Raw genomic sequence first — 56137 nt, forward strand, 5'->3', positions numbered from 1 at the left:
TGTAGGATTTGATCGGCGATGAATCCCTGAGCGCCTCCTCGATGTCGCATGCGAAGCTGAGCAGCCTCGCAGTTTCTCCGTCGATGTGCGTCAGTCGCGGAAGGCCGTAGAGGGACGGCCACCGCTCGACGACGAGGACACGGTGCCCGAGCTGCCCCAATAGCGACGCCGCCGTTAGGCCCGTTGGCCCATAGCCGACGACCGCCACATCGAAATCGGTCTGCTCCATGAACGTCGATCTCCCTGATTTCTTGCGAGCTTGTGGCAATCATAGACATTGGTAAAATCTATTGTTTTTATGAATCACATCCATATCGTGGATACGACATGCGCTTCAAAGGTCTCGACCTGAACCTCCTCGTCGCACTCGACGCGCTGATGACCGAGCGAGGCCTCACCGCCGCAGCGCGCAGCATCCATTTGAGCCAACCGGCCATGAGCGCGGCGATCGCACGATTGCGTGCCTATTTCGGCGACGACCTCTTCACGATGCGCGGGCGCGAGTTGGTTCCCACGCCGCTCGCCGAAGCGCTGGCCGCGCCGACACGCGAAGCGCTGTTGCATATCCAGCTTTCGATTGCGTCCCGCGACACCTTCGACCCGGCCAAATCAGACCGCCGCTTCCGGGTCGTGCTGTCGGATTTCATGGCACTGGTGTTCTTCCGGACGGTCATCGCGCGTGTCGCACGCGAGGCTCCCGGCATCACGTTCGAGCTGCTTCAATTCGACGACCAGCCGGACGAGCCGCTTCGGCGCGGCGAGGTGGATTTCCTGATCTTTCCGGAAATATACATGTCGAGCGCACACCCCAAGACAAAGCTGTTCGACGAAACGCTGGTGTGCGTGGGTTGTGACACGAACAGGCATCTTTCGCGCAAGCTCACCTTCGAGCGGTACATGTCGATGGGCCACGTCGCAGCGCAGTTCGGACGCACGCGCAAGCCGTCGATCGAGGAATGGCTCCTGCTCGAACATGGTCATAAGCGTCGTGTCGAGGTCGCGGTGCCGAGCTTCAGCATGATCCCACCGCTGCTGCTGGGCACCGAGCGGATCGCGACAATGCATTCGCGGCTGGCACGACATTTTGCGAAAACGATGCGGCTTCGGATCGTCGATCTTCCACTGCCGCTTCCGGCCTTCACCGAGGCCGTCCAATGGCCGGCTCTTCACAATAACGATCAGGCGAGCATCTGGATGCGGGCAATCATCTCGCAGGAGGCGTCGCAGATGACGACCCCACGCAAAACGAAACGGGGTCGCTCCCCGTCTTGAACCTCTCGCCTACCCCTTCGCCTCAATCCAGATCCCCGCCTGCGAGTGCTCGCGAATGTGGTTGACCAGGAAGTCCGAAAACACCCTGATCTTGGCGGGTAGCCGGACGCGGTTCTGGTAGGCGATGTTCATCGTGAGCAGGGGTAGCTCCCAGTCCATCAACAGCGGCACGAGCTGGCCGGAGGCAATATCGCCCTGCACGATATAGAGCGGCTGGATGAGGATGCCGAGGCCCGCGAGCGCGGCGCCGCGGATCACCTGGCCGTCATTGCTGTCGAGCGTCGGCGCGATGCGGACGGTCTGGGCCGCATTGCCCTTGCTGAGCCGCAGCGAATACGGATCGTTGGCGAGGTTGTAGATCAGCATGTCGTGGCGGGCGAGATCTGCAGGGTGCTCCGGCCGTCCCTGCCTTGCGAGATAGGAGGGGGCTGCCGCCAGCACCCGCCGCATCTGGCCGATGCGGCGGACGACGATGTTGGAGTCGGGCTCGTGCTCCCTGGTGCGGATCGCGACGTCGATGCCCGCCTCGATGAAATCGGGATAGCGGTTGGCGGTGATGATCTGCACGCTGAGCTTTGGATAGAGTGCGCGGAACGCCGGCAGCATCGGCGCCAGATAGATCATCGCAAACGACAGCGAGCTCGTGACCCGCAGCATGCCTTTCGGCGACAGCGCGCGGTCCGAGACGGCGTCTTCAGCCTCGGCGAGCTCGTTCAAGAGCGTGCTGCAACGCTGCAAGAGTTCCTGCCCTGCTTCCGTCAGCCATTGCCGGCGCGTGTTGCGCTCGATCAGCCTCACCGCGAGCCGCTCCTCCAGGGCGCTGAGATGGCGGCTCGCCGCCGCGTTCGACATCCGCAATGTTTCGGCTGCCTTGGAAAGGCTGCCGAGCTCAGCCGTTTTGGAGAAGACCTCAAGCTGGAGAAGGCGGTCCATTTTTGCACAAATCGGAAAAGAGACTTACGATTTTTGCCCTTTATTTCCGATTTCTGCAAGGCAAAATGCGCTCCAACAAGCAAGATCAGCGGCGAGGAAATCAGGAAAATGTCGGGCCCAATCAGGCACATCGTGATGTGGCGGCTGCGCGGGGAGACGCCCGCGGAGCGCTCGGCGGCCCGGCTCAAGGTCAAAACCCTGTTCGAGGGCCTGAGAGGCCGGATCGACGGCCTCATCCATATCGAGGTCGGCCTCGATGTCAGTGATGTCGACTACGCCTGCGACGTCGTGTTGTTCTCCGAATTTGCCGATCAGGCCGCGCTTCAGGCCTATGCAATCCATCCGGAGCACCTGCGCGTACGTGAGGAGCTCGGCGACTTGCGGATCGGCCGCTTCCAGGTCGATTATCCCATCAAAGAGACCGGCGCATGATCGGTTCGTTCACCTTTGAAAATCTCCCCTGCCGCGTCGTGTTCGGCAGCGGAACGCTTGCCGCGGCCAAGGCCGAGGTCGAGCGGCTCGGCGGCAAACGCGCGCTGGTGCTGACGACGCCGCAGCAGGAGGCGCAAGGCAAAAACCTCGGCGCTGCGCTCGGCCCGCTCTATGCCGGCCTGTTTGCCGGCGCCACCATGCATACGCCGGTCGAGGTCACCGCGCAGGCGCTTTCGGCGATGAAGGCCTGCGAGGCCGACTGCGTCGTTTCGCTTGGCGGCGGCTCGACTACGGGCCTTGGCAAGGCGCTGGCATTGCGCACCGGCGTGAACCAGCTCTGCATCCCCACAACCTATGCCGGTTCGGAGATGACGCCGATCGTCGGCCAGACCGAGAATGGCCTCAAGACAACGGTCCGCGACGCGGCCGTGCTGCCGGAGACCGTGATCTACGATGTCGACCTCACCTTGACGCTGCCGGTCTCCTTGGCAGCGACCTCCGGCATCAATGCGATCGCTCATGCGGTCGAAGCACTTTACGCGCGCGACAGCAATCCAGTGACCTCGCTGATGGCGGAAGAAGGCATCCGCGCGCTAGCGCGTGCCCTCCCCGCCATTGCCGCGAAGAGCGATGACCGCGAGGCCCGCACCGAGGCGCTCTATGGCGCCTGGCTCTGCGGCGTCTGCCTTGGCACCGTCGGAATGGCCTTGCATCACAAGCTCTGCCACACGCTCGGCGGCACGTTCGATCTGCCGCACGCCGAGACCCACACCGTCGTGCTGCCGCATGCGCTGGCCTACAACGCGCCCGCCGTGCCCGATGCGATGATGCGCATTTCACGCGCGATCGGCGCGGCCGATGCATCGCGAGGACTTTACGACCTCGCCAAACGGCTGAATGCAAGGCTGGCGCTACGCGACATCGGCATGCCCGAGGGCGGCATCGACAAGGCGGCGGACCTTGCAGTCACCAACGCCTATTGGAATCCGCGCGCCCTGGAGCGGAATGCCATTCGCGACCTGATCGCGCGTGCCTGGGCGGGCGAGCCGCCGGCCGCAACCAAAGCAGCGGCCTGAGGCAATGCGGCGCACGCTGATCAAATCGGCAACCATCATCAGCATGGATGAAGCCATCGGCGATCTCCGTGCCGGCGATGTGCTGGTCGAGGGCAACCGGATCGTTGGCGTGCGCCCCGGTATCGAGCTTGGCAGCGGAGCGGCCGGGACCGACGTCATCGACGGCAAGGGGCGCATCGTCATCCCGGGCCTCATCAACGCGCACATGCACACCTGGCAGACGGCCTTGCGCGGGTTTGCCGCGAACTGGACGCTGCTCGAATATTTCCGTCGCATGCACGCGGGACTGGCGACCGTGTTCCGGCCCGACGATATCTACATCGCGACCCTCGTCGGGGCGCTGAACCAGATCAATCAGGGCACCACGACACTGGTCGACTGGTGCCACAACAATCCGACACCTGACCACACCGACGCCGCGGTGCGCGGCCTGATCGAGAGCGGCATTCGCGCTGCATTCTTCCACGGCTCGCCGAAGCCCGAACCGAAACCCGGCAAGCCGCATTTCTCGGAGATCCCGCATCCGCGCCGCGAGGTCGAACGGTTGCTGGCGGCCCCCCTCGCCGACCGTGACGGCCTCGTCACGCTCGGGCTCGCGATTCTCGGGCCGCATTATTCGACGCTCGACGTCGCCATGCACGACTTCCGCCTGGCGCGGGAATTTGGCCTGATCGCCTCGATGCACCAGGGCGGCGGTCCGGCGAAGACGCCGGGGGGCTGGGAGAAGTTGATCGACGCCGGCCTCGTCGACGCAGGCGTCAACATCGTCCATGGCAACGACCTCTCTGACGATCTCCTTGGTCGCCTCGTCGATCTCGGCGTATCGTTCTCTGTGACACCTGAGAACGAAATGATCCAGGGCCACGGCTTTCCGATCACGGGACGGCTCCTGAAGCGCGGCGTCCGGCCGACGATCGGCATTGATCTGGAATCCGTGCTGGCCGGCGACCTCTTCTCCGCCGCGCGTGTCGCGCTGTCGATGCAGCGGGCGCTCGACAATGCCGAGGCACACAAGGCCAGCGGCAGCATTCCAGCGACGACGACGATTCCCGCGCGCGAAGCGCTGCGCTGGATCACGCTGGAGGGCGCCCGCATGCTTGGCCGAGAGGACGAGATCGGTTCGCTCGCGCCCGGCAAGCTTGCCGACCTTGTGGTCATCAATGCCTCCGATCTCAATCTTTTTCCGGTCCACGATCCCGTCGCCACCGTCTTGATGCAGACGAGCCTTGCCAACATCGAGGCGGTGATGGTCGGCGGCGTCTGGAAGAAGCGGAACGGCAAGCTGCTGGTTGACGGGCTGGAGGAGAAAAAGGAGCTGCTCGCGCAATCCGGGCGGCGGCTGGTGCAGGACATCGAACGGCAGGGACGCGCCGCCTGAAGGCGGCAACGGACAAAAAGAATGATCGACGCTTCGAAAAACATCGCTTTCATCGGCATCGGCAAGATGGGCCTGCCGATGTCCGCGCTCGTCGCCAAGGCCGGGTATGCCGTGACGGCCTTCGATCCCGATGCGGCTCGTAGCGCCGCCGCGCGCGAACAGGGCATCGCTGTTGCGGCGTCACCGGCCGACGCGGTCAGCGGCCGGGCTGCGGTGATCACGTCCCTGCCCGACGATGCAGCGCTGCGCGCCGTGATGCTCGTCCCGACCGGTCTGATCGGCGCCATGGCGCCGGGAGCCGTGCTGATCGAGAGCAGCACGGTCAGCGCGGAAGCCTCCGCCGAAGTCGATGCGGCCGCACGAGCGCGCGGTGTCGCCTATTTGCGCGCACCGGTCTCCGGCAACGCCAGCATCGTCCACACGGGCACGCTGACTTGCTTCGTGTCGGGGCCGAAGGACGCCTTCGAAAGCGCAAAACCGCTGTTCGCGACCTTCACCCGCGCGCAGACCTATCTCGGGCCTGGCGAGGAAGCGCGCTACGCCAAACTCGCCGTCAACCTGATGATTGCGGTGTCGGCGGCCATGATGGCCGAAAGCCTTGCGCTCGCGCGCAAGGGCGGCATCGCGTGGCAGGACATCTTGAAGGTGCTCGACGACAGCGCGGTCGCCTCCCCCATGGTCAAGTACAAGACCGCGCCGCTCCGAACACGCGATTTCGATTCTACTTTCTCCTGCAGGCAAATGGCGAAAGACCTCGATCTCATCCTCGGCGCCGGCCATGCTGTCGGCGTGCCGCTACAACTGGCGGCGCAAGTACGCGAAACCTACGGCTCTCTGGTCGCGCAAGGCGACGGCGAGACCGACTTCATCGCGACCGTCAAGCACCTGGAACGGCTGTCCGGGCTTGCCGAACCCAAACTCTGATAGCGGAGGCAACGTTGCGTAACTTCAACGAGAATACGATCACCGAGGCCGTTCTGGAGCGCATCAAGGGTGCGACCGATCCGCGGATCAAGCAGGTCAGCGAGGCCCTGGTGCGGCACCTTCATGCCTTCGTCCGCGAGGTGCGGCCGACCCAGAAGGAATGGGAATATGGCATCGACTTTCTGACCCGCACCGGTCACATGTGCGACGACAAGCGCCAGGAATTCATCCTGCTGTCGGACACGCTCGGCGTCTCCATGCTGGTCGACGCCATCAACCACCCGGTGCCGGAGGGCGCAACCGAGACCACGGTGCTGGGCCCCTTCTTCGTGCAGGCCGCACCGGAGAAGACCAGCGGCGAGGACATCTCCGGCAAGATGGAAGGCGATCCGATGCTGGTCACCGGTTCGGTCTCGGCCGTCGACGGCCGGCCGCTCGCGGGCGCCGTGGTCGATGTCTGGCATTCCGACGATGATGGCTATTACGACGTGCAGCAGCTCGACAAGATCGGCGATCTCGCGATGCGCGCTCGCTTCCACGCCGACCAGAACGGCCGCTTCCATTTCTGGTCGATCAAGCCCGCCGCCTACCCGATCCCACATGACGGGCCAGTCGGCGAAATGCTGGAGGCGCAGGGCCGACATCCCTGGCGTCCCGCGCATGTACATTTCATGATCTCTGCACCCGGCTTCGAACAGCTCGTGACGCATGTGTTCGTCGCCGGCGACCAGTACCTCGACAGCGACGTGGTGTTCGGCGTCAAGGATAGCCTGATCCGCGAGTTCGTCCGTCATCCGGCCGGTCGTGCGCCGGATGGTCGCATGGTGGACAGCGACTATTTCCATCTCAACTATGATTTCGGGCTGAAGCAGGTTGCGAGCGGCGCAAGAGCTGCTTAAGCCGACAAACGGGCTGAACGGACCCACAAGAGTCCGGCAAGCCCGAACCGATGGGGAGGACGGACAAATGGAAGACGCTGAAGCGCCGCTGCTCGAGCTGCGCGGCATCAGCAAGGAGTTTCCCGGCGTCAAGGCGCTGGACGACGTGTCCTTTGCCGTGTTTGCCGGCGAGGTCCATATGCTGCTGGGCGAGAACGGCGCGGGCAAGTCGAGCCTGATGAAGGTGCTGTGCGGCGCCTACCGGGCCGATGCAGGCGAGTTCTATTACAAAGGCGAGAAGGTCGCGGTAGCATCGACCACTGATGCGCAGAAGCTCGGCATCGCCGTCATCTTCCAGGAGTTCTCGCTCGTCCCCTATCTCGACATCGCTCAAAACATCTTCCTCGGCCGCGAGCCGAAGGGCCGCATTCCCGGCACGATCGACCGCCGGAAGATCCTGGCCGACGCAAAACGCGTGCTCGACACCATCGGTTTCGAGATCGATCCCTCCATCACCATTGACAAGCTCGGCGTCGCCCAGCAGCAGATGGTCGAAATCGCGAAGGCGATCAGCCAGAACGCGCGCATCCTGGTCATGGACGAGCCGACGGCCGCGCTCTCCGACCGCGAGACCGAGCTTCTATTCGCGCTGATTGCACGGCTGAAGGCCGACGGCGTCGCGATCGTCTACATCTCACACCGCATGGCGGAAGTGTTCGCACTCGGCGATCGCATCACGGTCCTGCGCGACGGCCGCCGCATCGACGGCGTCCGTCCCGCCGACGTCACGCCGGACCAGCTCGTCCGCATGATGGTCGGCCGCACGGTCGACATGACCTATCCGCGCAACTTCGCCGACAAGCCCGGCGAGGTGCTGCTCGAGCTCAAGGGCCTGACCTCGCCGACCGGCATATCCGACATCAACATCGAGGTGCGGCGAGGCGAGATCGTCGGCCTGTGCGGCCTCGTCGGCTCCGGGCGGAGCGAAGTCGCACGCGCGATCTTCGGCGCGGATCCCGTGACGAGCGGCGAGATCGTCTTCGACGGCAAGGCTGTCTCCGGAGAGCCTAACGTCGCCGCGCGGCGCGGCATCGCTCTGATTCCGGAGAGCCGCAAGACCGAGGGCCTCGCCCTGCTCCGCTCGGTCGGCGACAATCTCGTGGTCTCGGCGCTGCGAAAACTGTTCCCGAGCGGCCTGTTCGATCAGCGCGGCGCCCAGCGCACGTCGGACAATCTGATCCGGCAGCTCAGGATCGCCACGCCGAGCGCCCGCCAGACCGTCGGCCTGCTCTCCGGCGGCAACCAGCAGAAGGTCGTGATCGGCAAATGGCTCGCCGCCGGCGCAAAGCTCTTCATTTTCGACGAACCGACGCGCGGCATCGATATCGGCGCCAAGTCCGAGATCTTTGCGCTGATCGATCGGCTGGTCGCGGAAGGCGCCGCCGCGCTGATGATCTCCTCCGAGCAGGTCGAGATCTGCCATGTCTGCGACCGCGCCTATGTGATGCGCGAAGGGCGCATCGCCGGGCATTTGGCGCGCAACGAGCTGACGGAGGAGAACATCGTGCGACTGGGTATGCACCATGCGTGAGGCGGCGGTCGTAACACAATCAAATCCGCTCCAGCGCATTCCCGGCGTCGCCATCGTACTGGTGCTTCTGGTCGCGCTGTTCGGGGCGATCGCGCCCGGCTTCTTGTCGGTCGCAAACCTCTCCAACGTGCTGGTGCAGTCGACGATCCTGACCATGCTGGCGCTGCCGATGACGCTGATCATCATGACCGAAGGCCTGGACCTGTCGATGGGCGCCGTGCTGACGCTGACCTCGCTCTGCGTCGCCATCGTGTCACTCGCAACCAAATCATTGCTGCTGGGTCTAGGCGCCGGCGTGCTGGTCGGCGCCGCCTTCGGCACCGTCAATGGCTGGCTGGTCGCCATTCTCGGCATTCCGCCCTTCGTCGCGACACTCGGCACGCTTGGCATGGCGCAGGGCCTGTCGCTGATCGTCTCTGACGGCCAGAGCGTGGTCGGCATTCCCCACAGCGTGCGTGATATCTACTCGTCCACGCTTCTTGGCGTGCCCGTTCCGATCGTGATGGCGCTCGTGACCTACGCCGTATTTCACGCCCTGCTCTACCACACCCGCTTCGGCACCTACGTCTTCGCGCTCGGGGGCAATCGCGAGGCGCTGAGATATGCCGGCCTCTCGCCGAACCGGCTGCTGATCGCCGTCTACGCGCTCGGCGGCACCATGGCCGGGGTCGCAGGCCTCTTGATGACCGCCCGCATGAATTCCGGGCACCCGACTGCCGGTCTCGGCCTCGAATTCGACGCCATCGCAGCCGTTGCCGTCGGCGGCACGTCCTTCGAGCGCGGCAATGGCTGGCTGCTCGGCACGGTGCTCGGCGTGATCGCGGTCGGCGTGCTGCGCAACGGGCTCAATCTGATCTCGCTGCCATCCTCGGTACAGGTCGCAAGCGTCGGCGTCCTCGTCATCGTCGCGCTGTTCCTGGACGGCATCAGGAGCCGCGCATGACCGACATCACCAAGGAGGCCATCTCGCCGCCACGCTCATTCCTGTCGCAGGATGCGATCCAGGTATTCTACCGCCTGCTTGCGGCACTGCTCATCTGCGCGGTGCTCTCGGTGCTCAGCGAGTCTTTCCTGAGCCTCGGAAACATCCTCAACGTGCTGCGGCAGGCGAGCCTGACCTTCTTCATCGCCTCGGGCCTGACGCTGGTGGTGCTGACCGCCGGTCTCGACCTTTCCGTCGGCGCCAATGTCGCTCTCTCCGCCTGCCTCGCCGGCACCGTGATCCATCAGACCGGCTCGCCGGCGCTGGGCGTCCTCACCGCGCTCGTGGTCGGTGGCGTCGTTGGTCTCCTCAACGGCGTCATGGTGACAGCGCTGCGCATCCCCTCCTTCATCGCCACCTACGGCATGCTCTGGGTGCTGAACGGCCTCACCTATTGGTACATGGCCGGCGACACCATTCACGGCTTCCCCGCGGGCTTCCGGCAGATCGGCAGCGGCTATCTCTTCGGCCTGCCGATCCCGGTCTACCTGCTCGTCGTCTTTCTCGCGATCGGCACGCTGTTTGCGCAACGGACGATCTGGGGCCAGGAGATCTATGCGATCGGAGCCAACCCGGTTGCCGCGCGGCTCTCCGGAATTCCGGTCGCACGCCGGCTGCTGCTCGTCTACGCCGTCTCCGGCACCATGGCGGGGCTTGCGTCGATCATCTTCCTGTCCCGGCTCAATTCGGCCGAGGCCGATATTGGCGAAAGTCTGACTCTGCCCGCGATCGCGGCCGTGCTGATCGGCGGCACTTCGCTGTTCGGCGGCGTCGGCACGGTGTTCGGCACCTTCGTCGGCGCACTGATCCTGACGCTGGTTCTCAACGGGATGAACCTCTTGTCGGTCAGCGCCAACTGGCAGCCGCTCGTCACCGGCGTCATCGTCATTCTTGCGGTTTGGCTCGACATGAAGGCCCGCCGCCGCACGCAATGAGTTCTTTCGCAAAAATCCAACAGACCAAAAGAGGGATGGAGATCATATGAAACTGAGACTGGGTTACCTGGCGCTGCCGCTGCTGACGGTCGCTGCGTTCACGACGCAGGCGCGGGCCGATGGCGAGACCATCGCCGTCTTCACCAAGAACCAGACCAACCCCTATTTTCAGACCGTGCGGGTCGGCGCCGACGTCGCAGCCAAGGCCCTGAACGCCAAGACGCTGCACTACATCCCGACCAAGCCGGACTCGATCCCCGAGCAGCTCAGCCAGATCGAGGACGTCGTGGTGAAGAAGCCGAGCGCGATCGTCTTCATTCCCGTCGACTACAAGGCGATGGTACCCGGCGTTGAAAAGATCAACGACGCCAAAATTCCGGTGGTCAACATCACCGACCGCTCCGCCGGCGGCAAGTTCGTCTCCTTCGTAGGCGCCGACGACTATAGCCTTGGGCTGGAGACCGCGCGCTACCTGCTGAAGACGCTCGGCGGCAAGGGCAACATCGTCATCATCGAAGGCGTCAAGGGCTCGCTCACCAACGTCGATCGCATCAGAGGCTTCAACGATGCGATCAAGGAAACTCCGGGCGCAAAACTGCTGGCCTCGCAGCCCGCCAACTATCAGCGGCTCCAGGCCCTCCAGGTGATGGAGAACCTGATGCAGTCCAACTCACAAATCGACGGGGTGCTCGCCGCCAACGACGCCATGGCCGTCGGCGCGATCGAAGCGCTGGACGGCGCCAATCGCAAGGCGCAGGTGATCGGCATCAACGGCACCAAGGAAGCCATCGACGCCATCAAGTCCGGCAAGCTGCTCGCAAGCGGCGACTATAACGGCTTTGCGCAGGGCTGCCTCGGCACCATGATGGCGATCCGCAACCTGCGCGAACAACCCGTCGTCGCCGAGATCGTGCTGAAGCCCACCGTCATCACCAAGGACAATTTCGGGCCGTTCGATGTGCCGCTCGAGCAGCGGACCTGCCCCACCTGGGAAGAGGCGCAAAAGCTCGGCACGAAGTAGATACGCGCTTTCGAAAATCGGGACGGCCGTTCAGGACGGCCGTCCCAAAGACATCTGGAGACATCATGCTGTTTGCCATCCATGCCCTCGACCGCGCGGGCGCGCTGCCGACCCGGCTCGCCAACTACGACGCGCACAAGGCGTTTCTGAGCGACACCTCGCGCTTCGGAGTCAAGATCGTCATGTCCGGACCGCTCGTCTCCGACGACGGTGAGAGGATGATCGGCAGCCTGTTCCTGATCGAGGCGCCAGGACGCGCCGAAGTCGAAGCCTTCAACCGCGCCGATCCGTTCGCCGCGGCCGGCATCTGGGACAAAGTCACGATCACCGGCTTTTTGCGCCGCCAGGGTTAAGCGGCGGTCCCCGTCGCTACGCGTCGATGCCGCGCTGAACCAGGATGCGCTCGGCGCTGTCGTTCCAGACGTCCATCTTGGTGATCTTGCCACCCCGCACCACGAAGCGATCGACGTAGCGATTGCCCTCGAAGGGCGTGCCGTCGTGCCATTCGCCGTAGAGCGTGCCGACGCTATAGACCACGGTCTCTCCCTCGCCGGGGCAGACGTCGAACCGGTCCATCTTCTTCTTGACCCAGCGATAGCGCTTGGCGTTGAAGCCGGCCGGCCCGCGTGGATGGTCGAACTCGCGCCCGCCGGTGAAAGTGATCACCGTGCCGGGCGCCATGTAGACCGCCGCGGCCTCCGGGTCGGGGATCATCGAGGCCGTCAGATAGGCTTCGACGATCTCGGCATCGGACATGGTTTTGCTTGGGGCTTTCGCGGCAACGGACATGGCGGCTTCTCCGGAAGATGCGGGATACTAACCCCGGCCCGCTGGATTGCATGCATATATTTTGAACATTTCCCTCGCTAGACTGGCAGCACTCTGGAGGCGCCTCGCGCGGCACACTCCTGTATGCTCACGCCATGAGTGGTGCCATGACGACCCGAACCGCTTTCGATTTGATCTTCCGCAACGCGCTGATGCGCGGCACCACCGCTACCGCGGATATCGGCGTCTTCCAGGGCAAGATCGCCGCGATCGAGCCGCGCCTTCAGGCCGAAGCCATTGAAATCGACCTCAAGGGGCGGCTCGTGCTGCCCGGCTTCGTCGACAGCCACATTCACCTCGACAAGGCTTGCCTGCTGGGCCGCTGCGGACATGATCATGGCGGTCTCAGCAACGCCATCCGTGCCGTCTCGGCGATGAAGCGCGATTTCACGGTTGAGGACGTCTATGCCCGCGGCGCCAAGGTACTGGAGCGCGCGATCGTCCACGGCACAACGCGGATGCGCACCCATGTCGAGATCGACCCACGCATCGGGCTGCGGAGCTTCCAGGCCGTCAAGGATCTGAAGCGCGACTATGCCTGGGCGCTCGATCTGTCGCTGTGCGTCTTTCCGCAGGAAGGGCTGACCAACGATCCCGGGGCCGAGGAACTCTTGATCCAGGCGCTGCGCGACGGCGGCGACGTGATCGGCGGCTGCCCCTATACCGACACCGATCCGAACGCCCATCTCTCTCGGATCTTCGAGCTCGCGCAGGAGTTCAATGTCGACATCGATCTCCATCTCGACTTCGACCTCGATACGTCCTGGTCGCACATCGACGAGGTCTGCCGGCAGACGGAGCAACGCGGCTATCAGGGACGCGTCGCGATCGGCCATGTCACGAAGCTCTCGGCGATGCCGCCGGAGCGCCTGAAACCGGTGGTCGATCGCCTGGCGAAGACCGGCGTCGCCGTCACGGTGCTGCCCGCGACCGATCTCTATCTGATGGGGCGCGAGGCCACGCACAACGTGCCGCGCGGGATCACGCCGGCCCATAAGCTCATCGCAAGCGGCGTGCTGTGCTCGGTTGCCACCAACAACGTGCTCAATCCCTTCACGCCGTTCGGCGATGCTTCGCTGCTGCGGATGGCCAATTTCTACGCCAACGTCGCGCATGCATCAGTCGGCGAATTCGACACCTGCCTCGACCTCGTCACCGAGCTGCCCGCGCGGCTGATGAACCTGGACAACTACGGCCTCAAAATCGGCAACCCGGCCGATCTCGTCGTACTCGACACGAGCGAGGGCCGTTTTGCGATCGCCGAGCTGCCGGACGTCATGATGGGTTTCAAGAACGGCCGGCCGGTCTTTGAACGGCAACAAGCCGTCCTGTTTCCGCCCTTAGATTCGGGCAAACCACGCGCCGTCATCCCTCACGCCTGATCTTTGCCAGGATGCGGTCGGCCTCGGTGCGCCAGTCGGCGCTGCGGGCGAATTCCCTGGAGCCCTTGGTGCCGAACAGGCCCTCATCGGCGAGATCGGCAACCCAGGCCTGCCGCTCGGCGGTGCCCTCGGCAGACCATGGCGTCAGCCCCGCTTCGCGCACGGTCTCGGCCACCTCGCGCACCTCTTCGGCGCGGCGGCGGCCATGCTCGATCACGCGCTGGAAGAAATAGGCGCCCTGCTTCTCCCAGTTGATGCCGGGAAATGTCTCCGCGAGGGAGGCCAGCACCGCATCTTCGACACCATAAGCGCGCGCCGTGGTGAAGCTCTCGATGACCATGGCCTCGAGGCCCTTGATCATGATGCTCCGGCACATCTTCACCGCGGAGGAGACGCCGAGCTTGTCGCTCGCGACCTTGGCGGCAAAGCCGATTGCGTTGAGAAGCGGCTCGAGCTCGCCTGCGCCGGGGCCACCGAGCAGCAGCGGCACCCTGATGCGATGGGGCGGTACCGAGGTCATCACCGCGCCCTCGACATAGCGTCCGCCGGCGTCGTCGATCAGCTTCGCGGCACGCTGCTTGGCACCGGGCGAGGCCGAGTTGAAATCGAGAAACCAGGTACCCTGGATGATCGCAGCCGCGCAGGCTTGCGCCACCGACACGGCCTGGCTCGCGGTAACAGCGGAGATGATGAAATCTGATTTCGCGGTCAAGTCAGCGTGCGAAGCAGCTAACATAACACCATGCTTCGTGGCGTGATCGCGCAAGGCCGTGCCCTGCTCGCTCCCGAGCTTGACGTCGAAGGCCGCGACCCTGATGTCCTGCTGGCGCAAATCCTCCGCGAGGATTTTGCCGACTTCGCCATAGCCGACCAGTCCTATCTGCCATCGCCTGGGGTCGCCCGACATCAGTTCATCCTTCGGGTCGTGTCGTCAAAGAGCTCATCGACCGCAAAGCGGCGCCGAATCAGGCCCTGCTGGTACGCGTAGTCGATGATCAGCTCCAGCGGCTTGCGGTTCGCCTCGACTCCGAACGGCAGGAGATCGGGCGACACCGCCGGGCCCGCGTTCACTTTGCCGGCCTTCAGGAGATCGTACACGCCGGCGACGATATCCGGGCGCGATTTTGCCAGTGCCTCGGTCACGACCACGAAATGGTTGACCGGGACCACGCCACGCCGGGCATACCAGCTCGCAGCCTCCGCGTCCGGATCGGGAAACAGCGGCCTAAGCCGCGGATCATTCGAGGTCTCGCCGAGCACGGCGTCGAGTTCGCCATCGAGCAGCATTTGCAGGATCTTCTTGTCTTTCGGCGCGCGCTCGGTGGTGTCGACATATTCGGCGACATGCGGATCCTCGAAGGTGACCCAGCCTATCCTGTCGAGATTCACACCATAATCATTGGCGAGAATTCCCCTGATCCAGGCGCCAGTCGTCGTGGTAAAGGACCGGATCCCGACGCGCTTGCCTTCCAGATCGGACGGGCCCAGCGTGCCGCGCTCGGAGTTGTACAACGCGTAAGCGTGCTGGAAGCGGCCGAGCATGGCCGCCGGCAACAGCACCAGAGGCTTGCCGTGGGCCTTCGCCATCAGATAGGTGACGATCGCCATCTCGCAGACGTCGAAGGCCTGCTCGCGCACCATCGGCTTGAACGCCGTGTTAGTCGGCGTGAACTCGACGAAGTCGAGATCGAAGCGGTCGGAGCGGAGCTCTCCGCTCTTCAATGCCTGCACGTGCGGATGACTGCCGAGCACGGTCCGCAGCTTGAGACGATCCATCAGTCCACTCCGCTTTCGGTCTGCTCAGACGTCCTCGGGATTGTCGACATAGACCAGCCCGGCCTTCGCAAGCGCCTCGCGCATGTTGTACATGTCGAGGCCAAGCTCGCCCGAGGCGAGGCGGTTGCGCTTGCCGCTCTCCTCCACAGTGCGCCTCCCGGCCTTCTCCGCAACCTCGGCCGCGATCCGCTTCGGCACCACCACGACGCCGTCGTCATCGGCGACCACGATATCGCCAGGCTCGACATTGACGCCGGCGCAGACCACGGGAACGTTGACCGAGCCGAGCGTCGCCTTGACCGTACCCTTGGCCGAGACGGCGCGCGACCACACGGGGAAATTCATGTCGTGCAGCGCCTTCACGTCGCGGCAGCCGGCATCGATGACGAGCCCCTGCACGCCGCGCGCGTGAAGCGACGTCGCAAGAAGCTCGCCGAACATGCCGTCGGTATTGTCGGTGGTGCAGCCGACGACAAGAACGTCGCCACGCCTGCATTGCTCGACCGCGACGTGGATCATCCAGTTGTCGCCGGGCTGCGCCAGCACGGTAACTGCAGGACCGGCGATCCGCGCGCCGGGCCAGACCGGCCGCATATAAGGCTTCATGAGCCCGACGCGGCCCATCGCCTCGTGCACCGTGGAAACGCCATAGGTCGACATGCCGGCAGGATTGGCGCGGTTGATGTTGCGAACGACGACGGGCTTCATGCCAGGAGTTCCTCAACCGTCGGGAACAGGCGCTGATAGGCTTCGCCGTAGGTCATGGGCACGCCCGTGTTGCGGCTGCCCTGGATGCCGCGGTTGAGTGCGACGCGCTCGTAATAGCCCCAGAGATGCTTTTGCGCGGCGAGGATCTGGAACGCCTCGTACTTTTCCTTCCAGACCTCGTCGATCTTCAGGATCAGGTTCGGCTTGTAGTTGCATTGCTCCGGCTGATGCGGCTCGAACAGAAACACCGGCGGCGCGGCGTATTTGTACTGGGCCCCCGGCTTGTGGCCCATGGCCTGTGCGACCACGCGGGTCTCCTGCGCGAAGTGCGCGGCGTTCGGGTGATCGAAATTATAGGGATCCTCCAGCGCGTGGGTCAGCACGAAGCTCGGATTGAGCTCGCGGTAGATGTCGACCATGCGGTCGAAATGCGCCTCGTTGAGCTTGAGCGGATAGTCGCCGCAGTCGAAGAACTCGATCTCGGCGCCGAGCAGCCTGGCGGCACGCTCGGCCTCGTCCTTGCGGCCGGCCTTCACCGACTCCAGCGTCGCGCCCTTTTCCTTCCAGGCGAACTGGCTCTCGCCACGCTCGCCAAAGGACATGCAGACGATCTTCATCCGGTAGCCCTTCTTCGCATGCAGCGCGATGGCACCACCCGCGCGCCAGACGAAATCGCCAGGATGGGCGGTAATCACAAGACCTGTCTTCATGGGACACACTCCCCTTTCATTTCTTCAAACTTTGATCTGCTCCTTGCCAAGCGCAAGGGCCAAGTCATCACGCCGTTGCGGCCGGCACGGCCTCGCCATCGAGCACGCGCGTCAACCGATCCGCGTCGAGCGCACCTTCCCATCTGGCAATCGCGATGGTTGCCACCGCGTTCCCGATCAGGTTGGTCGGCGTCAGACCCTGCGACATCAGCCTGTGGATGCCGAGCACCAGCGCGACGCTCGCGACCGGGATGGTTCCGGTGGCCGACAACGTTGCTGCCAGCACGACGAAAGCGGCGCCCGCAATTCCCGCCGCCCCTTTGGAGGTCACGAGCAGGATCAGCAGCAGCTCGATCTGCTGCGTAAGATCGAGCGGCGTGTTGGTCGCCTGCGCCAGGAAGACCGCGGCGGCTGCGAGGTAAAGGCAGGTGCCGTCGAGGTTGAACGAGTAGCCGGTCGGGATCACGAGCCCGACCACGCTACGCTCGCAGCCGGCATTCTCGAGCTTCGAGAGCATTCGTGGCAGCACGGTTTCCGACGACGTCGTGGCGATGCAGATCAACAGTTCTTCCCAAATGTAGCGGATCAGCTTGAAGAGGCTGAAGCCACACCAGCGCGCGACAGGGCCGAGCGCAATGACGATGAACACCAGGCAGGTCAGATAGAATCCGCCCAGCAGCTTGCCGAGCGATGCCAGAGACCCGACGCCGAACTTGCCGACAGTGAACGCGATCGCTCCGAACGCGCCGATCGGCGCCACCCACATCACGAAGCCGACGATCGCAAACACCATCTTTGCGGCGACGTCGATCAGGTCGACCAGCGGCGCTCCGCGCTCGCCGAGCTGCACCAGCGCAAAACCCGAGAGCACCGAGATGAACAGCACCTGGAGGATATTTCCTTCGGCGAAGGCTCCGACGAAAGTGCCGGGAAGGATGTTCATCAGGAACGGCACAAGACCGATCGCCGCGGTCTGCTTGACATAGGGCTCGATTGCACTGGTGTTGATGCTGGCCACGTCGACGTTCATGCCGACACCGGGCTTCAGCAGATTGATCGCGACAAGCCCGATCACCAGCGCGACCGTGGTCATGATCTCGAAATAGAATATCGCTTTGATGGCGACCCGGCCGACACGCGCCATATCTGCCATATGCGCAATGCCGTGCACGACCGTGCAGAAGATGATCGGCGCGATCAGCATGCGGATCGCCTTGATGAAGGCGTCGCCCAGCGGCTGCATTTTTACGCCAAGTTCAGGATTGAGGATGCCGAGCACGATGCCGGCCGCCATGGCAAGGAGAACCTGGACCCAGAGCTCCCTCCACCAGGCGCGGCTGCGTGGCTTGTCGATCGAGAACGCCGTCATTCCCCGAACTCGAACAGGCGCGCGGGATTGCTGACCAGAATCTTCTGCTGGAACTCTGTCTCTGGCGCGAACAGCGGAATGAGATCTACCAGATCACCGTCATTCGGCATCACCTTGACATTGGGATGCGGCCAATCGGTGCCCCAGATGACGCGGTCGACCGCGGTCTCAACGATCTTGCGCGCGAACGGCACCGCGTCGGCGAACGGCGGGCCCGAGGACGACACGCGCTCCGACCCACAGATCTTGACCCAGCACTTCTCGTCGCGCTGCATCAGGTCGATCAGGATCTTGAACGGGAGCTGGCCGAGCCCCTCGGAGGCCTTCACCCGTCCCATATGATCGATGGTATAGCGCACCGGGAGCTTCGCCAGCATGTCGGCATAATCAGGCAAATCGATCGCGTCGAAATGCAGATCGATGTGCCAGCCGAGCGGCGCGACCATCGCGATCACCCGGTCGAACACGCCCTTGTCCGGAACGCCGCCGAGATGGCGGACGAAATTGAAGCGGCAGCCGCGGAAGCCGCCCTCATGCAGCTCGCGCAGGCCCCGCTCGGTGATGGTGTCGTCGATGTTGGCCACGGCCCGATAAGCACCATCGCTCTGCGCGATCGCATCGAGCGCAACCGTGTTGTCGGTACCGTGCACGCTGGCATTGACGATCACGGCGCGACCGACGCCGAGCTTGGCGTGCAATGCCCTAAAATCCTCCAGCGGAGCGTCGGGCGGCGTGTAGGAACGCTCCGGTGCGTAGGGATATTTCGACCCCGGCCCGAAGATGTGGCAGTGCGCGTCGCAAGCAAGCGGCGGCAGCCTGAACTTCGGCGTGCGCGTGTTCGGATCGGGCGGCGGAATGGTCGGCTTGTACATCTGGCGTCTTCAGGTGAACTTGAACAGGTGCGCGGGATTGTCGGCCAGCAACTTCTGCCGGATCGCGGCAACAGGCGCATTGTCGATGAGCTTCGAAGCCCAGGTGGCCATCGAAATGCCGGTCAAGGGTTGCACGCAGTCCGGCCCGTTCATTCCGCATCCCCAGTCATATGCCGCCTGTTGCGGACGACCCGAGCTCCTATGCCCTCGTCCGTCGGCGATCGTCTAAGTCTTGCTGCTTGCCGCCGCGCGCCGACGCGCCGGCGCGGCCTGGTCGAGTGCCGGAGCCTGGAACGAGGCCACGGTCGCCTGAACGAGCTGCTCGATCGCAGCCGCCGCATCGCTGCCGTCTGCCTCGCCGCGCGACAGGCGCGAGACACGCTCCGGCGTTACCAGCGAATAATAGAGCGCACCAAGCAGGAAATGGCTGCGCCAGACGATCTCGGTGCGCGGCACATGCGGCAGGCTCTCGTGGATCGCGTCGATGAAGGCGTGGCTGGTGTCGTCGAAGGTCTGCGCGATGATGCGCCGCGCCACCTCGTTGCCCTCGGCCGACATCACGGCACGCAGCCGCGTGAACCGCGCCCCGCCGCCGGCAAGATCGCTGCCCGACGTGAAGGCCGGCACGACATAGGCGCGCACGATCGCTTCCAGCCGGTCCTGGAGATCGCGCACGCGCCTGGCGGCGGCGAGCAACTCCGACCGGCGGAGATTCATCGGTCCGCAATGGCGGCGATAGATCTCGAGCAGCAGGCCGTCCTTGGTCTTGAAATGATAGGTGACACTGCCGGGGTTAGCCCCGGCGGCCTGAGCGATGTCGCGCACGGAGACGGCGTTGAAGCCGTTGGTCGCGAACAACTCTTCCGCCGCAGCGAGGATCGCCTCGCGCATGTTCGGCTTGCGGGCCGTCTCTTTGCTGGTGGGCTTGCGTACCATGTGATTTGTACTATCGTACAAAAGATCAGGTCTCGTCAACAAAAACGATAGGCGGCGCCGGCTGGTCCGGGACGGGCGGCCAGACGGACACGCGCCCCGAGGAGCACTGGAAGATGCCGGGTTTGAACAGGAAAATCGGACGTTTGCTGCTGGGTACCCTCCTGATGCTGGCTGCGGGCGCCGCGCAGGCAGACAATTTCCCGAGCAGGCCGGTCCACATTCTGGTGCCCTACGCGGCCGGCGGCGCCGTCGACGTGCTTGCCCGCACGATCGGCCAGGCGCTCGCCAAGAGCTGGGGCCAGCAGCCAGTGATCGACAACCGCCCCGGCGCCGGCGGCATTATCGCGTCGCAAGCCCTGACGCAGGCGCCGCCGGATGGCTACACGCTGATCCTGGTCGCGAGCGGCCATCCGCTCAACCAGTTCATCTATCCGAGCGTTCCCTACGACACGTTCAAGGATTTCACCGCGATCACCGAGGTCGCCTCCTCGCCGCTCGCCATCATCGTCCCCAAGGATAGCCCATACAGGAGTCTCGGGGATCTCCTGACCGCTGCGAAGAAGGAGCCGGACAAGCTGTCCTATGGCATGTCCGGCAACGGCACCTCGGCGCATCTTGCCGGCGAGCTGTTGAAATACATGGCTGGCGTGAAGATCGTCTCTATTCCCTACAAGGGTGGCGCACCGGCGCTGACCGCGGTTATCGCCGGCGAAGTCCCGCTCAGCCTCAACCCGCTTGCCGAAGCGATCGGTCAGCTCGATGGCGGCCCGGTGCGTGCGCTCGCCGTGACGTCGGCGCAGCGGTCAAAGGCCCTGCCCGACGTTCCCACGGTCGCCGAGGCCGGCGTGCCCGGCTACGACGTCTCGGTCTGGTGGGGTTTTCTGGGGCCGGCAAACATGCCGCCGGAGATCGTGGCCAAGCTCGAGGCCGACCTGAAGACGGCGCTGCAGGACCCGGGCGTACTGTCGACCCTCGGGAAGATCGGCGCGACACCGGTCGGCTCGTCATCGAAAGAATTCGATGCCTATATGCATGCGGAGGCGACCAAATGGGAGCCGGTTCTGAAGGCCGCCGACATACGGGCGCAATGACACGATTCATCTAGTTATGCGCCCTCGCCCGCACCTTCTCCGGCGCGACAACGCGCCGGACGAACTCTGCATCGTCATCACCTGAAGGCAACAGGATCGCACGTTCGCGCGGCAGCGCATCGGGCAGTTCGTCGCGAATGAAGGCGACGAGCTTCTCCCGGATCTCGCAGCGCAGGTCCCAGGATTGCGGGGCGTTCCTGGCGCTGACGAGCGCGCGGAGCTGAACGGTGCGGGCGTCCGCATCGATCACCTGGAGATTGACCACCGCACCGTCCCATAGCTTTGATTCCTTCACCGCCTCCTCCAGCCTGCGGCGGATGCGTGGCACGTCGGCCCGGTAATCGACGTAGAGCGCGATGGCGCCGATCAGGGAAGCGGCGTCGCGCGTCCAGTTCTGGAACGGCTTTTCGATGAAATACGACAACGGCACCACCATGCGCCGCCAGTCCCACAGCCGCACCACGACGTAGGTCGACGCGATGTCCTCGACCCAGCCCCATTCGTTTTCGATGATGACGGCGTCCTCGATGCGGATCGGCTGCGTGATCGCAATCTGCAAGCCTGCGATCAGATTGCTGAGCAGCGGCCGCGCCGCAAGACCGACGATGATACCGGCAGCGCCGGCGGAGGCGAACAGGCTGACACCATATTGCTTGACCGAGTCGAACGTCATCAGCGCCGTGGAGACGGTGATCATGATGATGAGCGTGTCGATCACTCGCTTGAACACCCGGACCTGGGTGACATGCTTGCGCGCGATGAAGTTCTCGGTGACGTCGCGGAAGTTCTGCAGATAGCGCGCAGCCGTCATGTCGACGGCCCGGATAGTAATCCAGCCAATCAGCGCAATGACCGCCACGACGAAAACGTGCCTGAGATCAAGACGCGTTTCGTCACCGAGCGGCGCCCATGGCAGGACGAGAGCGACAGCGAGCAGGCAGAGCGCGAGCTGCGTCGGCCCCGCCGTCCGATCGAGGAAAGGATTGACGAGAGGAAAGCGGCCTGCGAAGGCGCGCCGCAACAGCTTCGCCGCGATCCGGTACAGGAACAACGCCATCAGGATCGCGCACGCAATGATGCTGAGGCCGATGAACCAGGAGGGAACCCACCTGAAAAGTTCATCGAGCCTCGCAATGATCGGTTGAACCTCCATCCTGCCTCCGGAAACCCGCTTGCGACTAGGCGCTCAACGCCAAACGTGGCGCTTCGCTCCGCCTTCGGATGCAATGCAGCATTTCCCGTCGTGCAACCGGAGCAGAATCCGGCTATCAAGGACCATGCCCCGACGCACCGGCAGCGCCGATCTTCCCCTTCACACCGGACGGGTTCCGCCGTGGCTGGCGAACCGCATGGCTTCGCTGGGCGCGATCGTCACACAGGCGATCGTCCACCATTACGGCCGCGACGAGTTCATGCAGCGGCTGTCGCATCCTTTCTGGTTCCAATCGTTCGGCGCCGTGATGGGGATGGACTGGCACTCTTCCGGCATCACGACCTCCGTAATCGGCGCCCTGAAACGCGGGCTCGCACCGCTCCAGAACGAGCTCGGCATCTATGTCTGCGGCGGCCGCGGCCAGCATTCACGGAAGACGCCGGATGAGCTTCTGACGCTCGGTGACCACGTCGGCTTTGATGGGGCCAAACTGACGCGCGCGAGCCGGCTGGTCGCGAAGGTCGACAGCGCCGCGGTGCAGGACGGCTTTGACCTCTACCTGCACGGCTTCTTCGTTACCGCCGACGGAAAATGGACGGTGGTGCAGCAGGGCATGAACGGCGAGAAGCGGCAGGCGCGCCGCTATCACTGGCATTCGGAGGCGCTGAGAAGCTTCGTCGATGCGCCACACAGCGCGATCGACGGCCCCGCGCAGGGCGAGATCGTGAACCTTACAGACCACCGCGCCAATGTCTCGCGCTCGGCGCAGCTCGAGCTGCTGTCCGATCTCGGCCCCGATCGCATCGTGTCGGAATTCGAACGCCTGAGCGGCATCGAACCCGCACAAGCCACGTTGCCGCACCTCATCATGCCCGCGCATCACGACGTGCGGCCGAAGGATGTCTTCGCGCGTCGCCTGCACGGCACATTGGCTGCGGCCGCCGAGCGTGGTCCGGTCGATTTTCCGGAGCTGTTGCTGACGCCCGGCGTCGGCGCGCGCACCGTGCGCTCGCTCGCGATGGTCGCCGAAGTCGTGCACGGTGCGCCCTATCGCTTCAAGGATCCGGCGCGCTTCTCGCTCGCCCATGGCGGCAAGGACCGCCACCCCTACCCCGTGCCAATCAAGGTCTATGACGAGACCATCCGCGTGCTCAAGGGCGCGATCGAGAACGCAAAGCTCGGGCGCGAGGAGGAAATGCAGGCGATCAAGCGTCTCGACGACCAGGCGCGGCGGCTGGAGCGCACCGCGCGCGGTCCGTCGGTCGAGGCCTTCATTGCGGCCGAGCGCGAGGCTTCACCGGCACTCGACGGCCGCTCCGTGTTCGGCTGGGAACGCGATCTTCTCGCGTCGAAAAAGCTGAGCGGTTCGTGAACCCTCTAACCTTCGTCCTCGTCCTCCGCGAGCCGGTTGGCCGAGTGGTCCTGGTACTGTTCGGTCTGGATATATTTTCCATCCATGCCGCGAATGTCTGAATGCTGCGCCTTGTCGCGGTTCGACAGGATCATGTTGTCGCCGATCTTGTCTTTCGAAATCTCCGTGAAAGCGCCGTTCCCCGCGCCCTTGCCATGCGTACCTGATCCGATATGCGTCTTGCCTCCATTGGGCATGGATTGCTCCCTTGTTGTCCGCATCTAGCCCAACGCCTCCCCGGCAACGATTGTTTCGCGGGTCCGTAGCAAGATCGTCACTACGCGGTTCCGATGCGCTGGCAGGTGACGTCAATTTGCGAGCAGTTGCTCGACGCCGGCCGGATGGGATTTGGCTTGGCGGTTCCGGCCATCGTCGGCGACCACCGGCAGTTTCGCGATCGCGCGGATGCCCGGGCGCTTGCGCCAGCGAACTTGCGACGCATCGACGGCAAGGCCGAGCCGCGGCCAGCGTGTGAACAAGGCCTGGAGCGCGCACGCCGCCTCGATCCGCGCGAGCTGGTGCCCAAGACAGAAATGGATCCCCGTGCCGAAGGAGATGTGCCGGTTGGGCTTGCGTTCGAGATCGAGATGCTCGGGAGCATCATGCACCGAGGGATCCATGTTCGCTGCGGCCAGCATGACCATGACGCGGTCGCCCTTCTTCAGGCGCACGCCTTCGAGCTCGATATCCGTCCGCACATAGCGCGGCTTTGAAAATTGCACCGGCGAGACGAAGCGCAGGAATTCCTCGACGGCAAGACCGACACGTATCCAGTCTTCTTCCAGCCAATCACGCAGGCCGGGATTCTTGAGGAGCTCATAGACGGAGCCGCTGATGAGATGCGTGGTTGTTTCCGAACCGGCGGCCAGCAGCAGGAACACCATCGACACCATTTCGTCAGGTGTGATGCGGCCGCCCTCACGCTCGACCTGGACCAGCTCGGCAATCAGGCCCTCGCCGCCTTGGGCACGGGCGATCCGCAATTGCTCTTCGAGATAGGCGCGCATCTTGCGGAACGCGAACATCAGGCGGAAGAAGCTGACGACATTCGTCAGCGAGGACATCGCATTGGCCCAGGCGATGAACCTTGGGCGATCGGCCATCGGCAGGCCGAGCAGCTCGGAGATCACCGACAGCGGCAGTATCCGAGCGTAGCGCTGCACCAGGTCGGCAGGGCTTCCCGCAGCGAACAGCTCGTCCGCGAGTCCGTCCGCGATGGCGCGGATGCGCGGCTCCATCGCGACGATGGCGCGGCGGCGGAAGGCCTCGTCGACGATGCTGCGCAGCCGCGTGTGGTCCGGCTCGTCCATCGTCAGCATGTTCTTGGCGATGGTCGTGACGAGTTTCGGCATCCACCAGCGCAGGCCTGCGACCTTGCCGTCCTCCTTGCGCAACGTGAACGTTGCGCTGTCCTTGAGCACCTCGGCCGTAGCGCCGTGGGTCGTCGTGACCCAGACATCGCCGATGAGGGGAAAACGGGTCACAACCACGGGCCCGGACGCACGCAGCGACGCGATCGCCTTTGGCGGGTCGCGAAAGAAGGCATCGCTGGTGAAGTCAATGCGCGGTGTCATGGGGCCACCGCCCTTGTTGATGGCGCTTCACCACATGGTGCGCGCAATCTCCGGCGCAAGGGCCGGAACATCAATCAAAAGGAGGCGATCAGCCGCGCCTCGACGACCGTGGCCCAGCTTTGCGCTGGTTGGTGTAGGCGTCCCAATGGCTCCAACTCCCATTGCTGAGGCTTTGCAGGTCGGTCGCGAGCGGGCGGCGCGTGCGCTTTTCATAGTCGGCGATCACGCGTTCGGATTCCGCGATCTTGCGCTTGAGTTCCACGATCGCCTTCTGGGTCTGTCCGTTGCGCTTGGACGATGCGGCCTCGCCCATCGTGAAGCGCGCGGTCTCGAGCGCCTTCAACTCGGCGCGGTTCTTCTTCACCTGAACCCGGTGCCAGGCGATGTTGCTGTCGTTGTCCGCAACCATGTAGGAACTCCGCTGATTCGCCGTTCCCATAGTATCGCCTGCCGAATCGGCGCCGCAACGGGCGTCCGGCGGCGAAAATGCGGCTTTATTGCGCGGTGGGCATGATCCGGACCCGAAGGGCCGCGTTAGCGCAAAGTGTAAAGCGGTTTTCCGAAGAGATCATGCCCCAATAAAAGCCCCCGGTTCAGCGCTCGGCAAAGGCCTTTTCGACCACGAATTGCGCCGGTTCGCCGTGATTGCCCTCGATGAAGCCACGCTCGGTCAGCAGCACGCGGGTATCGGTGACCAGCGCCGGGCTGCCGCAGATCGTGACGCGGTCGTGAGCTGCTTCGAGCGACGGCAGGCCGATGTCGCTGAACAGCTTGCCCGAGGTGATGAGGTCGGTGATGCGGCCGCGATTGCGGAAGGGATCGCGGGTGACGGTCGGATAGTAGATGAGCTGGTTGCGGATGTAGTCGCCGAGCAACTCGTCATTCGGCAACGTCTCGGTGATCATCTCGCCATAGGCGAGCTCCCTCACGTGCCGGCAGCCGTGCAGCAGCACCACCTTCTCGAACCGCTCATAGGTCTCGGGATCCTTGATCACGCTGAGGAAGGGGGCGAGCCCGGTGCCGGTGCCGACCAGATAGAGATTGCGGCCCTCTTCGAGATTGTCGATCACCAGCGTGCCGGTCGCCTTGCGACTGACGATGATCTCGTCGCCTTCCTTCAGGTGCTGGAGCCGCGAGGTCAGCGGGCCGTCCGGCACCTTGATCGAGAAGAATTCGAGCGTGTCCTCGTAATTCGCGCTGGCGACGCTGTAAGCCCGCAGCAGCGGCTTCTCGCCGACCTTGAGCCCGATCATCGTGAATTCGCCGTTGCGGAAGCGGAAGGTCGGGGTGCGCGTGGTCTTGAAGGAGAACAGCGTGTCGGTCCAGTGGTGGACGCTCAAAACATTTTCCTGATTGAAATTGCTCATCTCACCTTCCCTGTCGCGTCATTAGCGGTTCCGAGGCGGGCAGCTATGCGTCGTTTGTACACGATCATTCGTACACTAATGAATAATCCCGCTTGATCCCGCGGTCAAGGCTGCCCAAGATCGCGAGCGTTGCAGTTAGGAATAAGGAGCCTTTCCATGGCGCATGACGCACCCCAGGCCACCGGACCCTCGAAGCTCGTGATCCGGAATATCGGCCTGATCCTGTCCGGCGCCCTGGAGAAGCCGATCCTGGATGGCGACACCATCGTCGCCGAGAACGGCAAGATCACCGCGATCGGCCGCTTCAAGGACGTCAACGTCGAAGGCGCGACCACCATCGTCGATGCCAACGGCACCACCGTCGCACCCGGCCTGATCGACAGCCATGTCCACCCTGTCGCCGGCGACTGGACGCCGCGGCAGAACCAGATCAACTGGATCGACAGCTACCTCCACGGCGGCGTCACCACCATGATCTCGGCGGGCGAAGTGCACATGCCTGGCCGCCCCCGCGACGTCGTCGGCCTGAAGGCCATGGCGATCTTCGCCCAGCGCGCGTTCTGGACGCTGCGTCCGGGCGGCGTGAAGGTTCACGCCGGTGCGCCCGTGATCGAATGCGAGATGGTCGAGGAGGACTTCAAGGAGATGGCTGCTGCCGGCGTCAAGCTGCTCGGCGAAGTCGGCCTTGGCGGCGTCAAGGACGGCCCCACCGCGCGCAAGATGGTCGGCTGGGCACGCAAATACGGCATCCAGAGCACGATCCACACCGGCGGTCCCTCCATCCCCGGCTCCGGCCTGATCGACAAGGACGTGGTTCTGGAGGCCGACACCGACGTGGTCGGTCACATCAATGGCGGCCACACCGCCCTGCCCGACGACCAGATCCGCTGCATCTGCGAGGGCTGCAAGCGCGGGCTCGAGCTCGTGCACAATGGCAATGAGCGCTCGGCGCTGTTCACACTGCGCACCGCGCGCGAGATGGGCGATCTGCACCGCGTCATCCTGGGCACCGACGCGCCGGCCGGCTCGGGCGTCCAGCCGCTCGGCATCTTGCGCATGGTCTCGATGCTGTCCTCGCTCGGCGAACTTCCGGCCGAGATCGCCTTCTGTCTCGCCACCGGCAACACCGCACGGATGCGCGAGCTCGATTGCGGCCTCATTGAAGTGGGCCGCTCCGCCGATTTCGTCATCATGGACAAGGCGCAGCATTCGCCCGGCAAGAACATTCTTGAGAGCGTGCAGCTCGGCGACCTCCCCGGCATCGGCATGACCATCATCGACGGTATCGTCCGCACGCAGCGCAGCCGCAACACCCCGCCCGCAGGCAAGGTGCCGGAGGTGGTGGGGAAGTGACGCCGCTTGGCGTCATTCCGGGGGCGCGTCAGCGCGAACCCCATTGCGCAATTGCGCAATGTGGAATCTCGCCCAACAACCTCGGGATTCCGGGCTCACGCGCGATGCGCGTGCTCCGGAATGACGGTGTGGAGTTCACCGCAGCTTGTTCAGCAATCCCATCAGCAGCTCGCGCTCCTTGGCATCGAGCGGCGCCAGCGTCTCACGCGTGATCGCGAGCGCGTTCGGCGCAACCTTTTCAGCGAGCTGCTGACCGGCGCGCGTCAGGCTGACGAGCAGCCGCCGGCCGTCCCCAGGGTCCTGGCTCGTCTCGGTCAGTCCGCGTGCGCTGAGCCGGTCGATCACGCCCTTGATGGTCGCGACGTCCATTGCGGTCAAGCGGCCAAGCTGGTTCTGCGAGCATGGCCCGGTCTCGGCAAGCTTCGACAACGCCGCCCATTGCGTCGGCGTCAGATTGGTGCCGATGTCGCGGGCAAAGATCGCGCTGTGACGCTGCCAGACCTGGCGCAAGATGAAGCCGACCTGCTCATCGAGCACATAAGACGGCTTGGCCTGCCTGATGCTCTTCTTGGCTGCGACGCCCCTCGCCATTCCTGCCCCTTCACAATGACAGATGTGCGTCCCGGATATCCGGGCGCGCATCGAGCTCGGCCATCGTACCACCGAAACAGATTCGGCCGCGCTCGATGATATAGGCGCGATCGGAGATCAGCTTTGCAAAATGCAAATTCTGCTCGGAAACGACGATGCTGACGCCTTCCTTCTTCATGGTCAGGATCGCGTCGACCATCTGTTCGACGATTTTCGGCGACAGCCCCTCCGACGGTTCGTCCAGCAGCACCAGCGACGGATTGCCCATCAGCGTGCGGGCAATGGTCAGCATCTGCTGCTCGCCGCCGCTCATGCGGCCACCAGGCCGGTTGCGCATCTCGTTCAGATTCGGGAACAGCGCGAACAGCTTTTCGCGCGTCCAGTATGGTGCATTCGGCCGCTTCGGCTGACGGCCGACTTCGAGATTCTCCTCGACCGTGAGGTCGGTGAAGATGCGGCGCTCCTCCGGCACATAACCGAGCCCGCCGCGCACGATCTCATGCGTCGGCCGGGCCGAGACGTCCTTGCCTTCGAACATGATGCGACCCGAGCGCTGCGCGACTAGGCCGACGATGGAGCGGAACGTCGTTGATTTGCCGGCGCCGTTTCGGCCCAGCAGTGCAACCACCTCACCGTCGCCGACCTCGAGGGCAATGTCGAACAGGATATGCGCCGGACCGTAATGGCTGTTGAGCCCTTCGACCGTGAGCTTCATGTTGCGGCCCCCTCGCGATGACGGGCATCGTAGACGAGGCCTTCGCCGAGATAGACCGCCTGCACCTGCGGATTGCCCCGCACTTCCGTCGGCGAACCCTCGGCAATCAACGTGCCGCGATTGAGCACGATGATACGGTCGGCATGCTCGAACACGACGTCCATGTCGTGCTCGGTGAAGAGCACGCCGATGGATTTCTCGCGCGCGATGCGCGCGGTGAGCCGCATCAGGTCGACGCGCTCGCGCGGCGCCATGCCGGCGGTCGGCTCGTCCATCAGCAGGAGCTTCGGCTCGTTGGCGAGCGCAACCGCAAGCTCGAGCCGCTTGAGGTCGCCATAGGCGAGCTCGCCGCACGGACGATCCGCATAGCCACCCATGCCGACGAGCTCCAGGAGGCGCACGGCCTCGTCGCGGTCGAAGCGCGGCGCCGAGCCCCAGAGATTGAACACCTGCTTTTGATACGAGATCAGCGCGACCTGCACGTTCTCGCGCACCGTCATGGTGGCAAAAGTCGCCGTGATCTGGAAGGTGCGGCCGACCCCGAGCCGCCAGACCTCGCGCGGCTTCTTGCCCGTCGTATCCTCGCCGAGCAGGCGGATGCGCCCGGCGTCCGGCGTGTTCTGGCCGTTGAGCATGTCAAAGCAGGTGCTCTTGCCCGCCCCGTTCGGGCCGATCAGCGCCAGGATCTCGCCGGCGCGCAGCTCGAACGAGACGCCGCGCACGGCATGGATGCCGCCATAGGATTTGGTCAGGCCTTCGACCGAAAGAAGTGTGGGTGCGACGCTCATTCGGCGGGCCCGATCGGTTTGGCGAGCAAGGTCGAGCCCGGCGGCGAGGATCCCTTGCGCCGCTGCGCAAGCATTTCGAGCATGCCGACGATCCCCTTCGGAAAGACGACCACGATCAGCACGATGAAGGCGCCGAGCACGAGCTTCGACAGGTCGGTCTGGCTGACGAGCCAGATGTTGAGCGCCTTGTAGACGATCGCGCCGATCACCGCGCCCGACACCGTCTCGACGCCACCAAGCAGCACCATGACCAGCGCATCGACCGAGAGCGAGATGCCGAGATTATCCGGGAAGACGCTGCCCTTCAGGTAGGCGAACAGCGCACCACCGATGCCGGCCGTGGTTCCCGCGATGACAAACGCCGTCCACTGCATGCGCTTGACGTTGATGCCGATCGCCTCGCTGCGCAATGCGGAGTCCCGCGTGGCCCTAAGTGCGTAGCCGAACGGCGAGAACACCGCGATGCGTAGTGCGATCGTCACAAGCGCGGCAACGCCGAGCGCCAGCCAGTAGAAATGCGACGGGCTGGCCGCCCATTTTTCCGGCCAGACGCCCAGAATGCCGTTGTCGCCGCCGGTGACGCTGACCCACTGGAACGCGATCGACCATACGATCTGCGCGAAGGCGAGCGTCAGCATCGCGAAATAGACGCCGGAGAGCTGCACGGCGAAGAAGCCGAACACGGCGGCACCGAGGCAACCGAGCAGCGGCCCCAGCAGCAGGCAGACGATCATCGGCAGTCCCGCCATCTTGGCGAGGAACGCGACGCCATAGGCGCCGAGGCCGAAATACGCCGCGTGTCCAAAGGACGCGAGGCCGCCGACCGCCATCAGGAAATGCAGGCTGACGGCGAAGATCACGAAGATCGCGATTTCCGAGCCGACTGTCAGAGCATAATTGCCGGCGAACAGCGGCAAAGCTGCCGCAACGATGATTGCGGCAAGCGCGGCCAGCCGCTCGTTCGACGTCAGCGGACGCCATGGATTGACGGTGAGGCCCGGCGTGCGGCGCGCGGGCGCCTCAGGCCTGCCGAACAGGCCCCAGGGGCGGACGATCAGCACCACCGCCATCACCAGGAAAACCAGGATGATGGAAATCTTCGGGAAGATCAGGATGCCGAAGGCATTCAGCTCGGAGACCAGAACCGCCGCGACGAAGGCCCCGACGATGCTGCCGAGACCACCGATCACGACGACGACGAAGACCTCGACGATGATGCGCAGGTCCATCGCGTGATGCACGGCATCGCGCGGAATTTGCAGCGCGCCGCCGAGTGCTGCGAGGAAGACGCCGACCGCGAACACTGACGTGAACAGCCATTTCTGATTGACGCCGAGCGCCGCCACCATGTCGCGGTCCTGCGTCGCCGCACGCACCAGCACGCCCCACCGGGTGCGCTGGAACAGCAGCCACAGGATGCCGAGCACGACAGGGCCGAGCACGATCAGAAACAGGTCGTAGCTCGGGATGTTCTGGCCGAAGAAATCGACCGCGCCCTTGAAGCCCGGCGCGCGGCGGCCAACAAGGTCATCGGGTCCCCAGATCAGGACCACAAGGTCCTGGACCATCAGGGTCAAGCCAAAGGTCGCGAGCAACTGGAACAGCTCGGGCGCGTGATAGATGCGACGAAGCAGCACCATCTCGACGAGGACGCCGATCAATGCCACCGCAAGCGCGGCGACGACGATGCCGCCCCAGAACCCGAACGCGCCGGACAAGCGGTCCGTGAGCGTGAAGGCGATATAGGCGCCGATCATGTAGAACGCGCCATGCGCGAAGTTCACGATCCGCGTCACGCCGAAGATGATCGACAGGCCCGAAGCCACCAGGAACAGCGACGCTGCGCTGGCGAGTCCGGTCAGAAACTGTACGACGTAAAAGGCCATCGGCGGTCCGGGTTGGTGGGGACTACACCTCTCCCCGCAAGCGGGGAGAGGGAGAGGAAAGATCAATCCTTCGGACGCAGCTTCTCGACTTCGGCGTCACTCGGCAGATAGTCCGCGCCCTTCTTGTAGGACGAATCCACCATGACGCCCTTGCCGTCCTTCAGCGCCGTCTTGCCGACGAAGGCCCCGAGCGTCGACTGGTGATCGATCTTGCGGAACGTGATCTCACCGAAGGGCGACCCCACCGAGAGGCCCTCCGCAGCCGCGATCAACTTCTCCGGATCGGTCGAGCCGGCCTTGGCCAGGATCGCGGCCGCCGACTTGATGGTCTGGTAGCCGACGATCGAGCCGAGGCGCGGATAGTCGTTGTACTTGGCCTGGTAGGCCTTCAGGAACGCATCGTGCTCGGGCGTCTTGATCGAGTACCAGGGATAGCCGGTGACAATCCAGCCCTCGGGCGTCTCGTCCTTCAGCGGATCGAGATATTCGGGCTCACCGGTCAGGAAGGAAACGACCTCGCGTCCCTTGAACAGGCCGCGGGTATTGCCTTCGCGCACCAGCTTCACGAGATCGGCGCCGAAGGTGACGTTGAGGATCGCCTCCGGATTGGCCTGGGCAACCGCCTGCACCACCGGGCCCGCATCGATCTTGCCCTGCGGCGGCCACTGCTCGTCGACCCACTGGATGTCGGGACGCTTTTCCGACATCAGCTTCTTGAACACGGCAACCGCCGACTGGCCGTATTCATAGTTCGGCGCGATCGTCGCCCAGCGCTTTGCCGGCAGCTTTGCCGCTGCTTCCACCAGCATCGCCGCCTGCATGTAGTTGGAGGGACGCAGGCGGAAGGTGTACTTGTTGCCCTTCGACCAGGTGACGGCATCCGTCAGCGGCTCGGCGGCGAGGAAGAACACCTTCTTCTGATTGGCGAAATCGCTCACGGCGAGGCCGATGTTCGACAGGAACGTACCCGCGAGCATCGCCACGCCTTCGCTGGACACGAGCTCATTGGCGGCGGTCTGCGCGTCCGCCGGCTTGCCGCCATCGTCCTTGGAGATCACGACGAGCTTCTTGCCATTGATGCCGCCCGCCGCGTTGATCTCCTCGACGGCAAGCTGCCAGCCCTTGCGATAGGGCTCGGTGAACGCAGGCAACAGCGAGTAGCTGTTGATCTCGCCGATCTTGATCTCCTGCGCCTTAACCGAGCCGGCCATGCCGCCGGCCAACAGCGCGAAAGCCGCGCCGACGAAATAGTTCTTTGCTCGCATCCCAACCTCCACTTTCTGAAGACTCTATTTCTTGAGCATGATCTTATCGGAAAACCGGTTCCCACTTTTCCGGATCATGCCCTAACGCAGGCCGTCTTCGCCCTTGATTTCGGCAACCGTCAAGCCGCCGACCCGCGGCAGCGGGCGGCCGCTGTCGGTGACGGCCACCGCGACCATGATCTCGTTGGCCCGCGGCGCGTCGTTGATCTGCACTTCCATCCCGTCGAAATGGCTGCGCACGAAGGCCGCGTCCTTGTGACCCAAGGGAATGTCGAGCGTCGTGCCGGGACCGCTGCGCTTCTTCGACGACGGAATCAGCGCCGCGCCCTTGCTCAGGACCTTGCGCACCGGCGCACCCATCTTGGGATGCAGGATCGCGGCAGCATGCTCCAGCTCGCCGTTCTCGCCGACGGCGGCGGCCTTGCCGTAGCTCTGCACCTTCGAGCCTTCGATCCCGAGCGCCGCCACCGCCCGCTTTGACAAGAGATCGCCGAGCTCCTCGCCGATCGCGATCAGCGGCGAAAGATCTTCGACGTATTTTCCGGCGAACGGGTTTTCAATGACCGCAATCGCCGCGGCGCGCCGGGTCGGCGGCGACACGGACCTTCCCATCTCCATCTGCGTCTCTTCGACGACGGTGACGATCTTGCGGATGATCGCGCTCATGTCGGCTTCCTTGGCTCGCTTCCCTGATCAGGCATGAATCGCGTTCTCCAGCACGGACGGGCGCGATCGCTGCCGTTCAATATTCCTTGTCCCGATGACGAGCATATCACCACACAGCCTGAGCACGGCACCCTCGATCAGCCCGCGATCGAACAATTGCCGTGCACATTCTGCGCCAGATTCGAGAGCCTCACGAATTTCTGTCCGCGACAATGCGCCGACCTCGCGGGTGACGAGACGCATGCCGAGATCGCTGTCGGGCTGGATCTCATTCGCTGGACGGCGCTTGACCGCCGGATGGTTGGGCAGATCGACGGCATTGGCGATCACGGTCGCTGCCGCATCGGCCTGCGAGGCCGTCGCAGCCAGCACCGTCACCGCATCGGCAATGCCGAGCGAGAAACTACGGCCATGGCGCCCGCTGGTCGCAATGCCGCGGACGGGATCGTCCGCCTCGATCGTCATCGCCCGCATCACGCCGTCGCGGTCAGGTCGGTCCATGAGGCCAACGGTGAAACGTTCGCCCTCATCAAGATGAAGCGCAATATCGCCGCCATTATTGACGTAGGCCTGGTCGAGCCGCGCTGCATCGAGCATCGCGCCGAGAATTTCCTCGGCGACACTTCCAGCCACCGCGGCCATCGGCGTGATGAAGCAATCATCGGCAAATGGCGCCACCGCGGCGTACATGCGCCGCGCCACAACGCCGCGCAGGGCACATCGCGTGGGCTCGGCTGCCTGGCGCAGCTCCATCAATTCCTCGCAGAGCTCATCGAGCAGTCCGGTGAAGCGCAGCGCCGCAGCCTCATAGGCCGAGCGCACCTGATGCGCATCTCCCCTCGCCTCCACGATCAGATCAATCGGACCATCCTGCAAATGCAGCCGCCGGCCATCAGACAGCAATGCGATTTGCGGGAGCCTCCTCATGCGCGCCGCCCAGGGATCGGGTTCTGCCACGGCACCTGGCGGATATCATCGCTCTCCCGGACCTCGGAGAGCGGTCGCACATGGTCCATGTGCCCCCCGAGCGTGGCATAGTCGGACAGCCTCATCGTGAACTCGATCGGCGCGACAAGGGCCGGCGTCGGCACATAACCGAACGCACCAGCCGGCATCTGCGTCACATCGACCATGTAGGTGATGCCGCCGCCGGGCCAGACATAAACCGGCGCGCCCCCGCTGGTGACGCGCGTCAGCGCATCCTTCACCGAGCGTGTCAGACGCACCGGATTATCGGTGACGCCGGCGCGCAGCGATCCGCCGGCGCCCGCCATGAACAACACCGTGCACAGCGCCGGCTCGCAATTCTCCTGGATGCGCTCGACCGAGAATCGCAGGTCCGCCGGCATCTCCGTCTCGACCGGCTTCAACGCGTCGTCGAGCACATAGTAGGACGCGTGCTCGCCGGTCGTGGAGACCATCAGCATGGTCAGCCCGGGTTTTGCTTCCTTGGCGTCGAAGGGACCGAGGATCGACAGCGGATCGGAGATGTTGGTGCCGCCCCAACCCGTGCCGGGATCGGCGACCTGGAAATAGCGGCCGGGCGTCGAGCGCCGGCCCTTCATCTTGATGCCGGTGTCGACGATGTCGAGCAGCTTGCCGGCCTGGTGCTCGCTGAGCACCCCGGTGATGTGATCGTCGACCACGACGACCTCATCGACCTTGCCGTGCCACTGCTTTGCGAACATGCCGATCGTCGCCGAGCCGCAGCCGACCCGCATGCGCTCTTCCTTCACGCCGTTGACGATCGGCGGCTCTCCCGCCTGCACCACCACCGTCGCGCCGCCGTCGATCGTGAACTCGACCGGCTTGCAGTTGGAGAGGTCCATCAGCGTGTCGCAGGTGACGCGGCCTTCCTTCTTGGAACCGCCGGTCAGGTGGTGCACGCCGCCGAGCGACAGCATCTGCGAGCCGTATTCGCTGGTCGTGACGTGGCCGACTGCCTCGCCCTGCGCGCGCACGATCGCGCTTTCCGGGCCGAGATAACGGTCGGTGTCGATCTTCACCTTGACGCCGCAATAGGAGAAGATGCCTTCGGTCACGACGGTGACCATGTCGACGCCATCAACTTCCGATGACACGATGAACGGCGCCGGCTTGTAGTCGGGATAGGTCGTGCCAGCGCCGATTGCCGTGACGAAGGTCGAGGGCTCGTGGACGATCTTGCCGTCCCAATCCTCTGACCGGCTGAACGGCACCAGCTTGCCGCCATGCGACACCGTGCGCTCGAGGATGATGTGAGGATCGACGCGGACGAGCTTGCCGTCGTGATTGGCGTAGCGGTCGCAGGCGCCCGCCGCGCCGGGCTTGATGTAGCACATCACCGGACAGGCATCGCAGCGGATCTTGTCGGAGGCAGCGCTCGTCGCTTCAGTCACCATGTCAAAGCCAGCGGATCACAGGGCTTATCATTCGTATACGAACGATGTTGCGCGCGATGCCTGGAGCTGTCAAGCGGCGCCATCGGCAAAACCAAGAGGCTGCCGAATAAAACCTCATTTGCCTGCCGCCCTGTCCACAAAGCGGGCAACCGCGCTGCACTGCGGCATGCGGCGCTTGCACGTTTGTGTACAAACGGTATCGTCGGGCTTCGCGATTTTGACACGCGCGCGCCGCGCCGGGACCAGAGATGACGCAGACCATGATCCGCCTCACCGTGAATGGCAGGATCCACGACGTCGCCGCCGCGCCGGAGACGCCGCTGCTGTACGCGCTGCGCAACGACCTCGCGCTCAACGGTCCCAAATATGGCTGCGGCCTCGGCGAATGCGGCACCTGCACTGTCCTGATCGATGGGCTCGCTGCACGCTCCTGCGTCATTCCGATCAGTGGTTGCGTGGGGCGCGACATCGTGACGCTTGAAGGGCTCGGCACGCGCGACAAGCCTGACGTCGTGCAGCAGGCCTTCATCGACGAGCAGGCCGCGCAATGCGGCTACTGTCTCAACGGCATGATCATGACCACCAAGGCGCTGCTTGCGATGAATCCACAACCCAGCGAGCAGGAGGCGATGGCCGCGCTGCGATACAATCTATGCCGCTGCGGCACGCATGTGGAAATCCTGCGTGCCGTGATGCGCGCATCAGGCCAGCTCGCTGAGGCCGGTGATTGATGGCCTCTGTTGCGAACGGAGCAGAGCGAGGGTCGCTCGTCGTCGTCCGCACGGTGGACGAGATCACATCCGAAACCTTCGTGCGGATCACCGCGGACGGTACGGTCAGCGCCTATAACGGCCATGTCGATCTCGGCACCGGCATTCGCACCGCGCTTGGCCAGATCGTCGCCGAAGAGTTAGATGTGTCCTTCGCGCGAGTTGTCGTCGTGCTTGGCGACACGGCGGTCGTGCCCAACCAGGGCGCAACGATTGCGAGCGAGACCATCCAGATCACCGCCGTTCCCCTGCGCAAGGCCGCCGCGCAAGCGCGGCAGTTCCTGATCGCACGCGCCGCCGAGCGGCTGGAGCTGCCGGCGGCGGATCTCAGCATCGAGGATGGGCTGGTCCGCGGGCACAACCGCAGCATCAGCTATGGTGAGTTGATCGGCGATGAGATCATCCGTCTCGACCTCGCTGATGATGTCGCCGTGAAGCCGGTCGGCAACTACACGATCGTCGGCCAGTCCGTCCCGCGCGTCGACCTGCCGGCGAAGGCGACGGGCGAACTGACCTTCGTCCACGACATCCGCGTTCCCGGCATGCTGCACGGTCGCGTCGTGCGCCCGCCCTATGCCGGCGTCGATGCCGGCCCGTTCGTCGGTACCAGTCTGATCGCGGTGGACGAATCCTCGGTGCGCGATATCCCAGGCCTCGTCGGCGTCGTGCGCATCGGCGACTTCGTCGGCGTCGTCGCCGAGCGCGAGGAGAATGCGATTCTGGCCGCAAGCCGGCTCAAGGTGAGCTGGAAGCCGACACCCACCCTGCCCGATCTGGCCGATCTCGAGACTGCGCTGCGCGCCAACCCGTCGACGCCGCGCACGCTGATCGACAAGGGTGACGTGAACGCGGCAATCGCCGGCGCTGCCAAGCCGATGCAGCGCACCTACGTCTGGCCCTACCAGATGCATGCGTCGATCGGGCCGTCCTGTGCCGTTGCCGACTTTCAGGACGATCGCGTCCGCGTTTGGTCCGGAACGCAAAACCCGCACATCCTGCGCGCCGACCTTGCCTTGCTGATCGAGCGGCCCGAGACCGAGATCGAGGTTATCCGCCTGGAGGCCGCCGGCTGCTACGGCCGCAACTGCGCCGATGACGTCAGCGCGGACGCACTGCTGCTGTCGCGCGCGGTCGGCCGTCCCGTGCGCGTGCAATTGACGCGAGAACAGGAACACGCCTGGGAGCCGAAGGGCACCGCGCAGCTCATCGACGTCAATGGTGGGTTGAATGCCGACGGCGGCGTCGCCGGCTACGATCTCGCCACGCGCTATCCGTCGAACGCCGCACCGACGCTTGCGCTGCTTCTCACCGGCCGGATCTCGCCCGAGCCCGACGTGCTCGGGATGGGCGACCGCACCGCCATTCCGCCTTACGATTACGACCACATGCGCGTCGTCGCGCACGACATGCCTCCCATCGTGCGCGCCTCCTGGTTTCGCGGCGTCTCGGCGCTGCCGAACAGCTTTGCGCATGAATCCTATATCGACGAGCTCGCAACCGAGGCCAGCGTCGATCCGATCGAATATCGTCTGCGCTATCTGAAGGACCAGCGCGCGGTCGATCTCGTCAATGCGGTCGCCGAGCGCGCGGGCTGGACACCGCGCCCCGTCCGGCAGGAGAAGGACGGCGAGATCGTGCACGGGCGCGGCTTCGCCTATGCGCTCTATGTCCACAGCAAGTTTCCCGGCTATGGCGCGGCGTGGTCGGCCTGGATCGCCGACGTCGCAGTGAACAAGACGACTGGCGATGTCAGCGTCACCCGCGTCGTCGCCGGCCAGGATTCCGGCTTGATGATCAATCCGGACGGCGTGCGCCACCAGATCCAGGGCAACGTGATCCAGTCGACCAGCCGCGCGCTGATGGAGGAGGTCTCCTTCGAGCGCGGAGCGGTCGCGGCGCGCGAATGGGGCGCCTATCCGATCATACCCTTCCCCGAGGTGCCCAAGATCGACGTGCTGATGCTGCCGCGTCAGGACCAGCCGCCGCTCGGCGTCGGCGAGTCCGCCTCGGTACCGAGCGCCGCGGCGATTGCCAATGCGATCTTCGATGCGACCGGCGTACGTTTCCGCGAGCCGCCATTCACGCCGGAGCGCATCCTCAGGGGATTGCGTGGCGACGCGTCGCCTGCGCCTCAGGCGTTACCTGCGCCGGCGGCCGCGCCTACTCGCTCCTGGACAAACCCGTTTGCGAAGCGCGCCGGCATCTTCGCGAGCGTGGCCGCGCTCTGCACGGCCGCGATCGGCATCGGCGCCGCCATGCTGCCGGGGCGCGCCATCGCGCCGATCGCGCGGCCCGATGCGTCGGTTTATTCGGCCGCAACGATCGCGCGTGGCGCAGAACTCGCCGCGCTCGGCAATTGCGCGGAATGCCACACGACCGCGGGCGGGGCGCTGAATGCCGGCGGGCGCGGGCTGGAAACGCCGTTCGGCACGATCTACAGCACCAATATCACACCCGACGTCGAGACCGGCATCGGCGCCTGGTCCTATCCGGCCTTGGAGCGCGCGATGCGCGAAGGCCTGCACCGCGACGGCCGGCAGCTCTATCCCGCTTTCCCCTACACGCATTTTGCGAAGACGAGCGATGCCGACATGCAGGCGCTGTACGCCCACCTGATGGCGCAGCCCGCGGTGCGAGCGACCGCGCCGAACAACGCGCTCGCCTTCCCGTTCAATCTTCGACCTCTGTTGGCAGGCTGGAACGCGCTCTTCCATCAGACCGGCGCGCTCAAGCCGGATCCGACCAGGTCCGAGCAATGGAATCGCGGCGCCTATCTCGTCGAAGGCCTCGGCCATTGCAGTGCCTGCCATTCGCCGCGCAATGCGCTCGGCGCCGAGCAGCAGCACGCCTATCTCGCCGGCGGCTTTGCCGAGGGCTGGGAGGCGCCGGCGCTGACGTCGCTGTCTCAGGCGCCGATCCCCTGGAGCGAGGACGAGCTTTACGCCTATTTGCGCACCGGCCATTCGCGTTTCCACGGGGTGGCAGCGGGCCCGATGGCGCCGATCGTGCGGGATCTCGCCGCCCTGCCCGATCAGGACATCCGCGCGATGGCGGTCTATCTCGGCTCGTTCAACGACACCGTGATCGACCACCAGGCGCAGGGCGCGCTGGCCACGAAACTCGAAGCTGCGACGCAAGTCACCGTCGCCGCCTCCACCGGCGCGCGGCTCTATCAGGGCGCCTGCGCCGTCTGCCACGAGGTCGGCGGCTTGCCGCTGTTCGGCAGCAGGCCTTCGCTTGCGCTCAACAGCAATCTACACAGCAGCGCGCCGGACAATCTGGTGCAGGTCATCCTGCACGGCATCACTGAGCCCGCATCCAGCGACCTCGGCTACATGCCCGCCTTCAAGGACAGCATGAGCGACGCGCAGGTCGAAGCTCTCGTCACGTTCCTGCGCAAACAATTCGCGCCGGACAAGCCGGCATGGACGGGCGTGCGCGAGACGATCGGACGGGTGCGCGCTCCCGCAAACTAAGCACGATGGGTTTTGCTTTAATCGATTGGGCCACAGGCTTGCTAAACCTCTCCCGCTTGCGGGAGAGGTCGGCGCGAAGCGCCGGGTGAGGGCTCTCTCCACTTGGGGATCGTCCACTGCGGAAACACCCTCTCCCCAGCCCTCCCCCGCAAGCGAGGGAGGAGCGCACCTTCCTTGAGGCGACAATCAAGCCTATTCCCATCATGCTCTAGGCGTGCTTTTTCGTCTCCACCGGCGGCGTGCCGTGGGTGTGGAAGGACTCGATCGTCTTCAGGCCCCAGGCCTGGCCCTTCTTGCGCTCCTCTTCCGTCCACACGATCGGCTTCCAGTCGGGCGCGAGAATGAGGCGCGCGCCGGCATTGGCGACTTCGACGCGGTTGCCGCCGGGTTCATAGACGTAGAGGAAGAAGGTCTGCTGGATCGCGTGCTTGTGCGGGCCGGTCTCGATGTAGACGCCGTTCTCCAGGAAGATGTCGGCCGCGCGCAAGATCTCTTCGCGACTGTCGAGCGCGTAGGTGACGTGGTGGAAACGGCCGGGCACGCCGGAGTGGTCGAGCGAATAGGCAAAATCGTAGCTCTTGTTCGACACCGTCAGCCACATCGCGGCTTCACGGCCGTCGTTGAGCACGATCTGTTCGGTGAGGCGGCAGCCGAGATAGTTCTCGAAGAACTCGCGGTTGGCCTTGATATCGGCAGCGAGGCAGTTGAGATGGTCGAGGCGGCGCACATTGACGCCGCGCGCGGGAAAGCGCTGCGCCTGGTTCTTCAGCGCGGGCTTCAGCTCGGGCGGCGCCTGATACCATTCGGTCTCGTAATAGAGCTCGACGATGTGGCCGTCGGGATCGCGGCAGCGGAAGGTCGGGCCCTGCCCCATGTCCCCGTCGATCCAGCCGATGTCGAAGCCGGACCCCTTGAGCGCCGAGACCCGCCGCTCCAGCGCCTGCTGGCTGCGCGCGCGCAGCGCCATGTGACCCATGCCCGAGGACTTCGACGCCGTGAGTTTGAGCGAGTAGCGCTCATAGTCATCCCAACCGCGCAGGTAAACGGACTCGCCCTTCTGCCCGCTGATGGTCATGCCCATGACGTCGACGAAGAATTTCAGGCTCTCGTCCGGTTTCGGCGTCAACAGCTCCATGTGGCCGAGATGGGCGAGATCGAGGATCGGTTCTGGCTGCATCATTTCCTCCATGGCATGACGGGCGATCCACTCTGCGGATCCCGGAATTTCGATGCGGGCTTACGGACGCGACGGTGGAACCCGCATCCGCGGTTGGCCTTGCCGGTCGCCAGATCATTTGTACTAATGTACAAATGATTAGGTCTCGTCAACAAATAGAAATCTCTGGTGCCGCAGGGAGCTGCACCGAGCCGCGCCGCTTCCAGGTTCCGACCAGGCCGGGACGCCTTTCCGGATGGTAAATTCTTCCTTACGCACCGACTGGCCGGCTGGCCCAGGAAAACGGCATTCGCCTACCGATTTTCGCGACAACTCCGTATTTGGACAAATCTCCCGACCGAATTGTCGCGGATTTAACAAAGCCGCGACGCCCTGCATTTAACCGTTTGTGCAGTGACGGCCGCGCATAGTCGCAAACAAATCCTTGTCGTTGCCAGGTTCATCATCGTGACATCCTTTGGACGCGTGATTTCGGTACGCGGATCGCTCGCCCGGGTCGGGCTTTTGGCTGAAAGCCGGATGCCGATCTCGGAAGTGCGTGCCACCGTCGGCCGCTTCGTCAGCATCCGCTGCGGCAGCTCGATCATCGTGGCCATGATCACCGAGGTCTCCTGCGAGAACCTCGCGAACGACAACTACATTGCCATCGCCTCCGTCGACCTGCTCGGCGAGATCCTCAATGCCAGCGACAAGGCCAAGTTCCAGCGTGGCGTCACCAACTATCCGACCATCGGCGATGCGGTCGACCTGATCACCAGCCAGGAGCTGCGCACGATCTACGCGCCGACCGGCGCTGACCAGATCAATGTCGGCTTCCTGCAACAGGACCGTTCCGTCGTCGCCTATGTCGACGTCGAGGAAATGCTTTCCAAGCATTTTGCGGTGCTCGGCTCGACCGGCGTCGGCAAATCGACCGGCGTGTCCCTGCTGCTCAACGAGATCCTGAAGGCGCGCCCGAACCTGCGCATCTTCCTGCTCGACGTCCACAACGAATATGGCCGCTGCTTCGGCGACCGTTCCCTGGTGCTCAACCCGCGGAACCTGAAGCTGCCGTTCTGGCTGTTCAATTTCGAGGAAATCGTCGACGTGCTGTTTGCGGGCCGCCCTGGCGTCCCCGAAGAGCTCGACATCCTCGCCGAGGTCATTCCGATCGCGAAGGGCGTCTACACCCAGTACCAGAACTCCGACCGCATCGGCCTCAAGCGCATCGATCCCAAGCAGGTCGGCTTCACCGTCGACACACCAGTGCCGTACCGTCTCGTCGACCTGATCTCGCTGATCGACGAGCGCATGGGCAAGCTCGAAAACCGCTCCTCACGCATCATCTATCACAAGCTGATCTCGCGCATCGAAGCGGTGCGCAACGACCCTCGCTATACCTTCATGTTCGACAACGCCAATGTCGGCGGCGACACCATGGCGGAGGTGATCAGCCATCTGTTCCGTCTTCCGGCCAACGGCAAGCCAATGACGGTGATGCAGCTCGCCGGCTTCCCGGTCGAGGTGATCGATTCCGTCGTCTCGGTGCTCTGCCGCATGGCCTTCGATTTCGGCCTGTGGAGCGACGGCGTCTCGCCGCTGCTGTTCGTCTGCGAGGAGGCGCATCGCTATGCGTCCGCAGATCGCAACATCGGCTTCGGGCCGACCCGCAAGGCGGTGTCGCGCATCGCCAAGGAAGGCCGCAAATACGGCGTCTATCTCGGCCTTATCACGCAGCGTCCGGCCGAGCTGGACGCCACCATCATCTCCCAGTGCAACACGCTCTTCACGATGCGCCTTGCCAACGATCGCGACCAGGCACTGCTCCGCGCCGCGGTGTCGGACGCCGCCGCCAACCTGCTCTCCTTCGTGCCTTCACTCGGCACCCGCGAGGTGCTGGCGTTCGGCGAAGGCGTGGCGCTGCCGACGCGGCTGCGCTTCAAGGAAGTGCCGCCGCATCAATTGCCGCGCGGCGAAGCAACCATCAGCAGCGTTCCCTCAGTCACTGCCGGCCATGACATGCATTTCGTCGGCGCGGTGCTCGAGCGCTGGCGCGGCGCCACGTCGCAGCGCGACGTGCCGAATGATCCGGTGTTCTCGGCGCCGCCTGCGAAAACGCTCTCCAGCATCGACACCCCAATGCTCCAGCCGTCGATGGGGCTGGACCCCGACCGCTTCTCGCTGCTCAAGAAGCCGCTGCGGTAAAGGCGAACGATCCCCTCATTGCAAACGAGGCGCACGTTCGCCCGCGTCTCCGACCTTCGCTCGAATAGCGGACACTGCCGAACGACGACATTGCCTCGGGTTTCGCGGCTATGGGTCGCGTCAGGCCGATAGCGGAAGGTTGGTCCTTCGTGCTACCTTGCGTTCCAGAGCCGGTTTGGGCGCGCGGGGCGAGAAAATGGCCGTGGGCGGAGCCAATACTGCGGACCGTAACATCATCACGGTTCTCGCCGTCGACATGGTCGGCTCAACTCGCCACATCGCGACTTGCGATCCCGATGAGGCTCAGGCGTTCTTGGACCAATGGCTGGAGCATATCCGCAATTCGGTGGAGCGCCTTGGCGGACAGATCGTTCACTATGCGGGCGACGGCGGCATTGCCATATTCGGCTGGCCTACCGCATATGAGGATCATGCGGATCGTGCGTGCCTGGCTGCCTGGGACATTCAGAGCCATAGCCAATCGACCGGCCCCGGGGGAGATCCGGTCAATCTCCGCGTCGGGCTTCACTCCGGCCTGGTCGGTTTGCGCATGGGCGGAAAAAATGCAATCGCCCGCTTCGACGTTGCCGGCGCGACCGTGCACGTCGCTGCCAAGCTGCAGCAGGATGCAACCGCCGGCGAGATCCGGGTTAGCGCCGAAACCGCAAAGCTGTGCCGATCGCCACTCGACCTCACGGCCCACAGGACGACTTCGGGAATCGCCGATCGGCTGATCGAAGCCTACACGCTGCATGCCCGGCCTGACGACGTCGATCACAACGACATCGCCTGCCGCTATCAAAATCCGATCGTGAACCGGATCGACGAACTTGCGCAGGTTCGAGAGCTACTCCCGCGCCCGGGCGGCAGCAGCAGCTCGATCGCCTTGCTGGGCGAACCTGGCATTGGCAAGAGCCGGCTGGCGACGGCCATCATGACCGAGGCGCTGACATCCGACGTGAGCTGCTATGTCTTTTTTGGCGGCGTGCAGCGGCGTGTCACCGCCTTTGCCGCGGCCCGGACCCTGGTGGGCGACATGCTGGCTGCAAGCAGCCTGTCGTCGGATGACCATGTTCGCGAGGCGCTCGCGGAACTGGACGTCGAGGCAGGCGATCGCAGGACACTCGAAGCCCTGTTCGTCGTCGCAAAGACGTCGGCGCGCCAACGATTGAGCGACAATACGCAAACGCAAATTGCACGCGCACTCGTCAATGCCTTCCTGGCATTGGCGCTCAGCAGACCTACTCTCTTGCTGATCGAAGACCTCCAGTGGATCGATCCGGAAAGCCGCCATTTCCTGAAATTGCTCGCGCGTGCGGATACCCCACGGCCGCTTTGCATATTGCTGACGGGACGTCCGGAAGCGTCGGACCACGCCATGCATATTGCGGAATCGATCATTCATCTGCAGCCGCTGTCGCGGACCAATATGGAGGCCTTGGGACGCCAGTTGTGGCCAAGAGATCGATCCCCGGCGGTGCTTGCGAGAGCCGTCGATCGCGCTGACGGTGTCCCCTTCGTCCTGGAAGAGTTCTTGCGCTCGGCGGACGCGACGAACGCAATGAGCGAAAAGTCACTGCCTCAGAGCGTCGAGTCCGTGATTCATGCGCGCCTACAGCGCCTGTCACCGAAGATAAAGGCATTCGCACAGACGCTCAGCCTGCTCGGAGAAGAGGTTGAAATCCAACTGGCCACGGCGGTGCTCGGCGTGGAGGTGGACGAACTTTTTGCCGCTCTGTACGAGCTTGCTCGATTTGCTTTTGTCCATCCGCTTGCGGGCAACACCGCGCGTTTCCGCCACCAGATCATTGCCGAGGCCTGTGCCAACACGATACCGCGCGATCGGCGCTGGGAAATCCACCGGACCGCCATTCAGGCAATCGTGCAGCGTTACCCAAACCTGGACGGTCGTTACGAGCAGCTGGCCTTTCATGCGGAAGAAGCAGGAGATCCCGGCGCCGCGCTTGGCTATCTCTGGGAGGCCGCCGTCGAGGCGCGTCGCAACGCTGCGGCGTCGTCGCTCAGCTTGATATATGATCGCGCGCTCAAGCTCGTCGAGCGTCTGGGGGAAGCTGCCGAAGAAAAATATGTCGATTTCGGCCGAATGAGCTTCGCTTCGATGTTGCAGCTCGGCGAATTCAAGAAGGTCAACACGCATTTGCCGCGAACGTTGGAGCTGGCGCGGCGCCAGGGCAGGATTGCCCAGGTGTGCAGCGTCCAATCGCAACTCGGGATGCTCTATTGGTTTGAGGGGCGGTATGAAGAAGGGCTGCAGATCACGCGCGAGGGATTGAAGACGGCTAGATCGCTGAAATCGCCCGCGCTGATCTTTTCAAATCAAACCATCATGGCCAATCTGTTGCACAGCATGGGCCACGTCGATCGCGCGATTGCGGCGATGGACGAACTGAATGAAATGCTCACGGGAGAACTCGAGACTGCCCGACTCGGAACGCCAGCCGGCCCCAAATGCACGGTCCTGGCATTCAGAAGCTGGTTCATGAATGCAACGGGTCAATATGCTGAGGCGCTTGAATTCGCCTCACGCGCATTGGAAATTGCAGTTCGCGAACAGGATTCATATGGGGAAGTGCTCACCCGTATTACGATGGGGCGAAATCTCCTCATGCTCCACCGGAATGACCAAGCCGTGGAATGTCTGTCGATTGCGCGAGAGATCGTCGAACGCAACGGCTACGACGCCAGCAAGGCCAACCTGACCGGAGCACTGGCGACCGCGCTGGCACGAGCAGGCCAAGCGCACCAGGGCATCGACCTGGTGGAAGCTTGCATGGAAAGCGGCGCGCATCTGCGGACGGGCCAGATCGAGCTCTGTCTTCTCTATACGGGTTACGCTGAGGCTCTCGTTCGGGACGGCAAATCCAGGCGTGGCCTGAACGCCTTGGATGATGCGCTTTCCATCGCCAGAACCATCGGGAATCCATGGCTCATCGTCGAATGTCTCGCTCTGAGGGCGCGACTGCTCGCCGAAGCGAAGCCTGACGCTCCCCGCGCCGCTGAGGCTCTCGCCGAGATGCGCGCAATTTGCGATCAGTTTGGCATCGTCGCCTGGGACGTATCCCGGCTCATGAATTAGCGGGATTTCGTGGGTCAGCCGCGCTCGACCGGCGCAGTCCGAGATTCAGGCGGCCGGCTCGAGAGCAACGACCTTGACGGGAATTGGCCACGAAGTACAATCGCGGCCTCCGGTGGCTAGTTCTGACAGCTCCCGTCGCCGCCGGGCGAGCTGCGCTTTTTCTTTCGCTCGGCTCCGCACGTCTCCTGCGCTGCAGCGCCGACGCTGATTTCTTCCGGTCTGATTTCGCCTGGTTTCGAAAAAATAGGTGGTCAAGTTGTAGTTTACGGAGGGTCATGCGATGGATCGTGTCGCTTTCCTCATTCGCTTTGCGCTGATCGTTGCGGCAATCTTCGGAATTGAAGCCGCTCTTGGCGATCCACTCGCTCTCGGCGAGCCAATATATGTCAACCAGGGCCCAGATTGGACAGCCGCAGAACGGGCTGACTATTACACGCGCGACCAGGGCTCGCGCCTGATCCGCCTCGCCTGGCTACGGGCATTGAAAGCGAAGGACGGACAGCCCTTCCTCGCGGACGGGCTGGCCCGATACGGCTTTCTCCCAAATCCCGGCAATACCGACAACCTTCCCGTCGGCCTCCATACCACCGGTCCGGCGGATTCTCTGATGGTCGGGATAACGTGCTCCGCCTGTCATACCCGACAGGTTGAAGTGGACGGCAAGGCGTATCGCATCGATGGCGGACCGGCCTTCATCGATTTCCAGGAATACTTCAGCGATCTGAACAAGGCGGTGGGAGACGCCACCGCCAGCGAGGCGGCGTTCGCTGCATTCGCGGCGGCCGTCTTCCAACCAGCAGCGCCCTCTCCTGCTGATATTGCCGACCTGCGTCGGAAGGTTGATGCATGGCACCGACGCGTCGATGCATTCGTGGCCGGGACAATGCCGCCAGTGGGCTGGGGGCCTGGACGGCTGGACGCAGTCGGGATCATCTTCAACCGCATCGCCGGGACCGACGTCGGGCCTCCGCCCGATTTCTTGATCAAGGAGAACATGAAGACTGCCGACGCTCCCGTCCGGTATCCATTCCTGTGGAATACGCCAATGCAGAACCAGACCGACTGGGCCGGTTTTGTGTTGAATGGAAACCGCGTTTTCGCGCTTGCCCGGAACACTGGGCAGGCTCTGGCATTCGGCAATTTCGAACCCAAGCGTTCGTCCGGCCTATTCTTCGACTATGCCAACTCCGTCAACTTCGATGGACTGGAAAGACTCGAGAAACTGGTCATGAAAATTGGCCCGCCAAAATGGCCAGAGCAGTGGCCTTTCGACTCGAAGCTGGCTGAAAAAGGGCAGAAACTCTACGAGCGATACTGCAGTGACGGCTGCCATGAGAAGAAGGAGATCCACGCCCTGCGTGACCTGTTCACTACGACGTGGGAGACGCCGATCAAGAACGTCGGCACCGACACGCGTCAGTACGATGAGCTCGGTTGGAGAGTGAAGACCGGCGCGCTGAAAGGAGCAGGTATCCTGGGGATCGCCAGGTTTCTCGAGGAGGAGGATTACGCCGTCCACATGATGTTCAGCGCAGTCGCCGGTACGATTCTGGACCACAAGCTGCATCTGGGGAGCGAGCTCGGTGCCGGTGACGGCTTTGGCTCCTCCGTGACTGCCGACGGGCAAGTGGCGCATTCCGAACGTCCCTCGCCGGTGCAGGCCTCCAACGCGCTGCCCAGCAGCGCGCAACCTTCGGAACCACCAGAAAGCCTGACGATCGAGTCTTGGACGCTCCTGAAGCGCACTCTCCACAGGGGCGAGTATGAAGCTCGCGTGCTGGAGGGAATTTGGGCCGCGGCGCCCTATTTGCACAACGGCTCGGTGCCGACTTTGGCGGAATTGCTCGTGCCACCCGCGCAGCGCATGTCACAATTTAATCTTGGCACGAAATACGACATCGAGAACATCGGTCTTGACGCCAAGCAAGCGGGACCATCTCGCAAAGTCACCGATTGCAACGACCTCAATTCAGGAAACAGCCGGTGCGGGCATGACTATGGCACGCACTTGACCAACGACGAAAAGAAGGCACTCCTCGAATATTTGAAGACTCTCTGAGAGCCTCGGCTGAAGAAGCCGCTCACGGTGCCGCAGGGAGAGTTGCCAGCCGAAGCACATCTGCGACATCGGCTGCGGCTTCCAATGCGTCGACACGCGACCACAACTCCTCGGCAGCGCTTGGTCCAACGACGGACATCGCATTGTCGATAAACTTGCTCCGGATCAGCCCCTCGGAGACTGGCCGTTCGACACTGCCGAGCGCGAATTCAATGAGGGGGGACGCAAATGACCTTCCCCTGCTCGTGACCGTGACGCGGCCGGCCGGCCGGCGCCGTTCGCCGCTCATCAAGTCATCGATCGCGGGATCGACTTCCGCACGAACTCGCCCGGCCAGTTGAAGCAGATCGGCTCGCGCAAAAGTCTCGGGGGCATACCATCTGGAAACGGGATGGATCCCAAGAAGCAAAGCTGCGATCGCAAAGGGGAAACTGAATTGGGCATCCACCATCGTCGCGGGTGCCGGATCCATGAAATCCCGACAAAGACCGCTCGATGTATGAACGACAACATGGTCGATATCGACGGGGCCAAGCGAATTGTCCCTGGCCAGTTGCTCCAGGGCTTCCATGGCGGTGTGCATCCACCGGCACACCGGATAGGCCTTGAAGGCGCTGCCGAGGATTGCCCATTCCTCTCCCAGGTCGGCGGTGAGCCCCTCCTCCTCGAAGCAATCAGAGCCAAGCATGCGCCACAGCCCCGTCGGGCCGTCCAGCACGCTTTTCGATCCGACGATGCCGCATCCATGCATCTGCACGGCGCGTACGCCCGCCTCCGCCGCGGGCGCATTGAAGTCCTTGAGCGAAATCAGCGGGCGCTCATCGAAGTTGTACTTCCGCAGACTTGGTACGCTGGAAAGCGTGGCGGCAAGCCCCACGGCGTTGTTCATTTCGTCAGCGTCAAGCTGCGAGAGTTTGCCGAATGCGATGCAGGCGGACACCGTCTGGTGCTGGCAGACACCGTAGACTTCGCGAAAGCGCTCGATCGTCGGCTGAATTGAACGGATGAGCCGGTTGTTGATCTCATAGGCGGCGACGACCGCCGTCAGAAACTCGCTTCCGCTGACCCGGTTTGCGAACGCCCCGCTCGCGGCGGCGGCAATGATCGTAGCGCCGGGGTGCCCCATGCCCTTTCCGGCAATCTCATAGCCGTCATCGAAATCAAGGGCATTCATGCATGCGGAGTTGCCAAAGGCGGCAGCAGCCGAGCCCAATTGCAGGCCCGCCCCGAAGACGGGAACGTTTCCGTGCGCATGTTCCAACCGGAGGTATTGCAGGAATTGTCGCGCCAGTGACGTTCCCGCGCCGGCGACGCCGCAGCCGAGAGTGTCGAGGATATGAAGTTTGGCCTTCTTGCGAACCTCGGCGGGTATGTCTTCGATCCGAAGCTGCGCCGCGAACCGGCAAACCTGCGCTGTCAGAGCTGACGCCACCTCGTTCATGTCGAGGCGCCGTAGAACCGTTGCTCGTAGGCACTCGCGAGGGAAAGCGTCACGGGGCCCGGCAACCCGTCGCCAATCCGACGTCCATCCACCGAACGCACCGGCGTCACGCCGCCGAACGTGCCGGTCACGAACGCCTCATCCGCCCCGTAGACCTCCGCCAAGGTGAAGTCGAGCTCTCGGCATTCGAGACCGAGACCGGCACAGATCTCGATGATCTTGGCCCTCGTGATTCCCTTGAAGCAAAACCGCCCTGTCGATGTTTCGACCCGTCCATCCCGGACAATGAAGAAGTTGGTGGAGTTGCAGCTCGACACAAAGCCCGACGGATCCAGCATCAGTGCCTCGTGGGCACCGCTGCTGATGGCTTGAAGCAGGGCCTGAATCAGATTCAGGCGGCTGTGCGAGTTCAGCCGCAGGTCGAAGACATCAGGACTGCTGCATCGGAAAGTGGAGGTTGCGATCTTCATTCCGGAAGCCTTGATTTCCGGATCAGGCAGCTTGTACTCGGCGGTTATCGCAACGGTCGCCCTGCCGAGCGCGTTCCTTGGGTCCTGGTGGACGGTTCTCTTTTCCCCACGCGTGACCATGAGGCGGAGATGCGCTCCATCCTCCATTCCATTGGCAGATACGGTCTCCTCCAGGGCGGCTCGCATCTGGGCGACCGTCATGCCGATGTCTATCGCGATCGTCTGGGCACCCCGGTAGAGCCGCTTCAGATGCTCGTCGACCAGGACGAGCTTGCCGCGGCTGAGACGAATGCCTTCCCAGACGCCGTCTCCCAAGCCAAAGCCGGCATCGAAAATCGAGACCACGGCTTCTGATCTGGGCACCAGCCTGCCGTTGAGCCAGATCAACACGTGCGCGTTGCGTGGGTCTTCCACTGGCGTCTGAGCGCCCTTGCTCTCGATCATCGGACCATGCCTAGAAGCTGAATTCGGTGAAGCGGGTCAGGAAGGCTTTGGTGCGCTCTTTCTGGGGAGCCTTGAGCACCTGGTCGGGTGTCCCCTCCTCGTGGATGCGCCCCTCATGAAGGAAGAGAACGCGCGTCGCAAAATGATAGGCAAAGCCAAGCTCATGCGTGACGAGCAGCATCGTCCGGCCCTCCCTGGAGAGATCGAGGATAACTTGCAGCACCTCGCCCACCAACTCCGGATCGAGCGACGACGTGGGTTCATCAAAAAGCAGGATCTCGGGATCCATCGCAAGCGCCCGCGCGATGGCGACGCGTTGCTGCTGCCCACCCGAGAGCCGTGAGGGAAACTGGTCCGCCTTTTCGGCAAGCCCTACCCTTGCGAGGTAGTGGCGCGCCCTGGTGGCCGCCTCCGATTTGGATTTGCCGAGGACCGAGAGGGGTCCCTCCATCACGTTTTCCAGCGCGGTTTTGTGCGGGAACAGATTGAACTGCTGGAAGATCATTCCGATCCGCGTGCGCAGCCGGCACAGCTCGGCCTCGGGATAGCGGATTGCACCCAATCCGTTCTTGCCGGTCGCCTGCCCGATTGCCTTGCCGTCGAGCCAGATGCGGCCATCGGAAGGCGTCTCCATGAAATTGATGCAGCGGAGGAAGGTGCTCTTTCCGGACCCGCTCGAGCCAAGAACAGCGATGCGTTCGCCGGGCTTCACCGCCAGATCGATGCCGCGCAGCACGTGGTTTTCACCGAAGCTCTTGTTGAGGTTCTCGACCCGCAGAATGTCGTTGTCCATAGGATCAGGCTCCCCTGGCATTCAGCCGGCGCTCGAGCAGATATGCCGCAAGCGTACCGGGATAGATCAGGACGAAGTAGATGATCGCCACGACCGTAAAAGTTTCGAGCGGCAGGAATGTCTGCGTGCTCAAGGACCGAGCCTGATACATCAGCTCATTGACCGTGATGACGGAGGCGATCGAGGTCATCTTGGCGAGCTCGACGCCACGGTTCGTGAATGCCGGAATCATCCGCCGCAGTGCCTGCGGGAGAATGATCCGCTGCATGACCTTCCAGTACGGCATGCCCAGGGCACGTCCTGCTTCCCACTGCCCTCGGAAAATCGATTGCAGGCCGCCACGATAGATCTCTGCACAATATGCCGATGTGTTCAGGCAGAGTCCCAGGCTTGCGGCGACGAACGGCGTGGTCTGGACGCCCGTCAGCACCGGAAACGCGTAGTAGAACCACACCAGCTGGACCAGGACAGGCGTGTTCCGGAACACCTCGATGTACAGTGAGGCGGGCCAATTGATCCATTTGCGCCGAGAGCTTCTGGCGATCCCGAGGAACAGGCCGACGATTAGTGAGAACGTGAAGGCTATTGCCCAGAGTGCGAAGGTCAGGCCGATGCCACGCAGCAGCAGGTCGGTATTGGAGAAGATTTCGGCGAACTGGAATTCGTAGCTCATGTCAGTCGCCGTTTCCGTGCAGGCGCGCTTCGACCCGACGCATGACGAGGCTTGCAGCCAGGAGAACGGTGAAGAAGATCGCTGCGACCGCCGTATAGGTTTCAAGCGGCCGGAAGCTCTGTGAGGCGACCGTCATCGCCCGGTAGAGCAGTTCTCCGTAAGCGACGGTAGCTGCAAGCGCCGTCGTCTTGACCAACTCGAAGGACCGCTCCATCAGAGGCGGCACCATCCGGCGTATGGCTTGAGGCAGGATGATCCGCCACATGAGCTTCGTGTAGTTCATGCCGAGGGCACGCGCAGCTTCCCACTGGCCCTTTTCGATTGAAACGATGCCGCCTCGGAAAACCTCGGCGAAGAACGCGCCTGATTGGACCGATAGCGCCAGCAGGGCCGCCGCAAAAGGGCTGAGGCTGACGCCGGTGACGATGGGCAAGCCGTAAAAATACCAGAAGAAATGAACGAGCGGAGGTGTGTTCCTGTAGAACTCGATGATCGCCGTGGCCGCAAGCGACAGCACCCGGGATTTGGCCAGGCGCATGAGTCCGAGAACGAGACCGATCGCCATGCCGAGAACAATGGCGCATGCCGACAGCCAGAGAGTATTGAGCAGGCCTCCGAGAAGGAAGCCTGCATTGTTCCAGACGGGGCTGAAGTCCCAGGTATATCGCACGGCAGCTACCCCCGCACTTGCAACCGGGCGGGAAACACGTAACCCCGCCCGCCTCGGTGTTACGGCAGAGCCATCATTTCCATTGTTCGCGAACGATCGCGGGAGCTTTCGAAGCGTCGATGTTCCGGAACTTCAGGTACTCCTCGTAGATCCGCTGGGTCTCGCCGGTCGCGTAGTAGTAGGCGAGCGACAGCCCGAGCCAGTCACGCCACGACTTGTCGGTATCACGGCGTACGCCCGCGCTCGTGCTCGAGGCGCGAATGGGTTCAGGCAGGATAACCGTGCCCTTCTTGACCCGCGCCTGAAGCATCACGAGCGCGGGATGAAAAAGCGAAATCGCATCGACGCGGCCGGCCTGGAAGGCCGCCGCAGTTTCATCGCCTGACGGGAAGCGCTCGATCTGCGCGTTGGGAAGTCTCGTGGTGATATCGCGATCGGGCGACGTGCCGAGGACGACGCCGATCCTGACCTCCGGCTTGTTGAATTCGGCCCACGACTTGGCCGCGAGGCCGTCGCGAACGAGCAGGCCCTGCGCATACCAGAACATCGGCTCGACCGGGAAATCGACGGCCAATGCCCGCTGTGGCGTGGCGTCGAGCACGAACATGACATCGAATTGTCCTGCCTGAAGCCCGGCAACCGCATTTCCCCATGTGGTCTCGACCGGAACGGGCTTCACGCCGAGATCGCGTGCAAGAGCAACGCCAACGCCCCAGCCGATGCCGTACCATTCGTTCGACCGCGCATCCTTGTAGAACCACGGCTCGCCTTGCGCGACGCCGATCTTGAGCTCTCCGCTGTCGCGAATGCGCTGAAGGGTATCGGTCGACGACTGCGCCTGCGCGCCCGATGCGGCGACGGTGGCTGCCGCGACGCCAACGGCGCCAAGGCTCAAAAGGTTGCGGCGGGATGTAGACGGCTCGGTCATGCGCTGTCCCTGTTCTGGATCGAACGAAATGCGGATTTTGGGAGGCCCTTGTCAGGCGCCGGCATCCCTCTGTCTTGCGAGGCATGACCGAGGGCTCTTGGAATTCCGTGTAATACGATTTCACCCGATAATACCAGAAGAACTTCTTCTCCCGCGTGCGCGATGAGCTCGCTGAAATCCCTGAGGCCTCGATCGCAGCCTTCAGCGGAATCATTTTTTCCAGAAGCGGTCGATGCAGAGCATCCGACAGTCGCAATTCTTCGTTCTGAAGAACTTTCCTTGCCCGCCTGGACCGCCGGGGATGGTCCGGACGTTGAGCACGGCACCAGTCTCGATTATGGTTGCCACCCCGATCCGGAAGGCCATGCCGATGACCAAACCCTCCGAAAAGCGCTTCCCCGCCCCCGCCCTCGACACGCTGCCGGAGGACATCCGCGCGCGCCTCCTTGCCGTGCAGGAGAAGAGCGGCTTCGTGCCGAACGTATTCCTGACACTGGCCTACCGGCCCGAAGAGTTTCGTGCATTCTTCGCCTATCACGATGCGCTGATGGAGAAGGACTCCGGCCTCACCAAGGCCGAGCGTGAGATGATCGTGGTGGCGACCTCGGCCGCCAATCAGTGCCAGTATTGCGTGATCGCGCACGGGGCGATCCTGCGCATCCGCGCCAAGAACCCGGTGATCGCCGACCAGGTCGCGGTGAACTACCGCAAGGCCGACATCACGCCGCGGCAGAAGGCGATGCTCGATTTCGCCATGAAGGTCTCGGCCGACGCGCAGCGGATTTCGGAAGAGGATTTCGCGACGCTTGCCCCGCACGGCTTCAGCGACGACGACATCTGGGATATTGCCGCGATCTCGGCGTTCTTCGCGCTGTCGAACCGGCTCGCGAATTTCACGGGCATGCGGCCGAACGACGAGTTCTACCTGATGGGACGCCTGCCGAAACAATGATCGCGCCGCTCGACTGGCCGGAAATCGTGCTGCGGCTTGGCACCGCCACGCTCGCGGGCTGCGCCATCGGCCTCAACCGCGACCTGCACGGCAAGCCGATCGGGCTGAAGACGCTCGGCATCGTCGGGCTGTCGACTGCGACCGTGGTGTTGCTGGCTGCCCAGTTCGCCGAGCCCGGCAAGATCTCGGACGCGGCAAGCCGCGTCATCCAGGGCATTTTGACCGGCATCGGCTTTCTCGGTGCCGGCGTCATCGTCCATGAAAGCGAGCGTTTTCGCGTGCGGGGCCTGACCAGCGCCGCCTGCACATTCCTCGCCGCCTGCCTCGGGATTGCCTGCGGGGCCGGCGAGTGGCCGATCGTCGGCACGGCGTTCGTCCTGGCTTTCCTGATCCTCACCGTCGGCAACCGCACCGAGCACTGGCTGCACCGCGCGCTCGGCGGTGAGGAGGAGTCGCATGATGCCGAGACAACGGCGAAGCGAGACGCGCGGGAGCGGTAGCACGCGGACTAAATGCCTCCAAGCTGACCTGAACAAAACCTTAAACGCACTTGTGCTTAATCACGATGCCAACGAAGATATGGGAGTTTTCGCAAAACCCGCTCCCGCAATGACCCAGCTCGCGATAGTCTACTTTTCCGCATCCGGAAACACCGAGAAGTTGGCACGGGCCATAGAGCACGGCGCAGCTTCGACTACCGATGTGACCCTCTGCCGGATCAGCGGCGATGACGTTGTCTCAGGCCGCTTTCAGAATGAG

Annotated in this window: 54 protein-coding genes (2 of these 54 running past the window's edge); 23 read left to right on the plus strand and 31 right to left on the minus strand. The window is 63.7% G+C overall.

Annotation, left to right across the window (positions count from 1 at the left end):
• Positions 1-229, minus strand: partial view of a bifunctional 3-(3-hydroxy-phenyl)propionate/3-hydroxycinnamic acid hydroxylase MhpA gene (gene mhpA / locus ACV1FX_RS04175; RefSeq protein WP_473116279.1) — the 5' end (the start) only. Its footprint begins 1346 nt before the window's first position; only the first 229 of its 1575 coding nucleotides appear in the window; it begins with the start codon at positions 227-229; its stop codon lies off the left edge, out of view.
• A 98-nt stretch (positions 230-327) separates the two neighbouring features.
• On the opposite strand from mhpA, the gene ACV1FX_RS04180 reads away from it, so the two are divergent.
• Positions 328-1272, plus strand: coding sequence for a LysR family transcriptional regulator (locus ACV1FX_RS04180; RefSeq protein WP_473116280.1), 945 nt, complete (start codon positions 328-330; stop codon positions 1270-1272).
• Between the two features lie 9 nt (positions 1273-1281).
• On the opposite strand, the gene ACV1FX_RS04185 is transcribed toward ACV1FX_RS04180, so the two are convergent.
• A complete protein-coding gene (locus ACV1FX_RS04185) occupies positions 1282-2205 on the minus strand; it encodes a LysR family transcriptional regulator (protein WP_473116281.1) in 924 nt (307 codons plus the stop codon).
• A gap of 108 nt (positions 2206-2313) precedes the next feature.
• Between ACV1FX_RS04185 and ACV1FX_RS04190 the strand changes: the two genes are divergently transcribed.
• From ACV1FX_RS04190 to ACV1FX_RS04235, 10 genes are all read left to right on the plus strand, one after another.
• The gene (locus ACV1FX_RS04190) at positions 2314-2637 is read left to right on the plus strand and encodes a Dabb family protein (protein ID WP_473116282.1); all 324 of its coding nucleotides are present in this window, start codon (positions 2314-2316) and stop codon (positions 2635-2637) included.
• Positions 2634-3713, plus strand: a complete 1080-nt coding sequence (locus tag ACV1FX_RS04195; protein ID WP_473116283.1) for a maleylacetate reductase — start codon at positions 2634-2636, stop codon at positions 3711-3713. The genes ACV1FX_RS04190 and ACV1FX_RS04195 overlap by 4 nt, the downstream gene beginning before the upstream one ends.
• A gap of 4 nt (positions 3714-3717) precedes the next feature.
• Positions 3718-5091 (plus strand): amidohydrolase family protein, encoded by a 1374-nt coding sequence (locus ACV1FX_RS04200; RefSeq protein ID WP_473116284.1) that lies wholly within the window; start codon positions 3718-3720, stop codon positions 5089-5091.
• A 21-nt stretch (positions 5092-5112) separates the two neighbouring features.
• Positions 5113-6015: an NAD(P)-dependent oxidoreductase gene (locus ACV1FX_RS04205; RefSeq protein ID WP_473116285.1), complete on the plus strand. Its 903-nt coding sequence runs from the start codon at positions 5113-5115 to the stop codon at positions 6013-6015.
• A 14-nt stretch (positions 6016-6029) separates the two neighbouring features.
• The gene (locus tag ACV1FX_RS04210; RefSeq protein ID WP_473116286.1) at positions 6030-6914 is read left to right on the plus strand and encodes an intradiol ring-cleavage dioxygenase; all 885 of its coding nucleotides are present in this window, start codon (positions 6030-6032) and stop codon (positions 6912-6914) included.
• A 67-nt stretch (positions 6915-6981) separates the two neighbouring features.
• Positions 6982-8484 carry a sugar ABC transporter ATP-binding protein gene (locus ACV1FX_RS04215; RefSeq protein WP_473116287.1) on the plus strand — a complete coding sequence of 501 codons (1503 nt, stop codon included), beginning with the start codon at positions 6982-6984 and terminating at the stop codon, positions 8482-8484.
• Positions 8477-9427 carry an ABC transporter permease gene (locus ACV1FX_RS04220; protein WP_473116288.1) on the plus strand — a complete coding sequence of 317 codons (951 nt, stop codon included), beginning with the start codon at positions 8477-8479 and terminating at the stop codon, positions 9425-9427. Before ACV1FX_RS04215 ends, ACV1FX_RS04220 begins: the two co-directional genes overlap by 8 nt.
• On the plus strand, positions 9424-10401 hold the full coding sequence (locus ACV1FX_RS04225; RefSeq protein ID WP_473116289.1) for an ABC transporter permease: 978 nt from the start codon (positions 9424-9426) through the stop codon (positions 10399-10401). The genes ACV1FX_RS04220 and ACV1FX_RS04225 overlap by 4 nt, the downstream gene beginning before the upstream one ends.
• A 46-nt stretch (positions 10402-10447) precedes the next feature.
• Positions 10448-11422 (plus strand): sugar ABC transporter substrate-binding protein, encoded by a 975-nt coding sequence (locus ACV1FX_RS04230; protein WP_473116290.1) that lies wholly within the window; start codon positions 10448-10450, stop codon positions 11420-11422.
• A gap of 65 nt (positions 11423-11487) precedes the next feature.
• Positions 11488-11775 (plus strand): YciI family protein, encoded by a 288-nt coding sequence (locus ACV1FX_RS04235; protein ID WP_473116291.1) that lies wholly within the window; start codon positions 11488-11490, stop codon positions 11773-11775.
• 16 nt (positions 11776-11791) lie between these two features.
• On the opposite strand, the gene ACV1FX_RS04240 is transcribed toward ACV1FX_RS04235, so the two are convergent.
• Positions 11792-12211 carry a nuclear transport factor 2 family protein gene (locus tag ACV1FX_RS04240; protein ID WP_473116292.1) on the minus strand — a complete coding sequence of 140 codons (420 nt, stop codon included), beginning with the start codon at positions 12209-12211 and terminating at the stop codon, positions 11792-11794.
• Positions 12212-12357: 146 nt separating this feature from the next.
• Between ACV1FX_RS04240 and ACV1FX_RS04245 the strand changes: the two genes are divergently transcribed.
• Positions 12358-13632, plus strand: a complete 1275-nt coding sequence (locus tag ACV1FX_RS04245; RefSeq protein WP_473116293.1) for an amidohydrolase family protein — start codon at positions 12358-12360, stop codon at positions 13630-13632.
• Here ACV1FX_RS04245 and ACV1FX_RS04250 read toward each other — a convergent pair.
• From ACV1FX_RS04250 to ACV1FX_RS04285, 8 genes are all read right to left on the minus strand, one after another.
• Complete coding sequence (locus ACV1FX_RS04250; RefSeq protein ID WP_473116294.1) at positions 13616-14539, minus strand: DUF1932 domain-containing protein; 924 nt, start codon at positions 14537-14539, stop codon at positions 13616-13618. The genes ACV1FX_RS04245 and ACV1FX_RS04250 overlap by 17 nt on opposite strands.
• Complete coding sequence (locus ACV1FX_RS04255; RefSeq protein WP_473116295.1) at positions 14539-15408, minus strand: substrate-binding domain-containing protein; 870 nt, start codon at positions 15406-15408, stop codon at positions 14539-14541. The genes ACV1FX_RS04250 and ACV1FX_RS04255 overlap by 1 nt, the downstream gene beginning before the upstream one ends.
• A 24-nt stretch (positions 15409-15432) precedes the next feature.
• On the minus strand, positions 15433-16116 hold the full coding sequence (locus ACV1FX_RS04260; RefSeq protein WP_473116296.1) for a 4-carboxy-4-hydroxy-2-oxoadipate aldolase/oxaloacetate decarboxylase: 684 nt from the start codon (positions 16114-16116) through the stop codon (positions 15433-15435).
• Positions 16113-16826, minus strand: a complete 714-nt coding sequence (locus tag ACV1FX_RS04265) for a PIG-L deacetylase family protein (protein WP_473116297.1) — start codon at positions 16824-16826, stop codon at positions 16113-16115. The genes ACV1FX_RS04260 and ACV1FX_RS04265 overlap by 4 nt, the downstream gene beginning before the upstream one ends.
• A 67-nt stretch (positions 16827-16893) precedes the next feature.
• Complete coding sequence (gene dctA / locus ACV1FX_RS04270) at positions 16894-18195, minus strand: C4-dicarboxylate transporter DctA (protein WP_473116298.1); 1302 nt, start codon at positions 18193-18195, stop codon at positions 16894-16896.
• Positions 18192-19067, minus strand: coding sequence for an amidohydrolase family protein (locus tag ACV1FX_RS04275; RefSeq protein WP_473116299.1), 876 nt, complete (start codon positions 19065-19067; stop codon positions 18192-18194). The genes dctA and ACV1FX_RS04275 overlap by 4 nt, the downstream gene beginning before the upstream one ends.
• A 9-nt stretch (positions 19068-19076) precedes the next feature.
• On the minus strand, positions 19077-19220 hold the full coding sequence (locus ACV1FX_RS04280) for a hypothetical protein (protein WP_473116300.1): 144 nt from the start codon (positions 19218-19220) through the stop codon (positions 19077-19079).
• Positions 19221-19292: 72 nt separating this feature from the next.
• The gene (locus tag ACV1FX_RS04285; RefSeq protein WP_473116301.1) at positions 19293-20003 is read right to left on the minus strand and encodes a TetR/AcrR family transcriptional regulator; all 711 of its coding nucleotides are present in this window, start codon (positions 20001-20003) and stop codon (positions 19293-19295) included.
• Between the two features lie 113 nt (positions 20004-20116).
• Here ACV1FX_RS04285 and ACV1FX_RS04290 point away from each other — a divergent pair, with 113 nt between their 5' ends.
• Positions 20117-21094, plus strand: a complete 978-nt coding sequence (locus ACV1FX_RS04290; RefSeq protein ID WP_473116302.1) for a tripartite tricarboxylate transporter substrate binding protein — start codon at positions 20117-20119, stop codon at positions 21092-21094.
• 10 nt (positions 21095-21104) lie between these two features.
• On the opposite strand, the gene ACV1FX_RS04295 is transcribed toward ACV1FX_RS04290, so the two are convergent.
• The gene (locus ACV1FX_RS04295; protein ID WP_473116303.1) at positions 21105-22247 is read right to left on the minus strand and encodes a mechanosensitive ion channel family protein; all 1143 of its coding nucleotides are present in this window, start codon (positions 22245-22247) and stop codon (positions 21105-21107) included.
• Positions 22248-22371: 124 nt separating this feature from the next.
• Here ACV1FX_RS04295 and ACV1FX_RS04300 point away from each other — a divergent pair, with 124 nt between their 5' ends.
• Complete coding sequence (locus ACV1FX_RS04300; RefSeq protein ID WP_473116304.1) at positions 22372-23619, plus strand: DUF763 domain-containing protein; 1248 nt, start codon at positions 22372-22374, stop codon at positions 23617-23619.
• A 5-nt stretch (positions 23620-23624) separates the two neighbouring features.
• On the opposite strand, the gene ACV1FX_RS04305 is transcribed toward ACV1FX_RS04300, so the two are convergent.
• The 4 genes from ACV1FX_RS04305 to ACV1FX_RS04320 all read right to left on the minus strand — a co-directional run bounded on the left by ACV1FX_RS04305 (position 23625) and on the right by ACV1FX_RS04320 (position 26599).
• Positions 23625-23855: a hypothetical protein gene (locus ACV1FX_RS04305; protein WP_473116305.1), complete on the minus strand. Its 231-nt coding sequence runs from the start codon at positions 23853-23855 to the stop codon at positions 23625-23627.
• Between the two features lie 111 nt (positions 23856-23966).
• Positions 23967-25232, minus strand: a complete 1266-nt coding sequence (locus ACV1FX_RS04310) for a cytochrome P450 family protein (RefSeq protein WP_473116306.1) — start codon at positions 25230-25232, stop codon at positions 23967-23969.
• 88 nt (positions 25233-25320) lie between these two features.
• The gene (locus tag ACV1FX_RS04315) at positions 25321-25641 is read right to left on the minus strand and encodes a hypothetical protein (RefSeq protein WP_473116307.1); all 321 of its coding nucleotides are present in this window, start codon (positions 25639-25641) and stop codon (positions 25321-25323) included.
• 184 nt (positions 25642-25825) lie between these two features.
• Positions 25826-26599 (minus strand): ferredoxin--NADP reductase, encoded by a 774-nt coding sequence (locus tag ACV1FX_RS04320; protein WP_473116308.1) that lies wholly within the window; start codon positions 26597-26599, stop codon positions 25826-25828.
• A gap of 156 nt (positions 26600-26755) precedes the next feature.
• On the opposite strand from ACV1FX_RS04320, the gene ACV1FX_RS04325 reads away from it, so the two are divergent.
• Positions 26756-27952, plus strand: a complete 1197-nt coding sequence (locus tag ACV1FX_RS04325) for an amidohydrolase family protein (protein WP_473116309.1) — start codon at positions 26756-26758, stop codon at positions 27950-27952.
• Positions 27953-28087: 135 nt separating this feature from the next.
• Here ACV1FX_RS04325 and ACV1FX_RS04330 read toward each other — a convergent pair whose 3' ends face one another.
• The 8 genes from ACV1FX_RS04330 to ACV1FX_RS04365 all read right to left on the minus strand — a co-directional run bounded on the left by ACV1FX_RS04330 (position 28088) and on the right by ACV1FX_RS04365 (position 36244).
• Positions 28088-28543, minus strand: a complete 456-nt coding sequence (locus ACV1FX_RS04330; protein WP_473116310.1) for a MarR family winged helix-turn-helix transcriptional regulator — start codon at positions 28541-28543, stop codon at positions 28088-28090.
• Between the two features lie 10 nt (positions 28544-28553).
• The gene (locus ACV1FX_RS04335; RefSeq protein WP_473116311.1) at positions 28554-29258 is read right to left on the minus strand and encodes an ABC transporter ATP-binding protein; all 705 of its coding nucleotides are present in this window, start codon (positions 29256-29258) and stop codon (positions 28554-28556) included.
• Positions 29255-30046 (minus strand): ABC transporter ATP-binding protein, encoded by a 792-nt coding sequence (locus ACV1FX_RS04340; protein ID WP_473116312.1) that lies wholly within the window; start codon positions 30044-30046, stop codon positions 29255-29257. Before ACV1FX_RS04340 ends, ACV1FX_RS04335 begins: the two co-directional genes overlap by 4 nt.
• Complete coding sequence (locus ACV1FX_RS04345; RefSeq protein WP_473116313.1) at positions 30043-31932, minus strand: ABC transporter permease; 1890 nt, start codon at positions 31930-31932, stop codon at positions 30043-30045. Before ACV1FX_RS04345 ends, ACV1FX_RS04340 begins: the two co-directional genes overlap by 4 nt.
• Before the next feature lie 62 nt (positions 31933-31994).
• On the minus strand, positions 31995-33197 hold the full coding sequence (locus tag ACV1FX_RS04350) for an ABC transporter substrate-binding protein (protein WP_473116314.1): 1203 nt from the start codon (positions 33195-33197) through the stop codon (positions 31995-31997).
• A gap of 81 nt (positions 33198-33278) precedes the next feature.
• Complete coding sequence (locus tag ACV1FX_RS04355) at positions 33279-33863, minus strand: amino acid synthesis family protein (RefSeq protein ID WP_473116315.1); 585 nt, start codon at positions 33861-33863, stop codon at positions 33279-33281.
• A gap of 27 nt (positions 33864-33890) precedes the next feature.
• Positions 33891-34790 carry a UPF0280 family protein gene (locus ACV1FX_RS04360; RefSeq protein WP_473116316.1) on the minus strand — a complete coding sequence of 300 codons (900 nt, stop codon included), beginning with the start codon at positions 34788-34790 and terminating at the stop codon, positions 33891-33893.
• The gene (locus ACV1FX_RS04365) at positions 34787-36244 is read right to left on the minus strand and encodes a 6-hydroxynicotinate reductase (RefSeq protein WP_473116317.1); all 1458 of its coding nucleotides are present in this window, start codon (positions 36242-36244) and stop codon (positions 34787-34789) included. The genes ACV1FX_RS04360 and ACV1FX_RS04365 overlap by 4 nt, the downstream gene beginning before the upstream one ends.
• Before the next feature lie 248 nt (positions 36245-36492).
• On the opposite strand from ACV1FX_RS04365, the gene ACV1FX_RS04370 reads away from it, so the two are divergent.
• Together ACV1FX_RS04370 and ACV1FX_RS04375 are read left to right on the plus strand one after the other, a co-directional pair.
• On the plus strand, positions 36493-36975 hold the full coding sequence (locus ACV1FX_RS04370) for a (2Fe-2S)-binding protein (protein WP_473116318.1): 483 nt from the start codon (positions 36493-36495) through the stop codon (positions 36973-36975).
• Positions 36975-40490: a molybdopterin cofactor-binding domain-containing protein gene (locus ACV1FX_RS04375; protein ID WP_473116319.1), complete on the plus strand. Its 3516-nt coding sequence runs from the start codon at positions 36975-36977 to the stop codon at positions 40488-40490. The genes ACV1FX_RS04370 and ACV1FX_RS04375 overlap by 1 nt, the downstream gene beginning before the upstream one ends.
• Positions 40491-40698: 208 nt before the next feature.
• Here ACV1FX_RS04375 and ACV1FX_RS04380 read toward each other — a convergent pair whose 3' ends face one another.
• Positions 40699-41667, minus strand: a complete 969-nt coding sequence (locus ACV1FX_RS04380; protein WP_473116320.1) for a catechol 2,3-dioxygenase — start codon at positions 41665-41667, stop codon at positions 40699-40701.
• Between the two features lie 447 nt (positions 41668-42114).
• Between ACV1FX_RS04380 and ACV1FX_RS04385 the strand changes: the two genes are divergently transcribed.
• The 3 genes from ACV1FX_RS04385 to ACV1FX_RS04395 all read left to right on the plus strand — a co-directional run bounded on the left by ACV1FX_RS04385 (position 42115) and on the right by ACV1FX_RS04395 (position 49007).
• Positions 42115-43851: an ATP-binding protein gene (locus ACV1FX_RS04385; protein WP_473116321.1), complete on the plus strand. Its 1737-nt coding sequence runs from the start codon at positions 42115-42117 to the stop codon at positions 43849-43851.
• 196 nt (positions 43852-44047) lie between these two features.
• Positions 44048-46948, plus strand: a complete 2901-nt coding sequence (locus ACV1FX_RS04390) for an ATP-binding protein (RefSeq protein ID WP_473116322.1) — start codon at positions 44048-44050, stop codon at positions 46946-46948.
• 280 nt (positions 46949-47228) lie between these two features.
• Positions 47229-49007, plus strand: a complete 1779-nt coding sequence (locus ACV1FX_RS04395) for a di-heme-cytochrome C peroxidase (RefSeq protein WP_473116323.1) — start codon at positions 47229-47231, stop codon at positions 49005-49007.
• A gap of 22 nt (positions 49008-49029) precedes the next feature.
• On the opposite strand, the gene ACV1FX_RS04400 is transcribed toward ACV1FX_RS04395, so the two are convergent.
• The 6 genes from ACV1FX_RS04400 to ACV1FX_RS04425 form a co-directional block, all read right to left on the minus strand.
• Positions 49030-50448 carry an MmgE/PrpD family protein gene (locus ACV1FX_RS04400; RefSeq protein ID WP_473116324.1) on the minus strand — a complete coding sequence of 473 codons (1419 nt, stop codon included), beginning with the start codon at positions 50446-50448 and terminating at the stop codon, positions 49030-49032.
• Entirely contained in the window at positions 50445-51362 is a 918-nt protein-coding gene (locus ACV1FX_RS04405; protein WP_473116325.1) for an aminotransferase class IV, read from the minus strand. The genes ACV1FX_RS04400 and ACV1FX_RS04405 overlap by 4 nt, the downstream gene beginning before the upstream one ends.
• A 10-nt stretch (positions 51363-51372) precedes the next feature.
• The gene (locus ACV1FX_RS04410; protein WP_473116326.1) at positions 51373-52176 is read right to left on the minus strand and encodes an amino acid ABC transporter ATP-binding protein; all 804 of its coding nucleotides are present in this window, start codon (positions 52174-52176) and stop codon (positions 51373-51375) included.
• Positions 52160-52828 carry an amino acid ABC transporter permease gene (locus ACV1FX_RS04415; RefSeq protein ID WP_473116327.1) on the minus strand — a complete coding sequence of 223 codons (669 nt, stop codon included), beginning with the start codon at positions 52826-52828 and terminating at the stop codon, positions 52160-52162. The genes ACV1FX_RS04410 and ACV1FX_RS04415 overlap by 17 nt, the downstream gene beginning before the upstream one ends.
• Position 52829: 1 nt before the next feature.
• Positions 52830-53498 (minus strand): amino acid ABC transporter permease, encoded by a 669-nt coding sequence (locus tag ACV1FX_RS04420; protein WP_473116328.1) that lies wholly within the window; start codon positions 53496-53498, stop codon positions 52830-52832.
• A 73-nt stretch (positions 53499-53571) separates the two neighbouring features.
• Positions 53572-54426, minus strand: a complete 855-nt coding sequence (locus ACV1FX_RS04425; RefSeq protein WP_473116329.1) for a transporter substrate-binding domain-containing protein — start codon at positions 54424-54426, stop codon at positions 53572-53574.
• Positions 54427-54796: 370 nt separating this feature from the next.
• Here ACV1FX_RS04425 and ACV1FX_RS04430 point away from each other — a divergent pair, with 370 nt between their 5' ends.
• From ACV1FX_RS04430 to ACV1FX_RS04440, 3 genes are all read left to right on the plus strand, one after another.
• Positions 54797-55378, plus strand: a complete 582-nt coding sequence (locus ACV1FX_RS04430) for a peroxidase-related enzyme (RefSeq protein WP_473116330.1) — start codon at positions 54797-54799, stop codon at positions 55376-55378.
• Positions 55378-55878, plus strand: a complete 501-nt coding sequence (locus ACV1FX_RS04435; RefSeq protein ID WP_473116446.1) for an MgtC/SapB family protein — start codon at positions 55378-55380, stop codon at positions 55876-55878. Before ACV1FX_RS04430 ends, ACV1FX_RS04435 begins: the two co-directional genes overlap by 1 nt.
• Positions 55879-55987: 109 nt before the next feature.
• Positions 55988-56137: the 5' portion of a flavodoxin family protein gene (locus ACV1FX_RS04440; RefSeq protein ID WP_473116331.1), read on the plus strand. The gene runs 408 nt beyond the window's last position; 150 of the gene's 558 nt are visible here — the first part of the coding sequence; its start codon is at positions 55988-55990; its stop codon lies off the right edge, out of view.

The sequence above is a fragment of the Bradyrhizobium ingae genome (genome assembly GCF_055791185.1).

Bases quoted from the DNA above. Each gene is read 5' to 3' on its own strand.
- ACV1FX_RS04180 (WP_473116280.1), top strand. From the start codon at position 328: ATGCGCTTCAAAGGTCTCGACCTGAACCTCCTCGTCGCACTCGACGCG.
- ACV1FX_RS04185 (WP_473116281.1), bottom strand. From the start codon at position 2,205: ATGGACCGCCTTCTCCAGCTTGAGGTCTTCTCCAAAACGGCTGAGCTC.
- ACV1FX_RS04190 (WP_473116282.1), top strand. From the start codon at position 2,314: ATGTCGGGCCCAATCAGGCACATCGTGATGTGGCGGCTGCGCGGGGAG.
- ACV1FX_RS04195 (WP_473116283.1), top strand. From the start codon at position 2,634: ATGATCGGTTCGTTCACCTTTGAAAATCTCCCCTGCCGCGTCGTGTTC.
- ACV1FX_RS04200 (WP_473116284.1), top strand. From the start codon at position 3,718: ATGCGGCGCACGCTGATCAAATCGGCAACCATCATCAGCATGGATGAA.
- ACV1FX_RS04205 (WP_473116285.1), top strand. From the start codon at position 5,113: ATGATCGACGCTTCGAAAAACATCGCTTTCATCGGCATCGGCAAGATG.
- ACV1FX_RS04215 (WP_473116287.1), top strand. From the start codon at position 6,982: ATGGAAGACGCTGAAGCGCCGCTGCTCGAGCTGCGCGGCATCAGCAAG.
- ACV1FX_RS04220 (WP_473116288.1), top strand. From the start codon at position 8,477: ATGCGTGAGGCGGCGGTCGTAACACAATCAAATCCGCTCCAGCGCATT.
- ACV1FX_RS04225 (WP_473116289.1), top strand. From the start codon at position 9,424: ATGACCGACATCACCAAGGAGGCCATCTCGCCGCCACGCTCATTCCTG.
- ACV1FX_RS04230 (WP_473116290.1), top strand. From the start codon at position 10,448: ATGAAACTGAGACTGGGTTACCTGGCGCTGCCGCTGCTGACGGTCGCT.
- ACV1FX_RS04235 (WP_473116291.1), top strand. From the start codon at position 11,488: ATGCTGTTTGCCATCCATGCCCTCGACCGCGCGGGCGCGCTGCCGACC.
- ACV1FX_RS04240 (WP_473116292.1), bottom strand. From the start codon at position 12,211: ATGTCCGTTGCCGCGAAAGCCCCAAGCAAAACCATGTCCGATGCCGAG.
- ACV1FX_RS04245 (WP_473116293.1), top strand. From the start codon at position 12,358: ATGACGACCCGAACCGCTTTCGATTTGATCTTCCGCAACGCGCTGATG.
- ACV1FX_RS04250 (WP_473116294.1), bottom strand. From the start codon at position 14,539: ATGTCGGGCGACCCCAGGCGATGGCAGATAGGACTGGTCGGCTATGGC.
- ACV1FX_RS04255 (WP_473116295.1), bottom strand. From the start codon at position 15,408: ATGGATCGTCTCAAGCTGCGGACCGTGCTCGGCAGTCATCCGCACGTG.
- ACV1FX_RS04260 (WP_473116296.1), bottom strand. From the start codon at position 16,116: ATGAAGCCCGTCGTCGTTCGCAACATCAACCGCGCCAATCCTGCCGGC.
- ACV1FX_RS04265 (WP_473116297.1), bottom strand. From the start codon at position 16,826: ATGAAGACAGGTCTTGTGATTACCGCCCATCCTGGCGATTTCGTCTGG.
- dctA (WP_473116298.1), bottom strand. From the start codon at position 18,195: ATGACGGCGTTCTCGATCGACAAGCCACGCAGCCGCGCCTGGTGGAGG.
- ACV1FX_RS04275 (WP_473116299.1), bottom strand. From the start codon at position 19,067: ATGTACAAGCCGACCATTCCGCCGCCCGATCCGAACACGCGCACGCCG.
- ACV1FX_RS04280 (WP_473116300.1), bottom strand. From the start codon at position 19,220: ATGAACGGGCCGGACTGCGTGCAACCCTTGACCGGCATTTCGATGGCC.
- ACV1FX_RS04285 (WP_473116301.1), bottom strand. From the start codon at position 20,003: ATGGTACGCAAGCCCACCAGCAAAGAGACGGCCCGCAAGCCGAACATG.
- ACV1FX_RS04290 (WP_473116302.1), top strand. From the start codon at position 20,117: ATGCCGGGTTTGAACAGGAAAATCGGACGTTTGCTGCTGGGTACCCTC.
- ACV1FX_RS04295 (WP_473116303.1), bottom strand. From the start codon at position 22,247: ATGGAGGTTCAACCGATCATTGCGAGGCTCGATGAACTTTTCAGGTGG.
- ACV1FX_RS04300 (WP_473116304.1), top strand. From the start codon at position 22,372: ATGCCCCGACGCACCGGCAGCGCCGATCTTCCCCTTCACACCGGACGG.
- ACV1FX_RS04305 (WP_473116305.1), bottom strand. From the start codon at position 23,855: ATGCCCAATGGAGGCAAGACGCATATCGGATCAGGTACGCATGGCAAG.
- ACV1FX_RS04310 (WP_473116306.1), bottom strand. From the start codon at position 25,232: ATGACACCGCGCATTGACTTCACCAGCGATGCCTTCTTTCGCGACCCG.
- ACV1FX_RS04315 (WP_473116307.1), bottom strand. From the start codon at position 25,641: ATGGTTGCGGACAACGACAGCAACATCGCCTGGCACCGGGTTCAGGTG.
- ACV1FX_RS04320 (WP_473116308.1), bottom strand. From the start codon at position 26,599: ATGAGCAATTTCAATCAGGAAAATGTTTTGAGCGTCCACCACTGGACC.
- ACV1FX_RS04325 (WP_473116309.1), top strand. From the start codon at position 26,756: ATGGCGCATGACGCACCCCAGGCCACCGGACCCTCGAAGCTCGTGATC.
- ACV1FX_RS04330 (WP_473116310.1), bottom strand. From the start codon at position 28,543: ATGGCGAGGGGCGTCGCAGCCAAGAAGAGCATCAGGCAGGCCAAGCCG.
- ACV1FX_RS04335 (WP_473116311.1), bottom strand. From the start codon at position 29,258: ATGAAGCTCACGGTCGAAGGGCTCAACAGCCATTACGGTCCGGCGCAT.
- ACV1FX_RS04340 (WP_473116312.1), bottom strand. From the start codon at position 30,046: ATGAGCGTCGCACCCACACTTCTTTCGGTCGAAGGCCTGACCAAATCC.
- ACV1FX_RS04345 (WP_473116313.1), bottom strand. From the start codon at position 31,932: ATGGCCTTTTACGTCGTACAGTTTCTGACCGGACTCGCCAGCGCAGCG.
- ACV1FX_RS04350 (WP_473116314.1), bottom strand. From the start codon at position 33,197: ATGCGAGCAAAGAACTATTTCGTCGGCGCGGCTTTCGCGCTGTTGGCC.
- ACV1FX_RS04355 (WP_473116315.1), bottom strand. From the start codon at position 33,863: ATGAGCGCGATCATCCGCAAGATCGTCACCGTCGTCGAAGAGACGCAG.
- ACV1FX_RS04360 (WP_473116316.1), bottom strand. From the start codon at position 34,790: ATGAGGAGGCTCCCGCAAATCGCATTGCTGTCTGATGGCCGGCGGCTG.
- ACV1FX_RS04365 (WP_473116317.1), bottom strand. From the start codon at position 36,244: ATGGTGACTGAAGCGACGAGCGCTGCCTCCGACAAGATCCGCTGCGAT.
- ACV1FX_RS04370 (WP_473116318.1), top strand. From the start codon at position 36,493: ATGACGCAGACCATGATCCGCCTCACCGTGAATGGCAGGATCCACGAC.
- ACV1FX_RS04375 (WP_473116319.1), top strand. From the start codon at position 36,975: ATGGCCTCTGTTGCGAACGGAGCAGAGCGAGGGTCGCTCGTCGTCGTC.
- ACV1FX_RS04380 (WP_473116320.1), bottom strand. From the start codon at position 41,667: ATGCAGCCAGAACCGATCCTCGATCTCGCCCATCTCGGCCACATGGAG.
- ACV1FX_RS04390 (WP_473116322.1), top strand. From the start codon at position 44,048: ATGGCCGTGGGCGGAGCCAATACTGCGGACCGTAACATCATCACGGTT.
- ACV1FX_RS04395 (WP_473116323.1), top strand. From the start codon at position 47,229: ATGGATCGTGTCGCTTTCCTCATTCGCTTTGCGCTGATCGTTGCGGCA.
- ACV1FX_RS04400 (WP_473116324.1), bottom strand. From the start codon at position 50,448: ATGAACGAGGTGGCGTCAGCTCTGACAGCGCAGGTTTGCCGGTTCGCG.
- ACV1FX_RS04405 (WP_473116325.1), bottom strand. From the start codon at position 51,362: ATGATCGAGAGCAAGGGCGCTCAGACGCCAGTGGAAGACCCACGCAAC.
- ACV1FX_RS04410 (WP_473116326.1), bottom strand. From the start codon at position 52,176: ATGCCAGGGGAGCCTGATCCTATGGACAACGACATTCTGCGGGTCGAG.
- ACV1FX_RS04415 (WP_473116327.1), bottom strand. From the start codon at position 52,828: ATGAGCTACGAATTCCAGTTCGCCGAAATCTTCTCCAATACCGACCTG.
- ACV1FX_RS04425 (WP_473116329.1), bottom strand. From the start codon at position 54,426: ATGACCGAGCCGTCTACATCCCGCCGCAACCTTTTGAGCCTTGGCGCC.
- ACV1FX_RS04430 (WP_473116330.1), top strand. From the start codon at position 54,797: ATGACCAAACCCTCCGAAAAGCGCTTCCCCGCCCCCGCCCTCGACACG.